The following is a 57,671-nucleotide window of genomic DNA, read 5'->3' as shown; positions in this document are numbered from 1 at the left end:
CTGTGAACTGATCGGGCCGCCCGCGCTGGTGGCCCGATTCCCCTATCTCTCCCTATAATCCCGGAGCCTTCGATGACCGAATTCCCGCTGACCGCCGCCCGCCTTGCTGCTCTGCGTGCCCGTATGGAGCTGACAGGCACCGACCTTGTCGCCCTCGGCCCTTCCAGCCATATGGCGTGGCTGTCTGGTGTGCATCCTCATGGCGATGAGCGCCCGGTGATGCTCTTGGTGAGCCAGTCTTATGCGGGCTTTTTGATGCCGGCGCTGAATGCCGCCGCCGCGCGCAAGGACACGGACCTGCCGTTCCACCCATGGCGGGATGACGAAGGCCCGGATGCCGCTTTGGCCGCACTGCTTGAGGCCTGCGGCGCGACGCGCCCGAATCTGTCGGTGGTTCTGGATGAGACCATGCGCACCGATTTCTCTCTGCGCCTGTTGGACGCACTGGAAAACCCACGTCGTCGTTTTGCCGATGATACCGTGAGCCTGTTGCGAGCCTCCAAGGACGACAGCGAGTACCACGCGATCAAAGCCGCGCATCTGACCAATGACAAGGCCGTCAAGGCCGCGTTTGCCGCCCTCAAAGAAGGCGTCACCGAGCGCGAGATCGTCGAGTTGATCAAATCTGAATATGCCGCTGCCGGCGCGACGCTGGAGTTTTGCTCCGTGTGCTTTGGCGCTTCTGGGGCCTTCCCACACCACACACCCGGTGACACCCAGTTGACCCGCAACTCTGCTGTGCTGATTGACACCGGCTGCCGTCTGGATGGCTACCCGTCCGACATGACCCGCTGCGGCTACTTTGGCACGCCCGAAGAGGATTACGAGGAGGTCTTTGCCGTGGTCGAGAAGGCCGTTCAGGCTGCGCTCGCGGTGGCTAAACCCGGTGTTGTGGCCAGCGATATCGACAAGGCCGCGCGCGATGTGATCACCGCCGCGGGCTATGGAGATCGTTTCCTGCATCGCACCGGCCATGGTCTCGGCATCGACATTCACGAGCCGCCCTATATCGCCGCCAATTCCGACGTGGTGCTGGCCGAGGGCAATGTGTTCTCGATCGAGCCGGGCATCTACCTTGAGGGTAAGTTCGGCATCCGTCTGGAAGAGATCGTCATCCTGCGCGAAGACGGTGCGGAGATCTTTTCCGAGATGCCGCGCGACATGGTGCGCGTCTAAGCACACAGCCCGTCAGGGCTAAGGACAAACAGGCGGCGTGGCTCAGAGCTGCGCCGCCTGTTTTCCGAGTTGTCCCGGCACCGCCAGATCCCGCAGCGCAAGGCCCGCGAGGCTTGCCATGTGCCAGCCGAGAACTTGATTGGAACTCAGCACCGGCAGGCCCAGTTCCTCTTCGAGGGTCGGAATGACCTCAAGTGTGCGCAGGTTGGTGCAGGACAGGAAGACCGCATCCAGTTCAGCCCGTGATGCAAGCGCATGGGCCGCGGCACGGACGGAGGCAGGTGCGATCCTCGCGACACGGGCCTCGACCTCTTCGCCAAAACCAAGCATGTCGGGCACCACAAAATCCGCTGCTTCAAATCCTGCGCGGATCGGGGCAGCCACAGAGGCGATATAGGGCGAGACGATCCCGACACGCGTCACGTTCAGTGCCCGCAGCGCAGCAATCGCGGCGCTGAGCGGGTCGCTGACGGCATGTGTCGTGGCATTGGCATGGATCAGTTCTCTCACGCGACCTGCGCCGATCAGACTGGTGCCGGAGGTGCAGCCATAGGCGATGACCTCAAACCGGGCGGCAGGCGGCAGGAGGCGCGCGGCCTGTGGTAAATCCTCTTCCATGGCGGCGATGGTGTCGGGCGTCAGCTCCGCACCGGAGGGAACGCGACTGATGTGTAGCCGTGCCGCAGGCTGAGGAAACATCTGGCGGAAGTCCTCTTCGATGGTTTCATCCACCTGCAAGGCAATCAGCCCGAGACGCGGGCGCGGGTCTTCGGTGATCTCATACGGAAAGGATGTCATCACCCAAGCTCCGGCAGGTCAGAGGGCGCACGGGGCGACAAAAGCTCAGCACCACTTTCGCGCAAAACGATGTTTTCCTCATGCACCATGATGCGACCCGGCCCCACCATTGCGCCGGGTTCGAGTGTCAGCACCATGCCCGCCCGCAGGGGCGTGGTGTCCTTCGGGGTGAACGACGGCCACTCCGTCAACGTCACGCCCAGCCCATGGCCCAGCCGTCCAGCGCCGGGTGTTGCCCCTTGCGCAACCAGCGCATCGCTCAGTATCTGATGCACATCCCGCGCCAGCATCCCCGGACGCAGCGCCTCAAGACAGGTCTCTGTCGCAGACCAGAGCGCGAAATGCGTGCGTTTGGCCAGATCCGAGGCCGGACCGATGGCATAGTTGCGGTCAAAGTCGCAGAAATACCCCTCGCGGACAGCGCCGGTGTCGAGCATCAGAATATCGCCGCGCTCCAGCGGCTGCGCGGTGGCCGGAGAGATCACATCGCCGTAACCGTCCGCGCCCGCGCCGCCGGCAAGATAGCTCACCCAATCGGCCCCCTCATCCAGTAACAGGGCCTGAAATGCGCGAAACACCTGATCAAGTGGGCGGCCCACGCCCGCGATCTCTGACACCCGATCAAAAGCGCGCCCAGCGATGGCGCAGGCGGTGCGGATCTTGGCGATTTCGGCCTCGGATTTGATCTCACGCACCCGCTGGACAATATCAGTGCCATCCATCAGCTGTCGCGGGGCCAGCTGCGCGCAAAGGGCGTGATAATCTGCAAGCGGCATCCGCAAATGTGTCTCTAATCCCATGGGCAGAGCAATTTTTCCCTGCTCCGGGACCAGTGACGCCAGCGTGTCGACCAAGAGGCTCAGGCCGTCATCCGCAGGGTCAGGCGCATCCCACGTCCGGACCTGCGTGATCCATGTGCGCTGCATCAAGGCGGCACCGATAGAGGGGATGACCGCCACCGGAGCGCCAGAGGCGGGCACCACGATGAACCAGGGCCGGGCGGGGCTTTCCCAGAACCGGGTCAGGAACCCAGTCACGTAAAACACATCCGCCGCCGTGGTCAGCAGCAGCGCATCGGCCCCGGCTGTTGCCATACGGTCCTGCAACCGGGTGATGCGGTTTTGATATTCACGCGCGGGAAAGATCAGCGACGTTTCAGGCATCCTCCGGCCCTTCGCTCAAGATCGCGAGAACGCGGGCCTCTGCGGGCAGATCAAGCCCGGCGATCAAGGCACCGATCCCGGCCCCGCCAGAGGGGGTTGTGGCCAGTCCTTCGGTTTGGAGTGTGACCACGGCGGCAGCGGCCTCCTCTTCGCTGAGGGTAACAAATAGATCCGCATCGCGCGCCAATCCCTGAAGCGCGATCATCGACGGCGTTTTGCAATCCAGCCGCCCCATCGCAGAAACCGGCCCTTGGGTATCGACCACGTTGCCAGCCCGGATGCTTTCCATGAGGGCAGGGGCTGCCTCGGGCTCAACGACAATGATCTGTGGGGCGTCGCTCCAGACCTTGCGGGCATGGGCGGCGACCGCGGCCGCCAACCCACCCACCCCGGCTTGCAGCAGGATATGTGTCGGGGGCGCGGGGATCTGCTGAGCGGCCTCCGCAGCGAGTTGCAGGTACCCCTCCATCACCAGATAAGGGAGTTCGGTATATCCGGGCCAAGAGCTGTCAGAGAGCAGCGTCCAGCCGTTGCGCGCGGCCGCCGTCTCTGCCGCATCCATGCTGGCCTCGTAATCGTTTCCCTCGCGCACCACCTCGGCACCTTTGGCACGCAAGCGCGCGGCAAAACTTTCGGGCACGGTTTCGGCAAGGTAGATCACCGCCTGCGCCCCAAACAGGGCCGCCCCGGCGGCAACGGACAGTCCGTGGTTGCCTGCACTTGCGGTGACGAATGTGCGCCCTGCCAGCGCTTTTGACCAATCGCCACCCTCAACCACATCCCACGCGGCGCGGGCAATGGCATGTGCGGCCCCGAGTGCCTTGAAACTGCCAAGCCCCATGCGGTTGCGCTCGTCCTTGAGGTGGATTTGAGCAACGCCACATTGCGCGGCCAGCGTGGGCACGGACAGGAGCGGTGTTTCCTGATGCGCAGGGCATTGCCCCAGCAGACCGGCGACCCCTTTTGCATCATCGCGAGGAAACGGCGCGTCGAGGGCGAGACCCCGACCACGGTGGGGGTTGGCAAATGTCACGGGCATAAAGCGGGCTCCTGTTCTTTGATGCCCAGCCTAGCGCCCTTGCGGTGACGTATCCCGGATTTCTCGGATCGGATCGGGCCGAAAACCGTACCGACCGAGCTACAATGATCCGAATACCGTCCGGCAGAACCGTTGCGTCTTACCCAAAGGCCGAATTTCCGCCATTCTGCCGGTATGGATAGATTCGACGCCCTGATACTGGAGGCCATCCAGTCCGACGCCCGCATGACCGCCGAAGCGCTCTCCAAACAGGTGGGGCTGTCGCCAGATGCCTGCCGCAAACGCTTGGCACGGTTGCGGGCGTCTGATGTGGTGGAATCTGAGATCACCGTGCTCGCCCCGGACAAGGTGGGACGTGGGTTGCTGCTGATTGTCGAGGTGACGCTGCAAAACGAGCGGATGGAAGATTTGGACCGCTTCAAGGCGCAGATGCGCGCCGCACCGGAGGTGATGCAGTGCTACTATGTGACGGGCAACGCGGATTTTGTGCTGATCATCTCGGCGCGCGATATGGCCGATTATGATGAGTTCACCCGTCGTCAGTTCTTTGCCGAAGAAAACGTACTGCGGTTTCGCACCAGCGCGGTGATGGATCGGGTGAAAACAGGTTTCTCAATGCCAGTGCTTGATATGGTCGACCAGTCCCGACGTACCTCATAATAACCTGCGCGCTGGCAACCACTCAGCGCGCAGGTCTAGGTTCAGGGTTTGGACAAGTGGCCTATTCTGCGGCTTGTGGCGGAGTTTCCTCCAACACCACATTCGCATTCACCAGATCATCTTCCTTGTGAAACAGCGGGTAGATGAAGAGGAACGCAGCCGCGATCAAATAGCCACCGGTCACGCTGTTCAGTTCTGGCCAGTGCAGGCTCGCCCCGTGGATGATCCCAAGCGCCGACATTGCTGCCGCAGCAATGGCAAAGCCTCCTGCGCCGCGAAAGTTCCCGTCAATCACATAGGCAACGATGGCCCCCCAGATCAGCCCGGTCAGGATGGCCCCCTGTGAAAGCGACAGATGACCGCTGAAATGTGCGCCCTGTTGTAGCAGTGCCGAGGTCAGCGCGGCGTCTCCCAACTGCGGCACGCCTGCGACGCCGACCGCTCCGAGCGCGCCGATCAGGGCCGCCCATTTCACCATCAAAAACGCCGAGACATGCGGCATCATCGCGATGGTCACTGCCGCCATGTGCTCGGTCTTGACCGAATGGGCAGTGTTGGTGATCAGGCTCAGCGCCACAAACACCAGCACCGGCGCCGCCGCGGCCACCGGGATCAGGTTGTTGAGGAAGGCAAGCAGGCCAAAAAACGCCGCCAGCGGGATCACCGTGCCGACGCCGATGATATAGCCTGAATGCGCTCCCATGCGTTTATAGGCCGGATGGCCGATATAGGCGGTGGTCGGAAAGGGAGAGCCAAAGACCGCGCCGATCATGGTGCCCACCCCGTCGGTGATCTGGCAGGTGGCCACCGGGTAGTGATCGCCCGCCGCCTCGGCGCTCTCGACGTTGTTCATGGTCTCGATGAAGTTGTAGATCTGCACTGGCACCAGCACCAGGAACAGCTCAGGATTGGCAAAGAGGTACTGAATACCCGCGATCAGATCTCCGATGTAGGGCAGCGGCGGATAGAAGCCGATGCCCTCAAGGCTGAGGGTCGAAGTGCCCAGCATCAGCGCCACTACGGTGCCAACAATCAGCGCCAGAAGACCTGCAGGGATATTATACGGCAGGCGAAAGCGCCCCACGAGCCCCCAGAGAATGATGATCATGGAGGCAAAGCCGATAAACGGGTTCTCAAACACGGTCGCCAGAGGCACCGAACCGATGAACACCAGCGCAATGCCGCAGAGCGTGCCGAGCATACCCGCGCGTGGTGTCACGCGTTTGAGCCATGGGCCGACAACCGCACCAAGGGCGGCAACAATTCCGCCCATGAAACCGGCTCCGATCCCCACCTGCCACGCCAAAAGCGGATCATTGGTGGCCCAGTAGATCGGGCCGATCACGCCAAAGAGATAGACAAACATCACCGGCGTCGAGATGCCGTAGGGCAGGGCGGTGACGTCCCGCCCGTGTTGGTGTGCGGCGCGTTTGGCAAGCGCCACATAGGCCACGATCCCGGCAAGGATCGCAACACCGGCCCCCGGCACGATGCGGCCATAGACGATCTCGGCGGGCATTTGAAAGACGAACTGACAGATGCCCGCAAGCACCATCAGGTTGACGATATTGTCGGTAAACAGAGCCCAGAACGCGCTGAAATCGCTGCGGTGAAACAGCTTGTAGGTATAACTCCCATCCCTCATGGGGACCTCCCTTTGATGGCCGACCTTTGGGGTGGTTCTCCTCCCTCCCCAATCAGGTGCGGCGGTCTACTACTGCGCCGCGATATGCAGGGCAGTCTCCCCATATGCGGGGTGGTCTGCGGCAGTTTCAGAGGTCAGTGCCGTGATCACTTCTGCCGCAACCTGTGCGGCAATCACGGCGGGCCGCTTGTCGCGGCTACCGCCTGCCCCGATGGGGCAGATCAGATCTGCGACAGAGAGCCCGTCGCAGTGGTCTTGGGTCCAGCTGGCGAATTTCGCCCGTTTGGTGGCAGAGCCGATCATGCCGACATAGGCCGCATCACCCCGTTGCAGGGCGGCAGAGGTCAGCAGGAAATCAAGCCCGTGGTCATGTGTCAGCACGATGAAGGCGCTGCCCTCGGGGGCGTTCATCACGTCGATTTCGGGGATCGCGCTCTGGCGGCGCTCGACCTGCGCGTGGGACTGCGCCAGTTCCTCCTCGCGTTGGTCAATCAGCACCGCGCGCACCGGCATGTGCTGGAACAGATCCGCAAGCGCGCGGCCTACGTGGCCTGCGCCGAGGATATAGACAGCAGGCAGCTCCGCGTCCTGTGCCTCTGCTTCGCGCAGGGCGGCCTCCTTGTCGCTTGTGCTCATCCGGGTGAGGGCGATCTCAACCCGCCCGCCGCAGCATTGGCCGATCTCGGGTCCAAGCGGTACATCCATATGGTGCGACAGGTTCCCCGCCGCCAGCAATTCCCGCGCCGACGCGATGGCAAGATGCTCCAGCTGGCCACCGCCGATCGTGCCAAAGAGGCTCTCGGCGCGCACATACATCTCGGTGCCCATGTTGCGCGGCGAGGACCCCCGCACCCGCGTCAGCCGCAGGCTGGCCACCGGGCCGGGCGCGTCGAGAAACTGGCGAAGGCGCTCTGCCTGCATGGCCTCACCCTCCGGCCTTCAGCCGTTCAACGGCCATCAGCACGCGTTCGGGCGTGGCGGGTGCCTCAAGACGCGGGCACTCGCGATAGTCGGCAACCGAGGCCACCGCCATCGACAGCGCCTCCAGCACCGAGATCCCCAGCATGAAGGGCGGCTCGCCCACGGCTTTGGAGCGTTTGATGGTCATCTCGCGGTTTTCCGACCAGTCGGCGAGCTTCACGTTGAAGCTGCGCGGCCGATCCGAGGCCAGCGGGATCTTATAGGTTGAAGGCGCATGGGTGCGCAGGCGCCCTGCGTCATCCCACCACAGCTCCTCGGTGGTGAGCCAGCCCATGCCCTGGATAAACGCGCCCTCAACCTGGCCCTTGTCCAAGATCGGGTTCAGCGACCGGCCCACATCATGCAGGATGTCGGTGCGCTCCACCCGGTATTCCCCGGTGAGCGTGTCGATGGCGACCTCCGAGCAAGACGCGCCGTAGGCGTAATAGTAGAACGGCCGTCCCTTGCCCGCCGCACGATCCCAGTGGATCTTGGGCGTCTTGTAGAAGCCTGCCGCCGACAGATGCACCCGCGCCATATAGGCCTCGCGGATGAAGGCGGCGAAGTCCACCACCTCCTCGCCGATGCGAATGTGGTTGGGGCCAAAGCTGACCGCGCTTTCGGCCACGCCCCGGCTCTCGGCGGCAAATTTCACCAGCCGCGCTTTGATCTGCTCGCAGGCATCCAGTGCTGCCATACCGTTGAGGTCGGACCCGGAGGAGGCCGCCGTGGCAGAGGTGTTCGGAACCTTCTCCGTGGTGGTCTTGGTGATCTTGATGCGGTCGAAATCGACATGAAACGCCTCGGCCACCACTTGCGCAACCTTGGTGTTCAGACCCTGACCCATCTCGGTGCCACCATGATTGAGGTGGATCGAACCGTCATTGTAGATGTGGATCAGCGCACCGGCCTGATTGTACCAGGTGGCGGTGAAGGAGATGCCGAATTTCACCGGCGTCAGCGCGATGCCACGACGGATGATGCCGCCCTTGGCATTGTCGGCAATGATCGCCGCGCGGCGTGCCTGATAGTCGGCGCTTTCCTCAAGCTCCTCGACAATGCGACCGATCACATTGTCCTCCACCTCCTGATGATAGGGGGTGAGGGTGCGACCATCGCCGGGTTGGCCGTAGAAATTGGCCTTGCGCACCTCCAGCGGATCCTTGCCCAGCGCATAGGCGATTTCCTCGATCATCCGCTCTGCGGCGACCACGCCCTGGGGGCCGCCGAAGCCGCGAAACGCTGTGTTAGAGACTGTGTTGGTCTTTTGCGGGCAGGATGTCAGTCGCACATGCGGATAGAAATAGGCGTTGTCCGCGTGGAACAGGGCCCGGTCGGTGACCGGGCCGGACAGATCAGAGGAATAGCCGCAACGCGCAGCAAACTGGCTGTCCACCGCCAGAATGCGCCCTTCACCGTCAAAGCCGAGATCATAATCGATCACAAAGTCATGCCGCTTGCCGGTGGCGGTCATGTCCTGATCGCGGTCGGGGCGGATCTTGACGGGGCGGTTCAGCTTCTTTGCGCCAAGGGCCGCAACGGCGCAGAACAGGTTCATCTGGCTTTCCTTGCCACCAAACCCGCCGCCCATGCGGCGCACGTTCACCACCACCGCATTCGACGGCACGCCCAGCACATGGGACACCATATGCTGCGCTTCGCTCGGGTGTTGGGTGGAGCAATGCACTACCACATCGTCATCCTCGCCCGGAATGGCAAAGGCGATATGCCCCTCGAGGTACATGTGATCCTGCCCGCCGACGGTGACGCGGCCCTGCACACGGTGCGGCGCTTCGGCCAGACCAGCCGCCACATCGCCGCGCTCCAGCTTCAGCGGATCGGTGACCATCGGCATGCCCGCCTCGCGCGCCGAAATCGCATCCAGCGCGTGGGGCAGCACGTCATAGTCGACATCCGCCAGCTCCGCCGCCCGCCGTGCGGCATCGCGGCTCTCGGCGATCACCGCAAACAGCGGCTGGCCGTGGAATTCCACCTTTTCGGTCGGGAACACCGGCTCGTCATGTTTGCCGGTGGGGCTGACGTCATTGACGCCAGGGATGTCCTCGGCGGTCAGCACATCGACCACGCCCGGCGCGGATCGCACGCGGGTCAGATCCATGGCGCGGATGTTGGCATGTGCAACGGTGGAGACCCCGAGATAGGCGTGCAGGGTGCCTGCGGGTTCCAGAATGTCATCGGTATAATCGGCCCGGCCCTGCACCTGCTTGATGGCGCTGTCGTGCTTGAGGTCCTGATGGGCGGCGCCCTTGATCTCGGCGCTGATGTTCAGATCTTTCATGGTTCCGTCCTCCCTCACGCGATGGCCAGACGCACCGGTGCGTCATGTGTGCTGTCTTGTTCCAGATAGAACCGGCGCAAGAGGTTGGCGGCGACGGTGGTCCGGTAGTCCGCACTCGCGCGCCAGTCGCTCAGTGGGGTGAAATCTTGGGTCAGCGCCTTTGCTGCCGCATCGAAGGTTGCCGCTGTAAAGGGCTGTCCGACCAGCGCCGTTTCGGCATGCGCGGCCCGTTTCGGAGTGGCTGCCATGCCGCCAAACGCCAGACGGGCGGCGGTGATGATGCCATCACTGACGGTGACGCTGATCCCGGCGGCCACCGAGGAAATATCCTCGTCCCGGCGTTTAGAGATCTTGTAGGCGGCGTCGATCTGGCCCGGTTGGCTGCGCGGAATGCGGATGGCGGCGACAAAATCGCCCGCTTCGCGGTCCTGCTTGCCATAGTCGATAAAGAAGTCTTCCAGCGGCAGGATGCGGGTGCCACGCAGGCTTTGCAGCATGACCTCTGCGCCAAGGGCGATCAGCACCGGCGGTGTGTCCCCGATCGGCGAGCCATTGGCGATATTGCCGCCGATGGTGCCCATATTGCGCACCTGCCAGCCGGCGATGCGGTCCCAGTATTCGCCGAGATGTGGGAAGGCCTCGCGGATCGCGGCCTCGCTCTCGGAATAGGTGACACCAGCGCCGATAGTCAGCGCGTCATCATTCAGGTCGATGGTCTTCAGCCCCTCCAGATGGGTGATGAACACCACCGGCGAAATGGGGCGCATGAATTTGGTGACCCACAGCCCCACATCGGTGGAACCAGCCACAATGGTCGCCTTGGGGTTATCAGTCAGCACCTGCGCGAGGTCGGCAACGTCCTTGGGCAGGATCGCACGGTCGTCCTCCGGGCCTGTCGTAATACGCGTTTTGGGCTGAAGCGCGATCAACTGCGCGGTCACAGCTTGGCGCTCGCGGGTGAGGTGGTCATGCGCCGGGGTGCCGTATTGGGTGACGGCCATCGCCGCCCGAACAATCGGCTCATAACCGGTGCAGCGGCAGAGGTTGCCTTGGATCGCAGTTTCCACCTGCTGCATCGACGGCTCCGGATTGCCCATCCACAGCGCATAGAGCGACATGACAAAGCCCGGCGTGCAAAAGCCGCACTGACTGCCGTGATAATCCACCATCGCCTGTTGCACAGGGTGTAGGCGACCCTCCGGTCCGGAGAGATGCTCGACGGTGACGATGTGGCACCCGTTCAGGGACGCCAGAAAGCGGATACAGGCGTTGACCGTTTCATAGCGCAGCTGGCCCTGATGCAGGCGACCGACCAGCACGGTGCAGGCACCGCAATCGCCCTCGGCACAGCCCTCCTTGCTGCCCGTCAGGCGCTGATCAAGGCGCAGGTAATCCAGCAAGGTCAGCGTCGCTTTGACGTCAGCGATGCGCTTTTCCTCTCCGTTCAGAAGAAAGCGGATTTGATGTTCCTGAGCCATTGAACCTCCCTGTTCTGCCCTGCCTCTAGAGCTGTGGCACAGAGTAACCCCTCTGACTCCATTGAAATACGGCGTGCTTTGCGAAATACTTTCAACGATGTGTTGATAATCAGAGGCGATTTGCTCGGCTATATCGGGAGAGTCTCAGCAATCGAGGTTTTTGAATGGCTTATATGGAGAGCCTGCGTCTGTTCTGTCGCGTGGTGGAGCTGGGCAGTATCACATCAGGCGGGCGGGACGTGCGTTTGACCCCGGCTGTGGCCAGCAAACGGATCAAAGAACTGGAAGAACATCTCGGTGTGCGGCTGTTCAATCGCACCACACGGTCGCTGACGCCGACAGAGGCAGGCAAGCGATTCTACCAAGAAGCCTTGCGTATCCTTGAGGTGGTCGAGGAAGCAGAGAGCGTGGTTGCGCAATTCTCTGGCCGCCCGCGTGGGACCCTGAAAATCACCGCGCCTCTGGCGGCCGGACGGCTCATTATCGCCCCGTTAGTGCCTGATTTTGTCAAACTACACCCCGAAATTGATGTGCAGATGCGGATGTCGGATCGCCGTGTCGATATCCTTGCCGATGGGTTGGATCTGGCGTTCTTTGTCGGCACACCGAGCGACTCGAGCCTGAAGATGCGCAAGATCGCTGGGGTGGAGCGCGTGCTATGCGCATCGCCCTCTTATCTGGAACGGTACGGCACCCCGCGTGTGCCGCAGGATCTGATGGGCAAACACAACTGCCTGCTGCTGCGCTACCCACGTTCGCCAGAGTATTTCTGGACCTTGAACACAGAATCTGGATTTCGAAAATTCGAAGTCAGCGGCAAATATGATGCCGATGACAGTGAGGTGCTGTTGAACTGGGCGCTGGATCACCGGGGCATCGTCAATAAACCGCGATTTGAGGTGGCCGAGCATCTCCGCACAGGCGCGCTGGTGGAGATCCTGCCGGAGGCGCGCCCTATGGCTGCGATCTTCGGCTGCCTTTATCCGCATAAAAAACTGCAGGACCCGAAGGTGCGCCTGTTGGTGGATTTCATCACCGAACGCGGTCAGGCCTATCTGGACGCGCATGTCTGACAAAAAAACGCCCCGGCGATGAACCGGGGCGCAAACAGCCGTGAGTGATGGCGTCTTGAGGTTAAAAATCGACTTCGATGGCGATGCCCTTTTTCACCGCCAACTCAATCACTGAGGCGGCTACCGCAAGGTCCTGAAGGCCGACGCCAGTGCCGTCGAACAGGGTGATCTGCTCCGCTGAACTGCGGCCCGGATGCGCGCCGTTAATAACGGCACCCAACTGCGCCACATCCGCCTCGGCAATCAGCCCCTGCGCCACCGCATGCTGCGCCTCGCCGATGGAGATGGATTGCGCGACCTCGTCGGTAAAGACATCGGCGCGGACCAGAAGCTGGGGATCGACCTCCTGCTTGCCCTTGGTGTCGGTGCCCATGCAGGCGATATGGGTGCCAGGGCTGACCTGATCCGCCTGCAGGATGGCATCAAACGACGATGTGATGGAAATGATTACATCCGCTGCACGCATGCCGTCCAGCTCCACCGCCTCAAACGGCAGGCCCGCCTCGGTTGCGACCTCTTCGAGGTTCGGCAACATCTCGGGATGCAGGTTCCAGCCGATCACCTTGTCAAAGTCACGCTGCTCCAGCGCGGCGCGCAGTTGGAACTTGGCCTGATGTCCGGCACCGATCATGCCGATCACCTTTGCATCCTCGCGCGCAAGGTGCTTGATCGATACGGAAGACGCCGCCGCCGTGCGCAATGCGGTCAAGAGGTTGCCGCCCACCATGGCGCGCACCTTGCCAGTGTCGGGGTCAAACAGGAACACAGTGGACTGGTGGTTGATCAGTCCGCGTTTTTCCAAGTTGTTGGGCCAGTAGCCGCCGGCCTTCAGCCCCAGCGACAGGCCCGCGCGGTCAAAGCCGCCCTTAAACCCATAAAGCGCGTCTTCATGGCCAATGGCCTCGCGCACCACCGGGAAGTTGTAGGCATCACCGGCGGCCATGGCGGCAAAGACCTTCTCCACCGCATCAAAGGCAGCATCGCGCGTCATCAAGTCGGCAATCGCCCGTTCGGGTACGATATACATCAGTGTCTCCATTGATCGGGCGCGGCCCATTCATCTGGACCGCGAGGCAAATAAAAAGCTGGCGGAGGGCTGCGATGCACACCTCCGCCAGTTGGGGGGTCAGTAGGCCTTGCCGCGGGCAGATACCGGCCACAGGGTCTCGACCTTGCCGCCACGCACGCCGACGTACCAGTCGTGCACATTGGCGGTGGGGTCGCAGTGGCCCGGCACCAGCTTCAGCTTCTCGCCGACCTTGAGCACGCCGTCAGGGTCGGCAATCACGCCATGCTCGTCGGAGCATTTGACGTATTCCACATCCGTGCGGCCAAAGATGAAGGGCAACCCGCTGTCCACTGATTGCGCCTTGAGGCCCGCGTCGCAGATCGCCTTGTCGGATTTTGCGTGGCTCATCACCTGGGTGAGGATGAAGAACGCGTTTTCCCATTCTCCCTGATCGATCCGTTTGCCATCCTGATCAAGGATACGGCCATAGTCGGCGTCCATGAACGCATAGGAACCACACTGCAATTCGTTATAAACGCCCGAGTTAGACTCGAAATAATAAGAGCCTGTACCACCACCAGAGACTAATTCAGGCGCCAGACCTGCCGCTTTCAGACCCTCGACCGCATCCGCCACCTGTGCGATGGCGATGTCGAGTTTTTCTTTGCGACCCTCGTAGCTATCTATGTGTTGCATGGCGCCCTGATAGGCTTGGATGCCGGTGAACTTCAGGCCCGCTGCCGCATCAATTGCCTGTGCGATCTCGACCACGGCTTCGGTGGTGGTGACACCGCAACGCCCCGCGCCGCAGTCGATCTCAACAAAGCACTCGATCTCGGTGCCGTGCTTTTGTGCGCCCGCCGACAGATCCGCCACATTGGCCAGATCATCGACGCAGACAATCGTGCGCGCGCCAAGCTTTGGCAGCCGGGCCAGACGGTCGATCTTGGCCGCATCTCGCACCTGATTAGAGACTAATATGTCCTTTATGCCACCACGGGCGAAGACTTCGGCCTCCGACACTTTCTGGCAACAGACACCCACCGCGCCGCCCAGCGATTCTTGCAGCTTGGCCACATCCACCGATTTGTGCATCTTGCCGTGCACGCGATGCCGCATGCCATGCGCCTTGGCATAGTCGCCCATCTTCTTGATGTTGCGCTCCAGCGCGTCAAGGTCGAGCACAAGACAGGGTGTCTGAATATCGGCTTCGTCCATGCCGGGCAGGGCCGGTACGTCAAAGCCCACTTCAAGGTTTTCGAAATTTGCGGGTGCATTCATTGGGGTTACTCCAATATTAGAGTCTATTTAGGGAAACACAGGGTCTCAAAGCGTCCATGGCAGGCGGTCGAGGTCGACATTGCCACCGGTTAAAACGATACCGACACGTTTGCCGCGAAAGGTCTCGGGGTTCTTCAGGATCGTCGCGAGGGGCACCGCCGAAGAGGGCTCCATCACCACGCGCAGGTGCTTCCAAATGAGCTTCATCGCGTCGATGATTTCGGGGTCAGATGCGGTCAGGATGTCGGACACATGGTTTGACACAAAATGCCAGGTCAGATCTTTGAGTGGCACCAGCAGCCCGTCGGCAATGGTCTTGGGCGCGTCATCAGCGATGATGTAGCCCGCTTTGAAGCTGCGGTAGGCGTCATCGGCCTGCTCGGGCTCGGCCGCGATGATCTTGGTCTCGGGCGCCAGCGTCGACAGGGTCAGGCAAGTGCCGGAGATCATGCCGCCGCCGCCAATAGGCGCGAGCACGAGGTCCAGCCCATCGGTTTGTTCCACGAACTCCTTCGCGCAGGTGCCCTGACCCGCGATCACACGCGGGTCATTGTAGGGATGCACAAAATCGCCGCCCGTCTCGGCCTGCACGCGGGCAAAGGTCTCCTCGCGCGACGAGGTGGAGGGCTCGCATTCAGTGATCTTGCCACCATAGCGGCGCACGGTGTCCTTCTTGGCCTGCGGCGCGGTGCGCGGCATCACCACGTTGCAGGGAATGCCCCGCAGCATCGCCGCATAGGACAGGCAGGAGGCATGGTTGCCGCTGGAATGCGTCGCCACGCCCTTGGCCGCCTGTGCTGCGTCCAGACCAAACACCGCGTTGCTGGCACCGCGCACCTTGAACGCACCCGGCTCTTGAAAGTTCTCACACTTGAAAAACAGCTCCGCACCGGTCAGCTCGTTCAGATAGGCCGAGGTGCGGATCGGCGTGCGGCGGATGTGCGGGGCAATCCGCTCATGCGCCGCCAGCATGTCCTCATAGGTAGGGATATACATCGCGCTGTCCTTCATCACGCGGCATCCTGCTGCGCCGTCGCCGCATTGCCGCGATAATAGTCCTGCGCCGCCGCAACACCGGAGCCGAGTTGGATATCAAGGCCAAGGTCGACCATGCACATCTCGGCGGTGGCGATCCCGGAGAGCGCCATCACATCTGTCAGGCTGCCGAGGTGGCCGATGCGGAACACCTTGCCCGCGACCTCACCCAACCCCACGCCAAAGGCGACGCCGTATTTGTCGGCGGCATGGGTGACGATATCGGTGGCGTTGAACCCTTCGGGCGTGCGGATGGCGCTGACGGTGTCGGAATAGACCTCCGGCGACGCGGCGCAGAGCTCCAGCCCCCAGGCGCCGACCGCAGCGCGCACCCCTTCGGCGATGCGGTGGTGGCGGGCAAAGACGTTCTCCAGCCCCTCGTCCAGCAGCATCTTGCAGGATTCATTGAGCCCGTTCATCAGACCCACGGCGGGCGTGTAGGGATAGGCGTTGTTGGCATAGCCCTTGGCCATGTCATGCACGTCAAAGAAGGTGCGCGGCAGCTGGGCGGTCTTGGTCGCCTCCATCGCCTTGGGGCTCAAGCCAACGATGGCGAGGCCCGCGCTCAGCATGAACCCCTTTTGCGAGCCGGTGACGGCCACGTCGACGCCCCATTCGTCCATGCGGAAATCCATCGAGGCGATGGAGCTGACGCCATCCACAAACAACAGCGCCGGGTGACCGGCGGCATCCAACGCGCGGCGCACGGCGGCGATGTCGGATTTCACGCCCGTGGCGGTCTCATTGTGGGTGGCCAGCACCGCCTTGATCTTGTGGGCTTTATCAGCGCTCAGGATCTCCTCATAGCGGTCGGCGGGCAGGCCCGCGCCCCAGGGGGTCTCGACGATCTGCACATCAAGCCCGTGGCGCTGGCACATGTCGATCCAGCGGTGGCTGAACATGCCGTTGCGCGCCGCCAGTACGGTATCGCCCGCCGACAGCGTATTGCTCAGCGCGGTTTCCCAGCCGCCGGTGCCGGAGGAGGGGAAAATGAAAACTTCGGCGGTTTCGCTTTTCAGAACCTTGCGCACGCCGTCGCGGGCCGGATGCAGGATCTGACCGAACAGCGGCGAGCGGTGGTCGATCGTCGGCATGTCGCAGGCCTTGCGCAGGCTTTCGGGGATGTTGGTCGGACCCGGGATGAAAACGGGATTTTGAAAGCTCATGGAATGTCTCCTTCCGTCGTTGAGACACCCTAGGCCGGACCCGCCAGCGATGAAATTTTTTTGAAATCGTTTTTCGAAAACGGCTCTGGGTGGAAATATCGTTCCTTGTCAGGTGCTTGAGTTTTTCATATCGTGAATTCGAATTTCGCACAAAACCGGAGGGATCTGATGGATTCGCAAGAAACTCGCCCCAAGACCACCCGGCGGGCCCGGGGGCGGCCCCGGGACTGGCACGACAAGACGGCGCAAAACACCATCAAGTCGCTCGACCGAGCGATGGAGGTTTTCGAGTTCCTGAGCGAGGCGCAGGGCAAACCCCTGACGTCGATTGCCGAGGAGATGGGCCAGTCGCCCGCCACGGTCTATCGGATCTTGGTGACGCTCGAAGGGCGCGGGCTGGTGGAGTTCGACACCGAGGAGCAGCTCTGGCACATCGGTGCGCGGGCTTTTGTGATCGGTGCGCGGTTCCTGCGCCGCACCAGTCTGGTGGATCGCGCGCGCCCGATCCTGCGAAAGCTGATGGAGGAAACAGGCGAGACCGCCAACCTCGGCATAGAGAAGGAGGGCCATGTTCTGTTTCTCAGTCAAGTGGAGACCCACGCCAGCATCCGCGCTTTCTTTCCGCCCGGCACCCTGTCGCAGATGCATGCGTCGGGCATCGGCAAGGCGCTGTTGGCGCAGATGGAGTCCAGTCGTCTGGACCGGCTACTGGCGACCACCCGGCTGGAGGTCTTTACCGATCACACCATCACCGATCATGAGGCGCTGAAACAGGATCTGGCGACGATCCGCACGCAGGGTTTTGCGGTCGACAATGAGGAAAAGAACGCGGGCATGCGCTGTATTGCGGCACCGGTTTTCGACATGAACCGAGAGGCCATCGCGGGGATCTCCGTTTCTGGTCCGACCAGCCGCATCAGCGCGCAGGAAATCAGCCAGTTGAGCCGCCCCGTAATCGAGGCTGCGCGCGCTTTGACCCTGGCCATCGGCGGGGATGTTGCGCCCTGAGGGGCACATCCTGCGCGTGTGCTGTTGGGGTGTAGTGCGGAGGCTATGACGGCGCGATCATTCAGGCCTTTCACAAAGGGCGCGATAAGAATTTTCTGACAAACCTCAAAAAACACAGGAACAATTTCTCCGGTGCTCTCGTTGTGTGGCTGTAAGCGGCCGCAACTGAATACACTTAAATGAGGAGAGTACTGATGAAAAACCTTCTGATCTCTACCGCCCTGCTGACTGCCACTTCTACCATGGCGTTTGCGGATGATCACAAGTTTATGGCCGAAGCTGATCCGATGGCGATCCAAGCCTCCGAGTTCATTGGCCAGCGCATCTACACCACCAGCACCGAGGTCAACACTGAGGGCTATGAAGGTGTGCAGCAAGATTGGGAAGATATCGGCGAAGTGCATGACATCGTGCTGAGCCGCGACGGCAACATCCAGTCCGTTCTGGTTGATATCGGGGGTTTCCTCGGCATCGGTGAACGTCAGGTCGCTGTCGACATGGATGCCCTGAAAATGGTGTCCGACAGCGCCACCGCAGAAGATGACGCGGACTATTTCTTGGTGATGCAGGCGGAAGTGGCTGAGTTGGAGAATGCACCAGCTTATGAGCACACCGCGATGAACGATCTCGGCAATCGTGCAGAGCAGGTGGCGGATAACACCGCGACTGCAGTGGAAAACACAGCCGAGGACCTTGAGAACTCCGCCCAAGCCGCAGCAGACAATGTTGGCGAAGCAGTGAATGATGCGACCGCTGAGGTCAAAGAGACCACTGCCGAGGTCAAAAGCGAGATGGGCGAGATGCAGCGCGAGGGCTTTGAAACCGTGCAGGGTGATAAGCTCACCGCCGAAATGCTGACCGGTGCCCGCGCTTATGATGCCAAGGACGAATGGATGGGCGAGGTGTCTGACCTCGTGATGAACGACAAGGGTGAAATCACCCACGCCATCGTCGATGTGGGCGGCTTCCTCGGCATTGGTGAAAAGCCGGTAAAACTGGACCTGAACCAGATCGAAGTTCTGCATGAGACCGGCGGTGACGAAGTTCGTGTCTATCTGCCGATGACCGAAGACAAGCTGAAGGGCATGGATGCCTACGAAGGGTAATCCCGCGCTTGGTTAGTGAGTAGCGATGGCACCCTTGCCATCTGTTGACGAAAAAGGCCCGCCAGTTTCTGGCGGGCCTTCTTTCTGTTCTGCCGGGATAGCCCAGCGATCAGGAATTGGGGCGGATGAATCCGTTGATCGGGTAGACACTGCCAAATGAGCCGGGGTTGCTTTCCACACGCACACGCGACCAGTCGTTCTTGTCGGAAACGTCAATCACGGCCATCCCAAGCGATACCTTGTTGCGGTGCCAGTTGGCATGATCGACCCGCAGCATGCGGTCATCAACAACTTCAGAGACAACCGCAACATGGCCAAGCGGCATAGATGGCGTGGCGCTGAATGCCATGACGGCGCCAACAGAGGGAGATTTGCCAACATCAAACAGGCCCTGCGCCTGTTTCCACCATGTCCGCGCATTGCCGCGAATTTCCACACCGGAGAGATTGCGCGCAAAAGGCACACACCAGACGCGCGCTCCACGGGATCGCAGGCTCTCTGCCTCGCGCATCGCAAAGGCACGGCGGGTTGGGTCGATCTGACTATCATCGCCAACGGGCGCTTCGCCACAGGCGCTCAGGCCCAGAGCCGCGATAAGAAGAATTCCACTAACAATCGATTTCAGGCGGAGGGTGCGGGCAATGGTCTGCAAGGGAATCTCTGGCGTTGTTTCTGACGTTCGTGAAGCGCCGTAACATTCTGTCAAAAACCCGTGTGTGCCAATACGCCTGTTGTGCGGTGGCAGATTCTTGCCAATGACTCAGAAAACATGGAACAATTTCGTCCCCCCTCCCGCATTTGGTGTCGAGAGGGGTGCCAATATCACTGGGCGTCCACAGTGAGAATGTCGCGGAATCGCTGCATCGCGCGTTTTGGCAAATCTTCGGGCAACTCCTGTGCGACGGCCACGTCGCCCACATCAATCACCATCACCATTCCCATCGCAAAATGCGGCGAACATTTGATGCCGTAGCGTCCGCTCTCGGTCAGGGTCACGGTGAAGTCCTCGTTGATCTTGCTTTTGAAAGGTGTTGCACCCTCGGGGATCATGCCGTCAATCGTTGCCGCGTTATGACTGGGTTGCGTGGGGATGAACCGCACACTGTCGCCGGGGGCAATCTGTAAATACTCGGGCTGATAGATCATCGCACCTTGTTCGTTGCGATTGAACATCTGCACCTCGTGGGTCTCGGCAATCAGAGGCGAAGCCATCATGGCAGCTGCAAAAACCATGTGAAATTTCATATCGTTAAGTCCTATAGGCAATGAAAACGAAGAACGGTGGAGTCATCGGTTGGATCAAAGAGCGGCGTTGCGCGGATGCGGAAAACCTCAGCCAGCCGATCCGGCGTCAACACCTCTGCGGGCGGGCCACAGGCGATCAGTCGCCCCGATTGCATTACCCCGACCCGATCACAGTTCATCGCTTGATTGAGATCATGAAGCGCCATCACAATGGTAATCGGAAGACGGCTAACCAATTGCAGGAGCGTCATTTGGTGGTGAATGTCGAGGTGGTTGGTCGGCTCATCCAGGATCAGCAATCGCGGGCGCTGGGCAAGGGCGCGCGCGATCTGAACCCTCTGGCGTTCACCGCCCGAAAGGGTCGCCCAAGCCTGATCGACCATATCCGCCATGTCCACGGCCTGCAGTGCGTCCATCACGATGGAGCGATCATGATCATCAAACGGAGAGAGAGCCGAGAGCCAGGGCGTGCGCCCCAATTCCACAACATCGCGGACTGTCAGTCGCTCCGAGGTGTCCGCGATCTGCTCCACAAAGGCGATGCTCTGCGCGATCTCGCGCCGGGACAGATCCGCGAGGGGGCGGTCGTCCAGATGCACCGTGCCCTTGCCGCGCTTGGCAAGCCCCGCCAGCAGCTTTAGCAAGGTCGACTTTCCAGACCCGTTCGGGCCGATCAGGCCAAAGGTCTCTCCCGGCTCAATCTGCACAGAGACATCTTCGACGATTGCTCTGGTGCCTGCGCGCCAACCCAGTGATGTGGCGGTCAGTTTCATACCCGGCTCCGATTGTGAATGAGGATCAGCGCAAAGCCGGGCGCGCCCACCAATGCGGTGACCACCCCGATGGGCACCACCTGTCCGGGGATCAACACGCGTGATGCGATATCGGCGGCAATCAAGAACACCGCACCTGCAAGGGCGGTCGCTGGCACCAGCCGCACATGGCGCGGTCCCACAACGTAGCGCATGGCGTGCGGGATCACGAGACCGACAAAACCGATGGACCCAACAAGGCTCACCATGGCGGCGGTCATCAGTGTCACAGCTCCGATCAGGGCGATTTGCACCCGGCGCACCGGTATGCCCAACGCGGCCGCCGAGGTCGCACCAAAGGAAAACGCATCCATGGCCCGCGCGAACCAAAGGCAGACGAAAAAACCTAAAACCGCTGTAGGCACCGCGAGTGACACATCCGGCCAGCGCACACCCGACAGGTTCCCGAGCAGCCAGAACATGATCCCGCGCGCCTGTTCGGCATTTGCCGACTTTGCGATCAGAAAAGACGTGACCGCATTGAACAATTGCGACCCGGCTATCCCGGCCAGAACCAGTTGTGCGGGGCCACCCCCAGCGGCGCGCGCCAACAATGATACAACACCAAAGGCCAATGCCGCGCCGATAAAAGAACCTGTCGAGATCCCCAAGAGGCCGCCGCCGACGCCTAAGACAGTCACGGTAACCGCTCCGGCGCCAGCCCCGGCGGAGACACCGAGCAAATAAGGATCGGCCAGCGCATTGCGCACCAGCGATTGCAGCACCACGCCCGAAAGCGCCAACCCGGCGCCGCAGGCCGCCGCGACCAAGGTCCGGGGCAGCCGGTAGCTCCAGATGATACCGGCATCAATGGGATCGATTACATAGCCTGCATCCCACAGGTTATTGGCAAGCGCCGCCGCCACCGTGGGGATGGGCAGCGGCGTCTCTCCAATAATGACGCCAGCCAGAATGGCCAGCGTCAAGACGGCAATCCCCGGCACGCCCCACAGCGTGACACGTCGATGCAGGGGGCGGGTGAGTGCCGCGTCGCTCATCACTGATCCAATGCGGGCAGTGCTTCGGCCAGCGTTTCCAGCGCCGAGATATTGCGGATCGAGGGATCCATCGCATGGGCATCAAGGATCACGATACGGTCGTTTTTCACCGCATCCATCTGGCTCGCAACCGGATCGGTGCGCAGGAACTCCAGCTTTTTTTCAACATCGTCGGCTTCAAAACGGCGGCGTTCCATACGGGCGACCACAATCACCGACGGATTGGCGCGCGCGATGGTTTCCCAGCTGACGGTCGGCCATTCCTCATTGCTTTCGATGACGTTCCGCAGGCCGAGGGCCTCCATCATGTAGGCGGGTGCGCCAGCTTGCCCAGCGACGTAAGGGTCGATGTCCATCTCCGCCGAGGAGAACCAGAACACCGCAGAGCTATCGGTCAGATCAAGCGCCTTGGCGGTCTCGATCGCGGCGGTTTCGCGGGCTTTGAGGCTCGCCACCAGTTCTGTGCCGCGCTCGGGAACATTGAATATCTGCGCCATCTCTTCGATGCCGCGATAGACGCTGCTCATTTCGTACATCTCAAGGCGGGTGCCATCGGACCCCTTGGTGTTGTCTTTGCCCACACAGTCGGCAGGCAGGACGTAGGTCGGGATGCCAAGGTCAGAGAATTGCTCGCGCGTGGCAACGATACCCTGCGGGCCGACATGCCACTCATATTGTACGCTCACCAGCCCGGGGCGCTTTGCCACAACGCTCTCAAAACTGGGATCATTGTCCGCAAGACGCTCAACCCCGGCGTTCAGTTCTTCAAATTCGGGGAGCACCTTGGTGAACCAGACCGAGGTGCCGGTGACCTTTTCACCCAGACCCAGCGCGTACAGAACCTCTGTTGCGGCCTGACCAACGGTCACCGTTGTTTCGGGGGCTTTGTCAAAGGTGACTTCCGATCCGCAATTTTCGAGCGTGAGCGGATAGGTGGTGTCAGCCTGCGCGGCAAAGCCAAGACCGGTGGCGCAAAGAGCGCTCGCCAGAAGGAATTTCGGATACATGGATCAACTCCGGTATGTGATGGACCCGGAGAAAGAGAGGATATGCCGCTTCAGAACTGGACCACCGACCGGACGGCAATGGCCCGTATCCCTGATCTGGCTATGATCCGCGTCAACTTTGCTGCTGACAACGTGCATTCGACACCTCCTCAGACACCCCGTCCGAGCCAAGTTGCAAAACAGATGTCGGCAGGTCTCCTGACTGGCGTTTCATCGTGTCGGCGGGCCTTCCCACAGCCAAGGCTGCAGTGGCAGTTCGCCGACGCTCCGCGCCTACAGTTGCGGGGGCAGTTCCGGTTCACCAAAGAATGGTGGCGGATTCCCTATTATTTCCAAATGGAAACCGACGCGCGATTGTTAAGGGGGATCTTAGCGTTCGGCAATAGCCTTTCCGACCGTCCCTCGGGCAGGGGCAAACGCATGCCAAAAGATCCCGCCGTGTCGCCGGCCCAGCAGAGCGAGCGTCTGAACCAGCTTGATCCTGCGGTGACGCATTGCTGCGAGAAAGCGGCTCGAGATGACTTGTGGAGGTGCTCCCGAGCCGGGTAGGGTCTTGATCCAACATGAACGTAAATCCCACGCCCTCAACTCCCAGCGCACCGCCCGACGCCAGCGGTGAAAACCCGCGATTGACGGTTGAGATTTTTGTGCAGCCGGGGTTTTCGCATATCGAGCTGTCCTCGATCCTTGCGGTGTTTGAGGCCGCAAATGCGCTGGAAGCAGGCACATGGTTCTCATGGCGGATCACCTCTGACAGTCCGGGTGTTGTGACGGGCACTGCGGGAATGATGATCCGGGCGGAACCGGCAATTGGGCTGCAATATCTGCAAGATGTGCTCTTTGTCATCGGCGGGCGCAACTGCAGCGGAGGCAGCTGGCTGGCGCGTGCGCGTGCAATGCAAAAGCTGCGCCGCCCGGCCTTTTTGCTGTCAGATGCGGCAACCGCCTATATCCGTCGGTCCGCGCCCTTGTCGGGTCCGGCCACAACCCATTGGCAAGACCTGCGCGCGCTGCGGGAGGCCGGAGAATACCCAACGCTCACAGATCGCTTGGTGGAGGATAACGCAGGTCTCCTGACCTCTGCCGGGGGCGGTTACAGTGCCGAATTGGTGGTGCGCTACCTGTCGCAGATCCTCGCACCGCAACATTGCGCCGAACTGGCGAGCGTGCTGATGATCGACACCGCACGGGGCTATTCTGGTGAACAGCCCCAAGGGGCTGCCCGCAATACCAACCTCCTTGAGGCCCGTTTGGTACGTGCCATGGCCATCATGGAAGAGTTCATCGAACATCCGCTCCCCACGGCTGAGATCGCCGAGCGCGCCGGGATTTCTGTGCGCCATCTGGAACGATTGTTCCTGACGCATCTCAACACCACCCCGGCCAAGCACTACATGCAGTTGCGGTTGAAACTTGCCAACAAGCTCATCACGGACACGAACCTTCCCATTGCAGAGATTGCCTTTGCCAGCGGCTTTGCCTCGTCAACATCGCTCTCTCGTGCCTATCGGCGTGAGTATAACATGACCCCCTATCAGGTGCGCGCGCGCGACCGTGCGGGGGCAGGGCTGCGCTCCGACTAGGGAGAGCGCAACAACCTGCGCGAATGGCGCGAGCGCACACAAGGCTTTGAATTCCCGCTCAGCCTTCGTATTGGTGACATAGAGAGAGGCCCCGCAATTGAGGCGAAGGGTGCTCCATTCCCGACAGGCAAAAGGACAAGGCGATGAAAGACAATCCGATCTCTCCGACGATTCCACTGGATCAGGACGGTGTGCACCACGGGTTTCTAAAGCTGCCTTACAGCCGGGATGACAGCGCGTGGGGGTCCGTGATGATCCCGATCACGGTGATCCAGAACGGCACGGGCAAAACCGCGCTTTTGACCGGAGCCAACCACGGCGACGAATACGAGGGCCCCGTGGCGCTGCAAGAGCTTGCCGCCACCACCCGCGCCGAGGATGTCACCGGGCGGCTGATTATCGTGCCCTATTTCAACTATCCTGCCTTTCGCGCCAGCGCGCGCACCTCGCCCATCGATCGGGGCAACCTGAACCGCGCGTTTCCGGGCCGTCCCGATGGCACGGTCACTGAAAAGATTGCCGATTATTTCCAACGCACGCTCCTGCCGATGGCGGATGTGGCGGTGGATTTTCATTCTGGCGGCAAAACGCTGGATTTTGTGCCCTTCGCTGCGGCGCATATCCTTGAGGACAAGGGCCTTCAGGAGGCCTGCTACGCCGCGATGCAGGCCTTTAACGCGCCTTACTCTGTGCAACTTTTAGAGATCGACAGCGAGGGCATGTACGACACCGCCGTCGAGGATATGGGCACGGTGCTGGTTACCACGGAACTGGGCGGCGGCGGCATGTCCACCGCGCGCAGCAATGCCATCGCCAAGAAAGGCCTGCGCAATGTGTTGATCCACTTTGGAATTTTTCAGGGCGAGATGCGGATTGATCCTTCGGTGACGCTCGATATGCCAGATGGGGATTGTTTCCTGTTCAGCGAGCACGACGGTCTTTTCGAGATCATGCTCGACCTTGGCGATCATGTGCAAAAGGGCGATGTGGTCGCCCGCGTCTGGTCGCCCGACCGCACCGGGCAGGCCCCCGTGGAATACCGCGCCCGCCGCAGTGGCGTGCTGATCAGCCGCCATTTCCCCGGCATGATAAAATCCGGTGACTGCGCCGCCGTGATCGGTGTGGTCGAGGGCTGACATGCATCTGGATCAGCGCGACCTCGATATCCTCCGCATTCTGTCCCGCGATGGCCGCATCACCAAGGCAGCACTGGCCGATCAGGTGGGCCTGTCGCCCACGCCTTGCTGGGAACGCCTGAAGAAGCTGGAAAAGGCCGGGCTGATCGAGGGGTATAACGCCCGCATCAACCTCAAGAAAATCGCACCGCACGTCACCGTCTTTGTGGCGGCCGAACTTGCGGATCACACGGCGGCAAGCTTTCAGTCCTTTGAGGCCGCCATGCAGCGCTATGATGAGGTGGTGGCCTGCTGGGCGCTGGGCGGTGGCTTTGATTACCTGTTGCAGATCGTTACCTGCGACATCGATGCTTACCAGCGGCTGATCGACGCGATGCTGGATGCACGCATCGGTCTTAGCCGCTATTTCACCTATATTGTGACCAAGCCCGTAAAGGGCGCGGGCGTGCCGCCTCTCGAAATCCTGCTGCAGGGCAGTTGAATCCTCTGCCCACCCGGCAAACTTCAGTCACATCTTCTGAAAACACCCTGCACACTCTTCCTGAGACTTTCAGGAGGAGCAGACATGTCGTTATCGGCCCTGTCCGCGCGTGCGGAGATCAGTGACAAATCGCTAGTGCGCTCGTTTTCCTACATAAATGGGAAATGGTGTGCCTCATCCAATGGCGAGGTTGTCGCCGTTCATGACCCGGCCACCGGGGATTTCATCGGTGATGTGACCGCGATGACGGCAGAGGATTCCTCTGCCGCGGTGGATGCGGCGCATGCCGCCTTTGCCAGCTGGGCATTGATGCTGCCGCAGGACCGTTGCGCCATCCTGCGTCGCTGGTTTGAATTGATGATCGAACACAAAGAAGACCTCGCCCGCCTGATGGTGCTGGAGCAGGGTAAGCCCCTCTCTGAGGCACGCGGCGAGATCGATTATGGCGCGGCCTTTGTCGAATTCTATGCCGAGGAATCCAAACGCCCCAATATCGAGGGCGTCACCAGCCATTTGCCCGATGCCGAGGTGGAGCTGTGGCGCGAACCTGTGGGCGTGGCCGCATTGATCACGCCATGGAACTTTCCATCCGCGATGCTGACCCGCAAGGCCGCAGCCGCACTGGCGGCGGGTTGCACCGTTGTGGCGCATCCTTCTGGTGAAACACCTTTCAGCGCGCTGGCATTGGCCGAGCTTGCGGAACGCGCGGGCATCCCCAAGGGCGTATTCAACGTGGTTACGGGCAAAGCCCCGGTGGTGGTTGAGCCATGGACACGGGACGCGCGAGTGCGGGCCTTGTCGTTCACCGGCTCTACCGAGGTTGGCAAACTGCTCTATCGCCAGTCCGCCGAGACGGTCAAACGGCTGGTGATGGAACTGGGCGGACATGCCCCGGTCATTGTCTTTAAAAACTGCGATCTGGACCGCGCGGTGGCCGAAACGATCAAGGCAAAATTTGCCACCTCCGGGCAGGATTGCCTCGGGGCCAACCGCATCTTTGTTGAACGCGCCATCTATGACGAGTTTTGCACCCGCTTTGTTGCAGCGACGCAGGCGCTGACTGTGGGCAAGGGGATTGATGATCCCGACATCGGTCCCTTGATGAACGAAAAAGCGGTGCAAAAACAGGAACAACACGTGGCCGACGCGCTGGAAAAGGGAGCAACCCTCGCCTGTGGTGGCAAACGCCACGCGCTGGGGCCGCTGTTTTATGAACCCACCGTGTTGACCGATGTGCCCGCAAATGCGGCCATCCTGCGCGAGGAGACCTTTGGCCCCGTCGCGCCGATCACGCCGTTTGACACCGAGGAAGAGGTGATCCAGCGTGCCAATGACAGCGAATATGGCCTCGTTGCCTATGTGCACAGCCACGACCCGCGCCGGATCTATCGCCTGAGCCGTGCGTTGCAGTTTGGCATGGTGGCGGTCAATCGCACCAAGGTCACTGGCGCGCCGATCCCCTTTGGCGGCACCAAACAGTCCGGCATGGGGCGCGAGGGTGCTCGGTTGGGCATGGAAGAGTTTACCGAGGTCAAATACGTCTGCCGCGACTGGGCGTAACCCTCGAATGATGCGAGATTTTCCACCCCGCAGGTGGAGCACGGAAATAGGAAGGACAGATCATGCTGAAGAACGATCAACTGGACCAATGGGACCGCGACAACTTCTTTCACCCCTCGACCCATCTGGCGCAGCACGCGCGCGGTGAGAGCGCAAACCGGGTGATCAAGACCGCCTCCGGCGTCTTTATCGAGGACCGCGACGGCAACAAGCTCTTGGATGCGTTTGCCGGGCTTTACTGCGTCAACGTCGGCTATGGCCGTCAGGAGATTGCCGAGGCCATCGCCGATCAGGCACGCGAGCTGGCCTATTATCATTCTTACGTGGGCCACGGCACCGAGGCGTCGATCACACTGGCCAAGATGATCCTGGATCGCGCGCCCAAGAATATGTCGAAGGTCTATTTCGGCCTTGGCGGCTCGGACGCCAATGAAACCAACGTCAAACTGATCTGGTATTACAACAACATCCTTGGCCGCCCCGAAAAGAAGAAAATCATCTCGCGCTGGCGCGGCTATCACGGATCCGGGCTGGTCACTGGCTCCCTGACCGGGCTTGAGCTGTTCCACAAGAAATTCGACCTGCCCGTCGAGCAGGTGATCCACACCGAAGCGCCCTATTACTTCCGCCGCGAGGATCTGAACCAGACCGAAGAGCAGTTCGTGGCCCATTGCGTGGCTGAGCTGGAAGCTCTGATCGAGCGTGAAGGTGCCGACACCATCGCCGCCTTCATCGGTGAGCCGATCTTGGGCACCGGGGGCATCGTGCCGCCGCCCGCAGGCTATTGGGAAGCGATCCAGACAGTTCTGAAGAAACACGACATTCTGCTGGTTGCGGATGAGGTGGTCACCGGCTTTGGCCGTCTGGGCACCATGTTCGGCTCGGATCACTACGGTCTGGAGCCCGACATCATCACCATCGCCAAGGGTCTTACCTCTGCCTATGCGCCGCTTTCCGGTTCCATCGTCAGCGACAAGGTCTGGAAGGTGCTGGAGCAGGGCACCGATGAAAACGGCCCCATCGGCCACGGCTGGACCTATTCCGCGCACCCCATCGGGGCGGCGGCGGGTGTGGCCAACCTGAAACTCATCGACGAGCTGAACCTTGTCAGCAACGCCGGCGAGGTGGGGGCCTACCTCAACGCCACCATGGCCGAGGCGCTGGGCGCGCACGCCAATGTGGGCGATGTACGCGGCGAGGGCATGCTCTGCGCGGTGGAATTTGTGAAGGACCGCGACAGCCGCACCTTCTTTGACGCTGCCGACAAGATTGGCCCGCAGGTCTCGGCGAAACTGCTGGAGCAGGACAAGATCATCGCGCGCGCCATGCCGCAGGGCGATATCCTGGGCTTTGCGCCGCCCTTCTGCCTGACCCGTGCCGAGGCCGATCAGGTGGTCGAAGGCACCCTGCGCGCGGTCAAATCCGTGCTGGGCTGATCCAACCCCCTCAACACGATTGCGCCGCCCGCAGCAGGTCTGCGGGCGGTTTTCCGTTTGCCCACCTCAAGAAAAGACCAATTCCTTGCGCTGATTTAATGATGATACCGGTGATTTTGCGGTCGGTTTGAGCCGGTATTAATTCATCTTTTCTAGGCTCAATCGCATCGCGCGAATGCCAGTTTTCAGCACGCGCGCGTCACAGGCTCTCTTGCTTTGGGGGTCGGTCTATGTGGTGTTGATGGTGTGAATTCGGAAGCAAATGACGACCTATAGCGTAACGTCCGCAAATTATAATGACCCCGGATTCTGGTCTTCGATATCTGAATCCAGCGGCGGCCATTGGCTGGATTTTCGCGCTCTTCCAAGCACCTACTACGTAGATATCGATGCAGAGGCACGCATAATCTCAATCTGGCACGGGGGGGCATGGTATCGCGTCGGTGAAGATGGAAATGGCAGCACTGATTCCAATTTGGGAAGCCCAACCAGCTTAGACGATTTCAATATCATCACCGGCAACGACGCGAGTGACTACATCGAAGCATCCGACGGCGATGACAGTCTGATCGGAGCAGGAGGAGATGATACGCTTTCGGGTGATCAGGGTGACGACACCATCGACGGCGGCGCAGGCAATGACAATCTTACGGGCGGGGATGGTCAGGACAGTATTTTAGCGGGAGCGGGAAACGACTCGGTTTATGCTGACAATGTGTGGGCGTCCCTCTCTTCTGCAGCGTCCGGAACGGGCACAACACCCACGTCGCTCACCGTGACCAATTCCGCCGATGGCCCGATTGAGCTGTGGTGGATAGATGGCTCTGGTCATCTGCAATATTACGCAACCATCCAAGCGGGCGACACACTGACTCAGAGCACTTATGAGGAGTATAACTGGGAATTGCGCCACCCGGATGATTGGTACCTCGGCACCATTCAAGGGGGCGCGAACCCAACCGTGAATTTCGGCGCGTCGGGCTTGAATGACACAGTTTTTGCTGGCTCTGGCGATGATCTGGTCCTCGGGATGTATGGGGATGATGTCATATACGGTGAAACCGGCGCCGACACCCTTGATGGGGACTATGGCGATGACACGATCTGGGCAGGTACTGACGCCGATACAGTCGACGGCGGCGATGGGGACGACTATCTGTCAGGCCAAGAAGGCGATGATCTCATTCAGGGCGGGGCGGGGTCCGATACCCTGATCGGCGGCACCGGCAATGACGAGCTGAAGGGCGACGCCGATGACGACACCTTTCAGATCTTTGACAATTCGGGCGTCGATACGATTATCGGGGGGGAGAGCGGCGTTGATGACGATCTCGTTGATCTCTCCGGACGGAGCAGCGGGGCTTCGGTCAATTTTACCGGTGCAGAAATCGGCATCATCGAGGGCGGCAGCGATACCGCCTATTTTCAGGAAATCGAACGGCTGCGGCTGACGGATTTTGACGACAGTCTGGATGCAAGCGCGTCCAGCACCGGTGTCAATGTCGACGCAGGCGCGGGGGCCGATACGCTGACGGGCAGTGCAGGCGATGACAGCCTCACCGGTGGGGGTGGCGACGACCGTTTTGTCATGACCACCTCCGGTGGGGCCGACACAATCTCGGATTTTGATCTCACGGATGATGATCTGGATGGGTTCTACAATGATCAGATCGATGTCAGTGGGCTGAGCGGCGGGTCTGGTGCAGGCGGGCTGGTGACAGCCTCTGATGTTATTGTCACCGATGATGGATCGGGGAGCGCGGTCCTCACCTTCCCCGATGGTGAGCAGTTGGTGCTAAAGGGCGTTGCGCCCTCGATGATCAACACGCAACCTCAGCTTTATGCGGCAGGTATTCCTTGCTTCACGCCGGGCATTCGCATCGCGACGGCCCGCGGCGCAATCCCGGTGGAGCAGATCCGCACAGGGGATTTGCTGCAGACGGCGGACAATGGGCTCCAGCCGGTGATCTGGACTGGACGACGCGATCTGAGCGGTGACGACCTCATCGCGCAACCCCACCTTATGCCGCTGGTGTTGCACCCCGGTGGCCCTTTTGCGAATGACCGGCCCCTGATGATCTCGCCGCAGCACCGATTTATGCTGGACCGTCCGCGGTTGGGGGATCTCGGTCATATGAACGAGGCCTTTGTGCGCGCGCGGCTGTTGCATGCGCTCCTGCCTGACCGTGTCGCCCGCTGCCGCCCGCAGACAGGGGTGAGCTACATCCACCTGATGACTGAAACACATCAGGTCATCTTTGCCGAAGGGATCGCAACAGAGACCTTCTGGCCTGGCCCGGAGGCGTTGCGTGGTCTCGCAGATGATGATCGCCGGGAATTGTTCGATGTGTTCCCAGACCTGTTCTTGGCGCGCCGTCTCAGTGGATCATTGGGGCGCAGCTATGTCGCCAGCACATACTGCCAGTTGGCGCGCACCGATCTGACACGCCGCGATCTGCGGGCGCTGGGCGCGCGTTTCGCCGCATAACCCCGATCACCCTTTCGCCAGTCGGCGCAGATAGGCACAGGTCACGTCAATCGCAGGCCCCATGTCCTCGGCGGAGGCAAATTCTTCGGGGCGGTGGCTCAGCCCGTCTTTGCAGCGGACAAAGAGCATCGAAATATCACAAAGGTCCGCCATCGCAGAGGCATCATGGGTGGCGCCCGATGGCAGCAGCGGCGCATTTTGGCCCGCATCCTCAGCGGCCTGTTCAAGGGTCTGGATCAGGTCTGGCGCGCAGGGCACGGCGGTTTGCTCGTAGGTTTTCGACATTGCAAAGCTCACATCGCGTGTCCCAGCGATCTCGGTGCCCCAAACCTGCGCAGCAGCGGCAAACTCCAGCCGCGCCGCATCGGAAAGAGCGCGGATTTCCAGCGTCAGCGTCGCATCCCGCGCAATGGCGTTCACCACATCCGGTTTCAGCGCCAGCGTGCCGATGGTGGCGCGCAGCCCATCGATACGACGAGCCGCATCATGGACCTTCACGATGAACTCAGATGCCGCGACCAGCGCATCACGCCGCCCTTCCATTGGTACGGTTCCCGCATGACCGGTTTCGCCGCCAAAGCTCACGCTGTTGCGCTCGATGCCGCAGATGCCGGTGACGATTCCGACCGCAGCGTCGTTCTGTTCCAGCACCGGACCTTGCTCGATATGAACTTCCAGATAGGCGCGGGCGGCGTCCTTGCCGCGCGCCTCTGCGGCGATATCATCCGGTCTGCCGCCAAAATCCTCCAGCGCATCGCGCAGGCGCAGGTCATCGGCGTCACACATCTCCAGCACCTCTGGGTCAAAGCTGCCTGCGATGGCGCGCGGCCCAATCAGCGCAGTTGGAAAACGCACACCTTCCTCATCGGCAAAGGCAAGCACCTCAACGGGGAAAGGCAGCACCGTGCCCTCCGCCGCCAGCCGTTCCAGCGCGAGGCAGCCGATCAGCACCCCCATGATGCCATCGTAACGCCCCCCCTCAACCACGCTGTCCTGATGCGAGCCGATCAGCACCGCCGCGCCATTAGAGGGTGACGCACTGCGCCCAACCAGCGTGGCGGCTGCGTCCAGCCTTGGCTCAAGGCCCGCACGGCACATCCAGTCACTGATCTGTTCTATGGCGGCCGCGTGTTCGGGGGTATAGGGCAGGCGGGTGACGCCGGGGCCGGGGCTGCTGCAGGTCGCAATCTTGTCCAAGCGTCGTTGTGCTTCCTGTCCCCAATCCATGGCCCATTCCCCAATTTATCATGATGAATTGAGGTCTATACCCCCGCCGCTTTCCCGTCTATGTTTTTATCATGATAAAAGAGCGGCGGGTGATGAGTAGTAAGAGCAATAGCCCTAAACAACCCAAGCGCTCCCGCCCTGTGCGGGTCGCGGATGAAATCAAAACATGGGTGGTGGAGCGAGACCTCCAGCAGGGCGACAAGCTGCCCAATGAAACGGAGATGATCGCGCAATTTGGTGTGTCCAAGGGCACCGTGCGCGAGGCGATGCGCATCCTTGAGGCGCAGGGGCTGATCATCACCCGAACCGGTCCGGGGGGCGGCAGTTTCGTCGATAAGGTCTCTGCCAACCGCGCCCGGTCGCTCTTGGCGAATTATTTCTACTTTCAGAACCTGTCGATTGCAGACATCTACCAGATGCGCCGCGCGCTGGAACCTGAACTTGCAGCGAGCCTTGCCGGCCGCTTGAATGAGACGCAATTGGCTGAGATGGAAGCCCTCGCGGCCCGGTATCCAGAACCGGCGCGGTCGGCTGAGGAAGAGAAGGAGCAGCATATCTCCTCGCTCGAATTCCACGCGCGGCTGGCGGAGTTTTCAGGCAATGCGCTGTTGGGGTTTGTGATTTCCTTCATGGCGCGGGTGCTCACCGATATGACCATCTATCGCAAACTCTATGAGCCACCAAACCCGGAACTCTGGCGGCGCGGGCGCGAGCATCAGATGCAATTGGTGACAGCCCTGCGCGATGGCGATGCGGAGGCTGCGCGGCAGATTATGGCCTCGCATATGCAGGGCGCAGAGGAGCAAATGCAATCGCAAGAAGCGCAACTGGCGCGCCGCTTTATTGGTGAGCAGCGTTAGCTGGCGTCCGGCAGCACCGCCCGGTGGCGGTCCTTCAACACCGGAACTTCTGTGAGCCAGTCATAATAGGGCGAGCGATGCGCCCGCAGGCACAGGGCACGCAAGGCGGGCAGCGGGTCGTCGCTATAATCGATTCTCAGGTCCAGCGGCGGGCGCTCCGGTGACAGCACCAAAAGGGCTGCGGATTGCAGCCCGCGCGCATCCCCCCCAACCGTTGCGGCGGCATCCAGAACTGCCAGCATTCGGTCAGATAGCGTGGCATATTCGCCCTGTACCGCCTCATGCATCGCCGTCAAAACCTGTGGTCCCGCCAACATATTGCCAGCGATCGCCAGATCGCGATCTGTCATATGGCCTGCGTAGTTTACACTCTGCATGCCGGTGAACCCGCCAGTGCCGCCGCAACGATCAAGCGCCAGCAATTGCCGATGTCCGCGCCCCGGATCTGCATCTGTAACCTGCGCCACCGCCGCTTCTGCCCGGTCTCCGCTATACATCCGCCGCAGCACGTCATCGCGCCAGAATGTACTGGGCGCGGTCCCCTGCGAGGCCACCAGCCCTGATTCGATATCTCCGCGCAAAACCCAGCCGCCGACGCACAGGCTGCCAGTGGCCGCCGCCGCTGCAAAACTGCCTGTCTCACGGTCATACATCAGGATTGAAAAGGTCATTGTGGTCTCCGGACGGGGGTCTTGCAGGTTTAGACTTGTATTTATCATGAAAATTTGCGTGGATACAATTAATCATGAAAAATAAATCTCAGCAGAGAGGATCCGACATGAAATTTCTTGAGATGACGCGGCGCGGCGCACTGGCTGCAATGTTCGCGACGACGGCTCTGGCCGGGGTTTCGATGGGCGTGGCACCCGCGGCGGCGCAGACACCGCCGGGCGTGTTGATCGTCGGCCAGATCGCAGAACCCAAGGCGCTTGACCCGGCGGCGGTGACGGCGGTGAACGACTTCCGCATCCTGATGAACGTCTATGACGGGCTTGTGCGCTACAAGGACGGCACACTGGAGGTGGAGCCTGCACTGGCCACCGACTGGAGCATTTCCGAGGATGGCACCGAATATACATTCACGCTGCGCGAGGGCGTGTCCTTCCACGATGGCAGCGCCTTCAATGCCGAGGCGGTGGTGTTCAACTTCGAGCGGATGCTCAATGAGGACCACCCCTTCCACAACACCGGCCCCTTCCCGCTGGCCTTCTTCTTCTCTGCCGTGGAGAGCGTCGAGGCGGTCGATGACCTGACAGTGAAATTCAAGCTGAACGCGCCCTATGCGCCGTTCCTGTCGAACCTTGCCTATCCCACGGGCCTGATTGTCTCGCCCGAGGCGGTCAAGACCCATGGCGCGGAGTTCGGCCGCAACCCCTCCGGCACCGGCGCATTCAAATTTGCCGAGTGGCGCTCGAACGAGGCCGTGGTGGTTGAGAAAAACCCCGACTACTGGGACGGCGCGGCAGAGCTGGACGCGGTGGTCTTCCGCCCGATCACCGATGCCAACACCCGCACGGCAGAAATGCTGGCCGGTGGTATTGACCTGATGGTCGAGGTGCCGCCGGTGGCGCTGTCGGAATTCCAGGGTGATGCGTTTACCGTGCATGAACAGGCCGGTCCGCACGTTTGGTTCCTGATCCTCAACGCCAAGGAAGGCCCCTTCGCCGACAAGCGCGTCCGCCAAGCGGCGAACTACGCGATCAACAAATCCGCGATCGTGAACGATGTGCTTGAGGGCACCGCCGAGGTCGCCGCAGGCCCGACCCCGCCCGCCTTTGCCTGGGCGTACAATGAGACGCTCGAACCCTATCCCTATGACCCCGAGAAGGCGCGTGAACTCCTGGCCGAGGCGGGTGCAGAAGGGGCCGAGCTGACGTTCTATGTGACTGAGGGCGGCTCTGGTATGCTTGATCCTATCGCCATGGGCACCGCGATTCAGGCGGACCTCAATGCCGTGGGGCTCGATGTGAAGATCGAAACCTACGAGTGGAACACCTTCCTGGGCGAGGTCAATCCGGGGCTGGAGGGCAAGGCCGACATGGCCGAGATGGCCTGGATGACCAATGACCCGGACACATTGCCCTTCCTTGCGCTGCGCACCGATGCATGGCCCGACAAGGGCGGCTTCAACTCCGGCTATTATTCCAACCCGAAGGTGGATGAGCTCTTGGAAGCGGCCCGCGTTGCGACCGATCAGGACGAGCGCGCCAAGCTTTATCAGGAGATGCAGACCATCGTGCAGGAAGATGCGCCTTGGGTCTTTGTCGCCAACTGGAAGCAGAACGCGGTGACCTCGGAGCGGGTGGGCAATTTTGCCCTGCAGCCCTCGTTCTTCCTGCTGCTCGGTGATGTGACCAAGAACTGATGAGAGGTTTCGGATCGGGCTTTGCCCGATCCGACCCGCGCGCGCCCCTGCGGGGCGCGCGCGGCCCCCGTTTCCCCGGAGTTTCTGCTGAAACCTCCCCGGAAATACGCTCCCCCCAATCGGCAGAGCAGGAAGGCGCGCCATGACTGGCTATATAATAAAAAGGCTCATCTCCGCGGTGCCGGTCCTTCTGGGGATCTCGGTCATCGTGTTTCTGATCATGGCGATGATCCCGGGCGACCCGGCCACGGCGATCCTGGGCTCTTATGCGACGCCCGAGAATGTGGAGAAGCTCAATCGCGATCTCGGTCTAGATAAGCCCTTGGTGCAGCGGTACTTTATCTGGCTCGGCAATATGTTGCAGGGCGATTTTGGCCGCAGCTTCTCGCTCAATCGTGCGGTTCTGGACGAGGTGCTGGAGCGGTTCAATGCAACGCTGGTGCTGGCGGGCACATCCTTTGTGATCTGTTCGATCCTTGGCGTTGCGGCAGGTGTGGTCTCGGCGGCGCGCCAATACGGGCTGGCGGATAAGGCGATTACATTTGCGGTGCTTCTGGGCATTTCGATCCCGTCGTTTTTCCTCGGCATGATGATGATCCTGATTTTCGCGGTGAACCTGCGCTGGTTTCCGGTCTCCGGCATGTGGCCGATCTACGGCGCGCGGGATCTCTCGGCCCTTATCAGTCATTTGACACTTCCCGCCATTGCGCTGGCGGTGGTGGCCACTGGCGTTATCGCGCGCCTGTCACGTTCCGCCATGCTGGAGGTTCTGCGGCAGGATTTCATCCGCACCGCCCGCGCCAAAGGCGTGCACGAGCGCAGCGTGATCTGGCGCCATGGTCTGCGCGCGGCGATGGTGTCGATCATCCCGGTGCTGGGCATTCAGGCCGGGTTTGTGCTCTCAGGCGCGGTCTATATCGAAATGGTGTTTCAATGGCCCGGCGTCGGGCGCATGCTGGTCGATGCCATCCTCAAACGTGACATTCTACTGGTGCAGGGTGGCGTGGTCTTTGTGGCTGCTTGCTATGTGCTCTTCAACATCGCCGTCGATGTTGCCCAAAGCCTTCTGGACCCGAGGATCAAGGCATGAGTTTCCTGCGTCTTTTGTCCCGCAACCGTCTCGCGCTGGCGGGGCTCATCGTGATGTCGGTGGTGGTGCTGCTGGCGCTGCTGACACCCATTTTGCCGCTGCCCGACCCGGATGTGACCAACACGGCAGAGCGGTTCAAAAAACCCTTTAGCGAAGGGGCGTTGCTGGGCACCGACCATCTTGGTCGCGATCTCGCCAGCCGCCTGATGTGGGGCACGCGGTTGTCGCTGGCGGTGGGATTTGCGGCGGCGGTGGCGGCGGCCACCATCGGGGCGGCCATCGGCGTGATCGCCGGGTTTTATGGCGGGCGCGTGGACAATGTGATCATGCGCGGCGTCGATATGCTGATGGGCTTTCCCTATATCCTGCTGGCGCTTGCGATTGTCGCAGCACTTGGTCCGGGGCTGCTGAACGCGCTGATCGCGGTGGCCGCCGTCAACATCCCCTTCTTTGCCCGCAACATTCGTGGCGTCACTGTCGGTATCGCGCATAAGGAATTCGTCGATGCGGCGCGGCTATGTGGGATGTCGAATGCCCGGATCATTATCACAGAGGTGGTGCCCAATGTGATCCCGGTGATCGTGATCGCCATGTCCACCACCGTCGGCTGGATGATCCTTGAGACGGCGGGGCTCAGTTTCCTTGGTCTTGGCTCACAGCCGCCGCAAGCAGATCTGGGCTCCATGCTGGGGGAGGCGCGTTCGGCGCTGATTACCAATCCGCATACCTCCGTGGTGCCCGGTGCGATGATCCTTGTGATCGTGATGGCAATCAATCTTCTGGGCGATGGCGTGCGCGACGCCCTTGATCCGCGTCTGAAATCCGGCGCGCTCAGCCGCCCGATGCCGACCACCATGGTGCGCCGCACAGACCCCGTGCCGCAGCCCGAAGGCGACGGCATCCTGAGCCTGCGCGGCCTGCAAACCCAGTTCCACGTGAAGGATCGCATCTACAAGGCCGTGGGCGGAGTTGACCTTTCGGTAAGACCGGGCGAATGCCTTGGTATTATTGGTGAAAGTGGCTCTGGTAAATCCGTGACGGCGCTGTCGATCATGGGGCTGGTGGCCTCGCCCCCCGGTGTCATCACCGGCGGAGCGGTGCATTACAAGGGCGAGGATCTGATCGGTGCGCCCTATGAGACCCTGCGCCGTCTGCGCGGTGACCGCGTGGCCTATATCTTTCAGGATCCGCTGGCGACGTTGCACCCGCTCTATACAGTTGGCGCGCAGCTCATCGAGGCGATCCAGAGCCATCATCGCACCAGCACCTCCGAGGCCCGCGCCCGCGCGATTGAACTTTTGAAATCCGTGCGCATCCCCAATGCCGAGGCGCGCGTGGACAATTACCCGCATGAGATGTCGGGTGGCATGCGCCAACGGGTCGGCATCGCCATGGCGCTGGCCAATGACCCGGAGGTGATTGTCGCGGATGAACCCACAACCGCGCTCGATGTGACGGTGCAGGCGCAGATCCTTGCGCTCCTGGATGATTTGCGGCGCGAGCGGGGCTTGGCGATAATCTTCATCACCCATGATTTTGGTGTGGTGGCGCAGCTCTGTGACCGGGTGGCGGTGATGTATGCGGGCCGCATTGTCGAGGAAGGCCCCACCGATGCCATCCTCAATGCGCCGGCCCATCCCTATACCGCGCGGCTGATGGCCTGCGTGCCGGAACTGGGTCAGGGCAGACGCCAATTGGCAGCCATTCCCGGCCTGCCGCCGGTGGTGGACAAACTGCCCGCAGGTTGTGCCTTTGCAGATCGTTGTCCCAAGGCCGCAAGTGCCTGTCGCAGCGGGGATATTTCGCTTGGCCCCTTTGGGCCTGCGCGCAACATCCGCTGTATCGACCCTGAAATCCCAGTGCAGGAGGCCACGGCATGAGCGCGGCACTGAAACTCACCGACCTCAGCAAGACCTTCCCGGTGGGCAAACGCCCGTTCGGCGCACCCAAGGCGGGCGTCAAGGCGGTGCAGCCGCTCTCGCTGACGGTGGAACATGGCGAAACCCTCGGCATCGTGGGTGAGTCGGGGTGTGGAAAATCCACATTGGCGCGGATGCTGGTGGGCTTGCTGCCGCCGACCACCGGCCAGATCGAGATCAACGGTGCACCGCTTGATAACGCGGACCCGGCCACCTTTGGGCAGAAGATCCAATATGTCTTTCAGGACCCGATCAGCAGCCTCAACCCGCGCAAAACCATTCGCCAGATCATGGACGCGCCCCTGCGGCATCTGCACGGCATGGACGCCAAGGCGCGCACCGCTCGCATTGCAGAGATCTTTGCTGCGGTGAACCTGCGCGAGGAGTTTCTCGACCGCTACCCGCATGAATTTTCTGGCGGACAGGCGCAGCGGATCGGCATTGCGCGCGCTTTGGCGGCGGATGCGCGTATATTGATTTTGGATGAGCCTGTGTCCGCGCTGGATGTGTCCGTGCAGGCGCAGGTGTTGAACCTTCTTGCTGATCTAAAACAGAAATTCGGCCTGACTTATATCTTTATCAGCCATGATCTCGCGGTGGTAGAGGCGGTCAGTGATCGCGTCGCGGTGCTCTATTTTGGCTCCGTGGTCGAGGTCGGTCCCGCCGATCAGGTCTTTGCCGCGCCGCGCCATCCTTACACCCGGCTTTTGGCCGACAGCGCGCCGGTTGTGGGCCGCGCCCTTGCCGCGCCCGAGGCCAAAGAGACCGAACTCCCCGACCCGCTGAACCCGCCCGAGGGCTGCGCCTTTCGCGCCCGCTGTCCGCGCGCCACCGAGGTCTGCGCGGGGGCGGTTCCCTCGCTTGAGGTACAGTCAGACTCGGTTTCTGCGGCCTGCTTTCACCCACTGGCCGGTGCAGACTAAAACTGCCTCATAAATGCATCTTTTGAGATGTGTTGACAGGTCATGGCCAGATTTCCGATACTCGGGTTTGGGGATCGGGTTGGGATGCGGGCAGACAACGTGCCAGAGCATATTACATATCATGTGAATTTGTTCGGCCCCTTCGAGGTGACAACTTCGGAGGGGGATGTTCTGCATCTGCCCAGCAAACGCGGCAGAGCGCTGATCGCGGCGCTTGCCACCGGTCGCAAAAGACAGCGCACCCGCGATTGGTTGCAGGACCTGCTTTGGCAGGGGCGTGGAAAGGCGCAGGCCTCCGCCAGTTTGCGGCAGGAGTTGCGCCTGCTCCGCAAGGCCTTTGCGCAGGCGGATGTAATACTGTCGGAACATGGCACGCTCACACTCAATCCGGATTTGGTCACGACGAATGCGGCAGAGCCTTTGGCCACCACGTCTGGCGAATTTCTCGAAGGTCTGGACCTGCCCGCGCCCTTTGATGGCTGGCTCTTGGAACAACGCGCGGCTTTGAGTGCGCCGTGCGCGCCCCAAGACGGTGCGGAACGGACATCCCCCGAGCCACCAACCGGCGAGCCGATCGTCTATTTCAACCGGACCTCTCCGGATCAACTGGACATGCAGACCGCAAATGAGGTCTTCCAGTGTCAGATCGAAAAAGGTCTCGCTGATCTCGCACCCCTGGAGTTCCGGTATACCTCCGATGACAGCGTTGCGGCAGATCACACGCTGGTCAAAACCCAGATCCTTGAGGCCGGACGCGAGACGTTGTTGCGCGTGGTAATGCCCGGCCATTCCAACGGACAGAGCAACTGGACCGCCCATTGGCGCGGCATGCAGCAGGATTTGCTGCTTTATGATGACGATGAATTGCTGCAACTGGCCTACCGCGCACAAGAGGCGGCGGTGGATGCGCTCTCGCTCAGTGAGACCCGCAAGAACAAGATCAGCGCGAGCCTTCTGGGGTTTCGTGCATTGCGCAATATCTTCAGTATGGATCGCCCGGATCTGGATCAGGCGGACAGCGACCTGCAAGCGGCCTATGAACGTGTGCCAAAAGGGATCTTCCTCGCATGGCGGGCCTTTATTCAGGCCAATCTGATCGTCGAAAGCACCGATCTTGACCCCGGCCATCAGGCGCAGCTGTCGGCCAATCTTGCGCGTCGTGCGTTGCAGTCCGAGCCCGAAAACGCAGCCCTCAAGGCGGCCGCGTCACATGTGTTCCTACTGACCGGACAAGATCCGATCGCCGCCGGAGAACTGGCCCGTGATGCCACCGCGCTGAACCCGTCCAACCCGCTGGCCTGGGCCTCTTGGGCCAATGCCGAAATTGCCATGGGACAGTTGGAAACCGCGGCGGGATATTCCCGCAAGGCGTTGCAAATCGGTCGGTTTTCTCGCTCTCGCCATTGGTGGGAGATGCAGGCAGGGGTCTCGGCAGCGCTGGTCGGCAATTACGAGGCGGCGCGCGTACACAGCCGCATGGCCCATTCGCTGGTGCCCAGTTTCCGCCCCCCCTTGCGCTATCTCGCAGCCCTTGAACAGCAGCGCGGCGACGGCGAGGTGGTGGACACGCTAAAGGATCGGATGCGTGATCTCGAACCCGGCTTTGACATGTCGGATCTGTCCGAACCGGAATACCCCTCAGGGAACTTGCGCCGCGCGGGTCTCGCCTGATCCTCGCCCCGAATTGCCTTTAGGGCGCGCAGGCTTTCCGCCAGTGGCTCCGCCGGTTCTCACGAACTTTTCACGGTACCTGCGGTGAGGCTGCTGCTTTTCTAAAGCAGCTGCTCAGTGGGATCGGCACGGCATCAATCATCTGGGGGATGGGAACAATGGCGCGATTTGGACATACAGGACATACAGGCCACACGGGACAAAGTGGTGTAGCTTGGCCTTCGGGTCACACCGGTCATACCGGCCAAACGGGGGGCGGGTTTCCCGGCTCAAACCATAGTGCGGCCATGACGACCGCGCTTATGCTCAGCCGCGAGGGCATCATCGGCAATTGGCAACCGCCCGCTGCCAAGGCCGTCAGCCGTTTTGACACCGCAAGCCTCGAACATCTGGCGGGCACGCCGCAGGCTGCGGTGATCGACTATGAGCTGATCGCACCTGTGGTGATCAATCTGGTGGCACAAGAGACGGATGCGCCCGATGGGGTGGCTTATCTTTGTCACGCCGACGCCCTTGGCAGCGCGCCAAAGGTCGACCTCATGCGTCTTGCAGCGCCGGGGGCGGATATCTTTGAACAGCAGTTGGATTACCTTCATCACTATGCAGATTTACGTGCGGACCGGATGGAGGAGATTGATGTTCAACTCTCTGATTTGACGTCTTTCTTTTCGGCGCTGGCGCATTTTCATCCGGCGCGCGGCAAGGCCATATTCCGGTTCATTGCGGCGGCTCTGCGCTTTTGCGCAACCGTCCAGTTTCGCATCAAACACGGGTTTGGCTGCCCGCGCCCGGCGAGCTTTTCTGCGCAAGTGCAGCCCATGATACAGACCCCGGACCACGGCACTTTGCCCAGCGGCCACGCGACCGAGGCGATCTTTCTCGCGACATTGTTCAAGGCGATGGCCGAAGAGCTTGCGACAACTCTGCAAGGCGATGCCGAGTCTTGGCTGTCGCAATTCTGCAGCCAATGTGACCGTCTCGCGGTGCGTATTGCCGTCAGTCGCACGGTGGCGGGGGTGCATTTCCCGGTCGACAGCGCCGCTGGTGCAGTGTTGGGCGATACGCTGGCGCGGTATGTGCTGGCGCGCGTTCAAACGCCCGCTCCGAATGAGACAGAAGCAGCGCCACTGCAATGGCGTCAACTGGACGCGCAGATGCAGGCCTTTGGCGCGGCGGATTACAACATCGACACGCTGGATGCGCTGCGCACCGGCTGCGCGATCAACGATCAGACCGTGACCACGCTGACCACCGTGGATCTATCGCTGCGCCATAGTCCGCAACTGCATTGGCTCTGGCAGACCTGTGTCGATGAGTTGCATCGCAGCGCAGCTCTGCAGGAGGCATGATCATGGCGCTCTTTTGGCGACAAGACCGGGCCGGGCCACTGCGCCCGCTGCCCCGGCACCCTTCGGCGCATTGGTGGTACACGCTGGATGACGAATTGCGCGCCGCCGGAGCGGAGGGCCTGCATACCCGCCTTCTGGCGCTGGATCTTGAGGCACCGGATGCCGCGGCTGGCCTGCCGCCCCTGCTGCTGACGACGGATCAGGGGCAGGCCTTACACAAGGGACTGCCGCTGCCAGACCAGGAGGAAGAGGGGCCGTTGGATACCCTGATGGCCCGCATGCGCGACGGGCTGCGGGATCGCACGCTGATCGCACCTGTTCTGCCCGGCGCTGCAGATTGCACATTGGCAACAGGGCCGGGCACCGGTGCGGCGGAGGTGCCCTTGGTGCCCAAAGACAGCACGGTGATCGGGGTGATCGACGATGGCATCGCCTTTGCGCATCCTGCGTTTCGCATGGATGCGGGGCAGCGCAGCCGATTTGCCTCTCTCTGGCAACAGGACGCGCAATGCCTGCGGGCCGGGAGCGCGGATGTCCCCTTTGGCCATGTGTTCAGCCGCGCCGAGATTGAACAGCGCCTGCAAGAGGCGGGTTACGACGAGGACCGTTTCTATCGCAACCTTCCCCCCATTGGCAAAAAGGGGAGCGGGCCGTTTCGCTATCGTCGCCTGCATGGCACCCATGTCGCGGATCTGGCGGCGGGCGCGGGGCGCGGAGGCGAGATGGACGCCGCACCAGAGAAATTCCCGATTGTGGCGGTGAATTTGCCCACGGCGATGGTCAGCGACACGGCAGCCACCTTTATGGCCGGGGCCATGATCCTTGGCGTTCACGATATTATGCGCCGCACCGAAGCCATGATGCGTGCGGCGGATGCGGCCTTCCCGCTCATTATCAACCTCAGCTTTGGTCTGGGTGGGGTGGGCAAGAACGGTGGTCATCTGGTGGCCTCCGCGCTGGAGCAGGCCATGGCGTATTGGCATCGCAGGCATAAGGTGCCGATGCGGGTGGTGTTGCCTGCGGGCAATACGCTGCAATCGCGTCTTGCGGCGCATGCCAATATTGCGCCGGGTCGCCCCCACCGTGCGGTACTGCGTGTCGCCCCCGACAACCGCGGCTCCACCTATATGGAGATCGCCGTCAGCCAGCGTGGTTTGAAACCGGACTATTCCTCTCTCTCGGTCAAGGTGACGCCGCCAACCGGGGCCGGGGTGTTTGCGCCCGCGATGCCCAAGGCGCCCATCCGCATGGATACCGCCCTGCAATTGGTCATGACGAAGGATCAGAGCATTGCGACGGATAAGGGCTTTGCCCAGTTCGGGATTTATCACGGCTTCCAGCGGGATTTCTCTCCGGTTGACGGGGCGGTGGAGGGCACCGGGGTGGAGATCGTCACGGTTGCTCTGCCGCCCAATGCGGCGGCCGACCCGTACCGCCCGCTGCCACCTTGCGGCGACTGGATCGTCGAGATTGCGCTGGCTCCGGGCCAGACCGAAGCGCGCGATATCGAACTGCGGGTGCTGCGCAATGATGTGCCGCGTCAGATCAATCCGCTGCGTCAGCGCTCGACGCTGGTAGACCCGGCGTATCGCAGCTTTGATGATGATGGGTTTCCCGAAACAGAGCTTCACACCACAGGATGCAGCATCACCCGCGCAGGCACGCTCAATGCGCTTTCTGGCGGCGCGCAGCTGGTCACCGTGGGGGCGTCTTTCGTGCTGCGTGAACAGCTTGGGGACTATTCCTCCGCCGGTCCGGGGGGACCTTTGGCCGAAGGGGCAACTGTTAGCCTTCATGCCTGCGCGGATGACGGCCCCGCCCTGCGCGGACGTCTTGGCGCAGGATCGCGAAGCGGCAGCCGGGTGCGCATGTCGGGCACCAGCGTTGCGGCGCCTTTGGTGACGCGCAGGCTGGCGCAGGAACTGGCGAAATGGCACCAGTCTGCAAAAGACGATCCCGCAGGATTTGCCCCGGTACAGAGCTTTGCCAGCCGTGCGCCGCACCACCCCGCCGAGCGCAGCGGCGTTGGTGGCCTGCCTCCGGATGGTGCCAGTTTGGATCACTCCTTTAACTAGAAGCTTCACAGCGTTTACACTTTTTTCACGAATTCATCACGCACCAGCGGGTGCATTGAGAGGCGGGCGGCGGCATACTGGTCTTGTGAGTGCGGACATGCCGTTGAGTGAAAAGACCTTTTTAGTACCAAAGTGTAGATGTGAGTATTGAGTAGTTCCGCCAAGCAAGCGTGAGCTGGTTCCGTACAGAGTGATATGGTTGGTGTATATCGCGCTGTGCAAGCTAACGCAGTTTCGGCGGCCCCCAGTCCCATGTGGGGCCGCCGGCGATCCAAGATGGAATAAGAGAGTGTCCTCCGAAAGCGTGGTTCAAGAGTGATGTGTTGGTATCTCTCGGGCGCTTGCCGTGCCAAAATTCTCCTCATGGGGGAGAACGGCGCGGCGGTGCAAGTGGCCCAATGCTGCCCCGGAGTAGCCGATGGATGAGTCCGTTCCCGGCGACGGCATGGACCGGTTAGAACCGGACGACACCAATCTGAAACAGGCTTTTCAGCAGATGGAAACGCAGGCCGCCGCCTTGCAAGCCGCGCGCGCTTCGGATGATCAGAGTGCATTTGATCAAGCGCTCACGGCGCTGCGGCGCGCGCAGGTCACCTTTTTACGTGAGCTGAACAAATTCCCCGCCGACACCGCCCGCTTTCTCGCAGAGCGTCAGGGCGATTTGCTGGACGGGGTGGCGCTTGACGCGCTGGCGGAACTGTCGCCCGATGACACCCCCGACGCCCCCACGCCAGATCAAAGTGACAAGGAATAAGCGCGCGCAGGCAACGAGCTTTGTGAAAAGGCCGCGCGGCACAAACGATCTCACCTGCTCCACCTGCCTGCCAACGCACTTGGGAAAAAGGTTTTTCGGCCCGCGACCCTAAGTTGACATACTTCGGAAATTCCCTGATACACCCTCTCTAAGACGGGCCGTTAGCTCAGCTGGATTAGAGCAGGGAACTTCTAATTCTCAGGTCGGGGGTTCGAGTCCTCCACGGCTCGCCATGTTCTTTCATTTTCTTTTACCTTTCATGGGCTTGTCGCTCTCGTTGGCGAGGTTTTCTGGAAGGTTCACCACGTTTTGTTCCCCATTTTGGCGTGCAATCAGCTTTTCCATCGCGGAGCCTGCCAAGCCTTCACGGCCTGTCGCTTCGGTGTATGGCTGCACAAGCGCGAGGGTCTTGTGACCTGTAATAGATGCAATCTCGAGGGTCGTGCTCGGGCCTCTGCCAGCCGTTGCGCACGAGCCTTTCTGAGGCAATTCTCCAACGGCGAGAGGATCACGCTCGCAGGGGTCCGAGTTCAGTGAACAGTCAGGCTGCCTTGCATGAGCAGGCAGTACATCATTTGTGAAGGTGCGGGAATTTTATATAAACGCCCGAATTTCGGCGGCAGGCTCTCAGGGCGTCGTTAAAGTAGCGCCATGATGATGTTTGACCTGCCTGATTCCCAGACCCTCTATGCCGCGCTTGTCGCGCGTGATGCCTCCTATGATGGGCGTGCCTATGTGGGGGTGTCGTCAACAGGGATTTTTTGTCGACTGACCTGCCCCGCGCGCAAGCCGAAGTTTGAGAACTGCCAGTTCTTTCCCACACCCGGGGCCTGCATCGAGGCAGGCTTTCGCGCCTGCAAACGCTGCCATCCTCTGAGTGCGGCAGCGGGCAACGACCCGATGGTGCGCCGCCTGTTGGAGGCGCTGGAGGCACGTCCCACCTACCGCTGGCGGGAAGAGGACGTCGCGCGCATGGGAGCGGACCCCTCCACCATACGCCGCGCGTTTAAACGTCAGTTTGGCATGACCTTCCTTGAAATGGCGCGGCAACGCCGCCTGCGCGAGGGCTTTACCACGCTCCGTGCTGGCGAGGCCGTCATCTCGGCGCAACTGGAAGCAGGGTTTGACAGCCCCAGCGCATTTCGTGCGGCTTTCGCTCGGCTGGTGGGGATCGCCCCCGGCGCGTTTCGCAAAGATGCGCAGCTTTTGGCGGATTGGATCGATACGCCGCTCGGTGCCATGGTGGCGGTGGCGTGCCAGCATAAACTGCATCTTCTGGAGTTTGCCGACCGAAAGGCCCTGCCGCGCGAGGTGGCAAAACTGCAAAAACGCCAGCCCGGCGGCATCGGTTTTGGCAGGCCAGCGGTGATCGATCAGGCCGCAGAGGAGCTTCAGGCCTATTTCGCGGGAAAGGCCGCGCGGTTTGAGACGCCATTGGCCTATCACGGCACCGCATTTGAGAGCGAAGTCTGGCACGCGCTGCGCGAAATCCCGGCAGGTGAGACCCGCAGCTACGGCGAATTGGCCCGCAGTCTGGGTCGTCCCGGCTCCAGCCGCGCGGTGGCACGCGCCAATGGATCAAATCAGATCGCAGTGATGATCCCCTGTCACCGGGTGCTTGGTGCCGATGGGACGTTGACGGGATATGGTGGCGGGCTGTGGCGCAAACAGCGGCTGATTGAGATCGAGCGCGAATTAAGCGTGGCTTCGGCCTGACGGCGCATTTTCGCGACATCAGAGGTGTTTCCGGCCTGATCGGCCGGACCCGCGCGCGCCGGGCCAAAGGCCCGGCGCGCGCCCCTCGGCGGGCTCGTCAGGGCCCGCAAACCCTTATGAAAAGACGCAAGCCCTTTGCGGGATGTGCTCAGGTGGTCTCTAGACAGTGGCGACGAAAGGCGCGTTTGAGCATATCAAGCTCGGCCCGCAGCAATTCCACTTCCGCCCGCAGATCATCTGCCAGCGGCTCACCTGCGATCAGGGTAAAATCACCCAGTTTCACATTGGCGTCCGCGTCAATGATCACAAAGCTCTGCACCCCTTCGCTTATCGCTTCGATAGGGATTGGTATTGTCAGCGCCCAACAGCCCGGCGCCTCTGCTTCCTTGAGCGTGACCCCGGTTACTTCGCGGTCCAGATAGCGCACGATGATCTGAGGGCGCGCGCCCGAGGTCGGTGCGTTTTCAATCCGGCCTTCCCATGTGCCGGAGCGAAAACGGATCTTCTGGAGGGTCAGGGCGCTCATGCAGGGTCTCCCATAGGTGATCGCGGGCGATGTCGTCAGAGGTTGGCGCGGCGGAACCGCGCAAAGGTCAGATCGCGCAGCACCACTTGGTTCATATCGGGCGCTTCAAAGATCAGATCGATCCACGCTTTTTCGATACGTTTTTCATTCAGCCGCGAATAGGCCAGATCATATTCCACCGAAAATCGCGTCTCGCCCGGCGGCAGCTCACGGACCAATTGCTCGGTATTGGGGCCATGCTTGATGTTGAGGCGGGCAAAGATCTCGATCGGCTTTTCGCTCTCAACGATGCAGTCGAGCCGCACCAGATGTTGTCGGGTCAACCCAATGGCGGCCTCTGTGGGCAGGTCGATCACCAGAGACAGAAAAGAACCGTCGAATTTGAATACATCCATCCGCAGGCCATAGGGCGCAAGATCCTCTTCGCGCGCGTTGCGCAGTTGGCGCAGGGTCAGCTCAGAGATGGCACAGTCGTGAAACATCTGGATTTCACTGCCTAGGCGGGTTTTGCTCGGCACCGAGGATACACCCGCAACCGGCAGCGGGCCACGCCAAAGTTCGGGACGCCATGACCAGTCGGTGCCATGGGGGCGCGGAAAATAGGAGGATCCGATCATCGGCAAGGCCAGACGACTGTCCGCCGTATGGATCAGCTGGTCGAGGTGCATACGCAGCTTGCGGGCGTCATTGCGCTGCTGACGCAGACGGGCCAGCGGTGTTGTCGCAGCAGCACGGGCGGCAGCGCGCCAGCGCCGCATCGCTCCCGTGTTCAGCACTCGTTCCAGAAGTTTGCCCATCCTGCCCTCGGGTCGCGCGGTTTCGCCTGTTCTGCCGGGGCGTTCTGCCCGGATTTGTCCCTCATATTAACGAATTAGACGGCGGGGACAAAGGTGTTTCTCGGCGCAAATGCTACCCCGCCTCGAACCTCTCTGGCCCATAGGTCTATTGTTGTGGGGCAGATGTTGCACGCGCCAAGGCAGTGCCGCCACGGGTGCGCGGGCGGGAGGTTTCCCGCGGTGCGGCCGCGCCGGGAGCCGCCGGAGGGGTGGTGGTTTCGGCCAGCAATGTGGCGTTGCGGGTGGCGCGCATGAACTCACGGATCAGCCGCGCACCACGTTCGCCAAGATAGCCACTGCCCTCAGGGGCATAAAGCGCAACCGACACCATATGACCATGCACAAGGAAGGCACCGCGCCAATGGGTGCCACTGGCGCCTTCGGCAGAGTGACCATCCATATATAGCTTGATCAGCGGCATGTCGTTGTCGCCGCGAATTTCCAGCACGCGCGCGGGATTGCGCGCGGCGGTAAAGGCCGTGCGCAGCGCATCCGCTGACGGGGCAGGGGTATCGGCTGTGACCGCGCCAACCGTGGCCGTCAGCATCGCACCATCGCCAGAGCGGAACCGGCCAAAGCGGCTCATCCGCTCACACCGCGCCAAAAGCGCAAAGCCTCCGCTGCCGGTGTGCTGTTCCATCTGCGCGTCAAAGCAAAATCCGCTGGGGGCCGCCAAAATCAACTGACCATCGCCAAACACAGCCGTCAGCGCCCGGCCCCGGCTGCTACTGGGGCGCGACAGATCTTCACCCGGCGGTGCAAAAGCGAGCCGGTTGCCTTCCATGCATCCCGCCAGCAGCAGCGGTGCGAGCATCATCAAGCCCAATTGGCGCAGCGATGGCCCGCGTGTCACCATGCGACGCAAACGTCCAAGAGAAGGTGTGATATCGGTCGGTGTTCGGGTCAATCTCTGCTCTCGCCCACAGGTCGCCTGTGTTCTCGGCACCTCATTGAGCACCGAATTTTCCTATCCAAAAGGTGTAGACGCAGCCATCTGTCGGAACAAGGCCTAACAAAGAGTGAATGCGCCTGCCTTGAACTGTGGCGAATTCACGCTTACCTGACGCCCCTTCGCGGGGTGCAGCGGCAGATTGGGCAGGGTGTGACGTTATAAAAGTGGCCTGCCTGCCAGCATGGGCAGTCTGCTCCTGAGTTTAACCCCGTGTGGTCCGTTCGCAGATGTGCAGCGCCCGCACCCCGAGTAAGGACAAGGCGGTGGAGCCGAGCCTGTTTTCCTTTATCTGGCGCCATTCAAAACGGCAGCAGCTTGGCTTGCTGGTGCTGACCCTGCTGACGTTTCCGTTCCTCTATGCTACGCTGGAGCTGCCCAAACGGATCGTCAACGACGCCATCGGCTCGCCCAGCGAATGGATCGACCTCTGGGGCTGGCGGCTCACCTCAGAGCATTACCTCCTCGTGCTGTGCTTTGCCTTCCTTGGCGCAGTGCTGGCGTCCGGCATGATGAAAATGCGGCTCAACACGCTCAAAGGTATCCTGTCCGAGCGTCTCCTGCGCCGCCTGCGCTTTCAGATGATCGCGCGGATGATGCGCTTTCCGTCCAGCCATTTTCGCACCACCAGTCAGGGCGAGATGGTCTCGCTCATCACCTCCGAGTCAGAGCCGATGGGCGGTCTGATGGGCGATGCGGTGGCGCAGCCGGTGTTTCAGGCGGGGCAGATGCTGACGATCGTGTCCTTCCTGTTCATTCAGAGTGTCTGGTTCGGGCTCGCGTCGGTGGCGCTCATTCCGCTACAGGCATGGCTCATCCCGATGCTGCAACGTCAGATCAACCTGTTGAACAAGGACCGCATTGCCGAGGTGCGCGCGCTTTCGGCAGAGATCGGCGAGACCGCAGCAGGCCTGCAGGATCTGCGCAGCAACGGGGGCTGGCGCTATCGTCTTGCGCAGGTCTCTGACCGTCTCGGGCGGCTTTTTGAAATTCGCCGCCGGATCTACATGAAAAAATTCTTCATGAAGTTCCTCAACAACCTGATCGGCCATCTGACTCCGTTTTTCTTTTATTCCGTGGGCGGCGTGCTGGCGATCAGAGGTGAGATCACGGTGGGGGCCTTGGTGGCAGCCCTCGCGGCCTACAAAGATCTCTCCGCCCCGTGGAAAGAACTGCTGACCTATTACAATCAGGTGCAGGATATGTCGCTGCGCTGGCAGATCATGGTGGAGAAATTCGCACCTCCCGGCATGATCGACGAGACCCTGTTTGAAGGCGTGCCGCATCAGGTGCCACATCTGCGCGGCGATATCGAACTGCGCGATGTCACCGTGCGCGACGCTGAGGGCAAGCCGGTGCTCGATGGGCTGACGCTCACCATTCCCGCAGGCGCGCAGGTTGCGATCCAAAGCAGCTCTGCCGCCGAACGCGAGGCGCTGGCGCAGCTTCTGACCCGCGAAGTGCTGCCCACCCGTGGCGAGGTGATTGTCGCGGGGCATTCGCTGTCCAAACTGCATCAGGGCGTGATCGCCAGCCGCATCGGCTATGCGTTCAACGCGCCCTATCTCTTTGACGGCACGCTTGGGGACAACGTGCTGATGCCGCTGCGCAATCAGCCCCGCGCCACTGAGGCGGAACGGCAATTGTTGCAACGGGCCGAGGCGCTGCGGGCGGGCAACAGTGCCGATCCTGTGGACGCGGATTGGGTCAATCCCGACCTCGCGGGCCTGCGCTCGGAACATGATCTGCGCGACTGGTGGTTCCAACTCGTCGAGGCCATGGGCATCGACGGGCAGCTTTTTCACCGCACGTTGCATGCTCGCCTGCAGGATCACCACCGCGCGCTAGAGGCGCAGATTACTGCGCTCAGACCCCGCATTGAGGCCCGGCTAGAAGAACAAGGCCTGCGCGATGTGATCTATCGTTTCCTGCCCGATAGCTACAATCCGGCGCTGCCGCTGGCGGAAAACATGATGTTCGCCTTTCCGGTCGAACCGGTGCCCACCACGCTCTTTACCGATCCCGATGGCCCCTTCCAGCGGGTCTTGCGTGCCGAAGGGCTGGAGTCGCAGACCCGTGACATCAGCCTTGCACTGCTCGACACGTTGCAGCGCACCTTTGGGCGTGGCCAGACCTCGCACCCGCTGTTTCGCCGCCTCAATCTCGACGAGGATCTCTACGCCGAGATTGTCAAAGCCGCCGATCGCTACCGCGAGGGCCGCGGCGTGGATCAAAAAGACCGCGCGCTTCTGTGTACCCTGCCGTTCCTGCTGACCGAAGAACAGATCGGCGCGGGGCTGCCGCGCGACTACAAGCTGCGCATGATCGGCATTCGCAACCGGCGCGGTGATCTGCTGCTGTCGGATTGTGGCGGGGTGTATCGCAGGCTTCGGGCCGGAGAATATGCGCGCAAGCTCACGGTGCTGGAAAACGCGCTCTTTGGCCGGATCTCGCTACATGCGGGCGGCAAGGCACAAGCGGTCGAGGATGTGGTGGCCGATGTGATGGCCGATCACGACCTGAAGGCCCGGCTGGCGCTGATGATCTACGATCTGCCCACTGGCCTTGGCGGCGCGCTGCTGGAGCCGGTGTTTCGCGAACGCGCGGCCTTTACCCGCGCGGCGATCAAACGGCCCGATATTCTGATCCTCGATCACGTGCTGGCCAGCCATGATTCCGACAACCGCCTGAAAACCCGCAACCGGCTGCAGGCGCTCCTGCCAAAGACCACGATGATCCATCTGGAGGATCACTTTGAACACCCCTCCCGCTATGACCTCCACCTGAGCCTCAAGGACGGGCGCATCGACGGTCAGAGCGGTGTCGCCACCGCACTTCTGGATCAAGAAGTGCAGAGCGAGGATGATTTTGACCGCAAACTGTCCCAGATCGGCGCGGTGGATCTGTTTGCCCGCCTCGATGCCCGGCACCGTCGCCTTTTGGCGTTTTCGGCCTCATGGGTGCGGGTGCCCACCGGGGCTGCGGTGTTTCGCGCGGGCGAAGAGGGTGATGCGGTCTATCTGTGCCTATCCGGTCAGGCGGCGCTGCAGTTCCCCGAGGATGGCAGCCATCTGGACATGATCGACCCCGGACGGCTGATTGGCGATCTTGCGGTCATCACCCGCGAGCCGCGCCAATTGGATCTGGTGGCGGTCGAGGACTGCGTATTCCTACGCATCGGGGCTGAGGAATACCGCACCGTGATCGAAAGCGACGTCACCGTGGCGCTGCAACTGCTGCAAACCGTCTCCGGGCATCTTTCCAGCGCGGCGGTTGCCTTGCAAGAGGCCCGAGCAGGCAAACCCGACCCCGAGGCGTGATCGCGCACTGGCCAGAGCGGGCCGCGGCGCATAAAACGCCACCGAAGCGAACAAGGAACGCCCCACATGAGCTACCAGCCGCATGAGATCCTCCTGCATCAGGCCCGCCCCAAAGCGGAGCTTTGGCGGCTGGCGCTGGGCGTGGTGCTGGTGGTGGTGACATGGTTCGCGCTCGGGCTGATCTCGGATATGTTCCTGCTGCCCGCTGTGCTGGCTTTGACCGGCGGGGCTGATCTTTATTCCGGCAGCGATCCTGCGGGCATGGCGATCTTGCTGGGCAATTTCATCTTTGCCACCATCGCCGTCGGGCTGGTGCTGCAGATGCTGCATGGCCGCAGTCTTGGCACGCTTGTTGGGCCACGGGCGCTTTTGCTGCCACAAGGGTTGCAGGTGGGGCGGATCTTGCTCCTCGTGCTGGTCGTGCTGCTGGTGCTGCCGCCTTACGATATGGGCGCGCCGCTGGTTGCAAATCTCGCATTTGGGCAGTGGGTCGCACTCTTGCCCTTGTCGCTGGTGTTGGTACTGATTCAGGTGAGCGCCGAGGAAATCCTGTTTCGCGGCTACCTTCAGCAAGGTCTCGCCGCCCGCTTCAAATGCCCCCTCGTGTGGCTGGTTTTGCCCTCGCTCCTGTTCGGCATGGGCCATTACATGCCGCAGGAGGCCGGGGATAACGCCTGGCTCATTGTCGCGGGCGCGACGCTTTACGGGATGTTGATGGCGGATCTGACCGCGCGTTCCGGCAGCCTTGGCCCTGCAATTGCGGTACATTTCGTCAATAACGTCTGGGCGCTTCTGATCGTGTCTTCCCCGTCGAGCCTCAATGGCCTCGCGCTTTATCTGCATCCTTTTGCCATGGATGATGTCGCGGCCCTGCGCCCGTGGCTCTGGGTGGATGTGATGGTGATGCTGGTCTCATGGCTTGCGGCGCGGGTCGCGATCAGGGCCTGATTGCAATTAATGGAAACTGCCCTTATCTGGGGACGCAACGCCAATCAGGCAGAGGCCATTTGATGAACTGGATCACCAACTACGTCCGCCCCACGATCAACTCGATCTTTTCGCGCCGCGAAGTGCCCGAGAATCTGTGGAAGAAATGTGACGAATGCGGCACCATGCTGTTTCACCGCGAGTTGAGCGACAATCAGAACGTCTGCACCAACTGCGGCCACCACATGCACATCACGCCGCGCGACCGCTTCAAGGCGATGTTTGACGGGGGTGTATTTGCCGAGGTCAAGGTGCCCGAACCGGTGGTTGACCCGCTGAAATTCCGCGATCAGAAACGCTATCCTGATCGCCTCAAGGCGGCGCAGAAAAACACCGGCGAAAAAGAGGCGATGCTGGTCGCCACCGGTGAAATCGGGCGCACGCCGATTGTGGCAGCGGCGCAGGATTTCTCCTTCATGGCAGGCTCCATGGGCATGTATGTCGGCAACGCCATCATCGCCGCCGCCGAAGAGGCCGTAAAACTGGGCCGCCCGCTGGTGCTGTTCTCCGCCGCAGGTGGCGCACGCATGCAAGAGGGCATCCTGTCCCTGATGCAGATGCCGCGCACCACCGTCGCGGTCGAGATGCTCAAAGAAGCGGGCCTGCCCTATATCGTTGTGCTCACCCATCCGACCACCGGCGGTGTGACCGCGTCCTATGCGATGCTGGGCGATGTGCACATCTCCGAACCCAACGCGCTCATTTGTTTTGCCGGTCCCCGCGTGATCGAGCAGACCATCCGCGAAAAACTGCCCGAGGGATTCCAGCGCGCCGAATACCTGCTGGACCATGGCATGCTGGACCGGGTGACCCCACGCACCGAGATGCGCGACGAGTTGATCACCATCATCCGCATGATGATGAAACTGCCGCCTCAGGTGCATGGCGATCTGCCCGCCCCAGAGCCTGAGCCGCAGGTCGAAGGGGCCGAAAAAGACGAAAAAGCGCCCGAGGAGGACGCATCGGGCGAAGACAAAAAAGCCTGAGCCCCTTCATTATGAGTTTTGCCTGACCGAAGGTCGGGCAGCGCCCGCCCCAATCGAGGCGGGCGCTTCGCTTCCACCCCGACGGGACGGGCGCTGCCCTCATCGCATATGGCACCGCCTGGCTCCGTGATCAGACTGGATCACGTCCGATGACCGAACAGACCTCCGACGCCATTCTCGCCCGTATGATGGCGCTGCATCCCAAGATCATCGACCTGACGCTGGATCGGGTCTGGCGTCTGCTGGCGGCGCTGGACAACCCGCAGGACAAACTGCCCCCGGTGATCCATATCGCGGGCACCAATGGCAAAGGCTCCACCCAGGCGATGCTCCGCGCCGGGCTTGAGGGCTGGGGCAAATCGGTGCACGCCTATACCTCGCCGCATCTGGCCCGCTTTCACGAACGCATCCGTCTGGCGGGGGATCTGATCTCAGAGGAGCACCTGACGCAGGTGCTGGACGAGTGCTACAGCGCCAACGGCGACGAGAGCATCACCTATTTCGAGATCACCACCGTGGCGGGGCTGCTGGCGTTTTCGCGCACCTCGGCGGATTACACCCTGTTGGAGGTTGGCCTTGGCGGGCGTCTGGACGCCACCAATGTGATCACGCCCGAGGTTTCGGTGATCACGCCGATTTCCATCGACCACGAACAATTCCTCGGCAACACGCTGGCCATGATCGCAGGCGAGAAGGCCGGCATCATCAAACGCGGCGTGCCCGTGGTGGTCGGCCCGCAACCTGACGAGGCGATGGAGGTCATCGAAGACACCGCGATGCGCCTTGGCGCGCCCCTGATCGCCTATGGTCAGCACTGGCACGTCCACGAGGAACGCGGCCGTCTGGTCTATCAGGACGAGCGCGGCCTGCTGGACCTGCCGCTGCCCAACCTGATGGGCGCGCATCAGATCCAGAACGCAGGTGCCGCCCTTGCGGTGCTGCGTCACCTCGGCGCGGATGAGGCCGCCTGCGAGGCGGCTGTTGTGGGGGCACAGTGGCCCGCCCGCATGCAACGCCTCAAAACCGGCCCGCTGGTGGAAATCGCAGGCGCGGCCGAACTGTGGCTGGATGGTGGTCACAACGCCGCCGCAGGCATTGCGCTCGCCGATGTGCTGGCCAAACTGCCCAAACGCCCGACGCATCTGATTTGCGGCATGCTCAACACCAAGGATGTCACAGGCTACCTGCGCCCGCTCGCCGCCGAGGCCGCGAGCCTCACGGCGGTGTCGATCCCTGGCGAGGCGGCAACCCTCTCAGCCGAGGAGACAGAGGCCGCCGCAAAATCGGTAGACCTTCAGGCCTACACGGCAGAGAACGTCACAGAGGCGCTCAAGGCGATCCTTGCGCGCGATCCAAACAGCCGGGTGCTGATCTGTGGTTCGCTCTATCTGGCGGGCGCGATCCTGCGCGAAAACGGCTAAGAACGGCTAGGGCGCAAGCACCAAGGCCCCCTCGCGCAATGCAGCCGTCAGCCCTTCGGGCGGCGGCGCATTGCTCACCACATAATCAGGGTCTCTCAGCCAGCCGCCCCGCGCAGGCGCGCGGCGCAGGAATTTGACCTGATCGAGCACCAACACCGAGTGCCGTGCATGGGTTTGCATCGCGGCCCGTGCGCGGGCCTCTTCTGTGCGAAAATCCAAGAGTGCCCCGTCCTCATCAACACCCGCGACGCCAAAGACCGCAAAATCCACGCGGTAGGCGGCAAAGAACTCCGCCGCGGCGCTGCCCGATACGCTGCGATCGCGCACAGAGCCGCCACAGATCGACAGGTTGATCTCTTCACAGTCCCACAGATGGCTCGCCGCCACGAGGTTGTTGGTGATCACGTCCCGCGCCCCGGCCCCTGCCAAGAGCCGCGCAACCTCTGCCGGGGTGCTGCCAAGGCCAATGGAAACCGACGCCCCCGCCGGAATGAGCCGCAGCACCTCGCGCGCCAATGCGGCTTTCTCGTTTTGCTGTTCCACCGCCCGCGACGCATAGGGCCGCGCGCCATCATTGGGACGCACCCCACGATGCACTCGCATCAGCAGCGCCCGGTCGCGCAGGTCGTTGACATCGCGGCGAATGGTCTGGGTGGTGACCTCGAACCGCTCCGCCAGATCCTCGATGGTGGCAAAGCCGCTTTGCTCCAGCAGACGCAGAATATCGCGCTGTCGGTCGCTCAGGTCGGTGGCATTCATCAGCGCGCTCCCCTGTTCATACGAACATCACCTTTGTAGGGGAGGCGGGATACTATGCAAGAAAACTCTGATCCTGAGGGGGTATTAGGCTCATTTGAGGTCTTTCTGCGCACTCATATGAGCACGCCTTACCCCTCAATGCGGCCCCAGTCCTTGTCCTGCATCTCCCGCAGGCGCGAGGCGGTGCGCTCAAATTCAAAGGCCCCGTCGCCCTCCATATAGAGGAACTCCGGCTCTGCGGCCGCCGAACAGATCAATCGCACCCGCGCCTCGTAAAGCGCGTCGATCAATGTCAC

The 57,671-nt window shown here is 61.5% G+C and carries 48 protein-coding genes, 1 tRNA gene and 1 riboswitch (1 of these 50 cut by a window edge); of the genes, 26 read left to right on the top strand and 23 right to left on the bottom strand.

Annotation, left to right across the window (positions count from 1 at the left end; translation table 11 throughout):
* Positions 1-72: 72 nt before the first annotated feature.
* A complete protein-coding gene (locus QNI81_RS12760; RefSeq protein WP_283966732.1) occupies positions 73-1,176 on the top strand; it encodes a M24 family metallopeptidase in 1,104 nt (367 codons plus the stop codon).
* A 42-nt stretch (positions 1,177-1,218) separates the two neighbouring features.
* On the opposite strand, the gene QNI81_RS12755 is transcribed toward QNI81_RS12760, so the two are convergent.
* Genes QNI81_RS12755 through QNI81_RS12745 form a run of 3 tightly spaced genes read right to left on the bottom strand, consistent with a single transcriptional unit; the run spans position 1,219 to position 4,176 of the window.
* Complete coding sequence (locus tag QNI81_RS12755; RefSeq protein WP_283966731.1) at positions 1,219-1,974, bottom strand: maleate cis-trans isomerase family protein; 756 nt, start codon at positions 1,972-1,974, stop codon at positions 1,219-1,221.
* Complete coding sequence (locus QNI81_RS12750; protein WP_283966730.1) at positions 1,974-3,137, bottom strand: M24 family metallopeptidase; 1,164 nt, start codon at positions 3,135-3,137, stop codon at positions 1,974-1,976. The genes QNI81_RS12755 and QNI81_RS12750 overlap by 1 nt, the downstream gene beginning before the upstream one ends.
* Positions 3,130-4,176, bottom strand: a complete 1,047-nt coding sequence (locus tag QNI81_RS12745; protein ID WP_283966729.1) for a pyridoxal-phosphate dependent enzyme — start codon at positions 4,174-4,176, stop codon at positions 3,130-3,132. The genes QNI81_RS12750 and QNI81_RS12745 overlap by 8 nt, the downstream gene beginning before the upstream one ends.
* Positions 4,177-4,350: 174 nt before the next feature.
* Between QNI81_RS12745 and QNI81_RS12740 the strand changes: the two genes are divergently transcribed.
* Positions 4,351-4,836 carry an Lrp/AsnC family transcriptional regulator gene (locus tag QNI81_RS12740; RefSeq protein ID WP_110362905.1) on the top strand — a complete coding sequence of 162 codons (486 nt, stop codon included), beginning with the start codon at positions 4,351-4,353 and terminating at the stop codon, positions 4,834-4,836.
* Between the two features lie 61 nt (positions 4,837-4,897).
* Here QNI81_RS12740 and QNI81_RS12735 read toward each other — a convergent pair whose 3' ends face one another.
* The 4 genes from QNI81_RS12735 to xdhA form a co-directional block, all read right to left on the bottom strand.
* A complete protein-coding gene (locus QNI81_RS12735) occupies positions 4,898-6,481 on the bottom strand; it encodes a permease family protein (protein WP_283966728.1) in 1,584 nt (527 codons plus the stop codon).
* A gap of 69 nt (positions 6,482-6,550) precedes the next feature.
* Positions 6,551-7,402: a xanthine dehydrogenase accessory protein XdhC gene (gene xdhC, locus QNI81_RS12730; protein WP_283966727.1), complete on the bottom strand. Its 852-nt coding sequence runs from the start codon at positions 7,400-7,402 to the stop codon at positions 6,551-6,553.
* A gap of 4 nt (positions 7,403-7,406) precedes the next feature.
* Positions 7,407-9,740, bottom strand: coding sequence for a xanthine dehydrogenase molybdopterin binding subunit (gene xdhB / locus QNI81_RS12725; protein ID WP_283966726.1), 2,334 nt, complete (start codon positions 9,738-9,740; stop codon positions 7,407-7,409).
* A gap of 14 nt (positions 9,741-9,754) precedes the next feature.
* Positions 9,755-11,218, bottom strand: coding sequence for a xanthine dehydrogenase small subunit (gene xdhA / locus QNI81_RS12720; protein ID WP_283966725.1), 1,464 nt, complete (start codon positions 11,216-11,218; stop codon positions 9,755-9,757).
* 164 nt (positions 11,219-11,382) lie between these two features.
* Between xdhA and QNI81_RS12715 the strand changes: the two genes are divergently transcribed.
* Positions 11,383-12,291: a LysR family transcriptional regulator gene (locus QNI81_RS12715; RefSeq protein WP_283966724.1), complete on the top strand. Its 909-nt coding sequence runs from the start codon at positions 11,383-11,385 to the stop codon at positions 12,289-12,291.
* 61 nt (positions 12,292-12,352) lie between these two features.
* Here QNI81_RS12715 and bhcD read toward each other — a convergent pair whose 3' ends face one another.
* The 4 genes from bhcD to bhcA form a co-directional block, all read right to left on the bottom strand.
* Complete coding sequence (gene bhcD, locus QNI81_RS12710) at positions 12,353-13,318, bottom strand: iminosuccinate reductase BhcD (protein ID WP_283966723.1); 966 nt, start codon at positions 13,316-13,318, stop codon at positions 12,353-12,355.
* 99 nt (positions 13,319-13,417) lie between these two features.
* Positions 13,418-14,581 carry a 3-hydroxy-D-aspartate aldolase BhcC gene (gene bhcC, locus QNI81_RS12705; protein WP_283966722.1) on the bottom strand — a complete coding sequence of 388 codons (1,164 nt, stop codon included), beginning with the start codon at positions 14,579-14,581 and terminating at the stop codon, positions 13,418-13,420.
* 45 nt (positions 14,582-14,626) lie between these two features.
* Entirely contained in the window at positions 14,627-15,592 is a 966-nt protein-coding gene (gene bhcB, locus QNI81_RS12700) for a beta-hydroxyaspartate dehydratase BhcB (protein WP_225262483.1), read from the bottom strand.
* The gene (gene bhcA / locus QNI81_RS12695) at positions 15,592-16,782 is read right to left on the bottom strand and encodes an L-aspartate--glyoxylate aminotransferase BhcA (protein ID WP_283966721.1); all 1,191 of its coding nucleotides are present in this window, start codon (positions 16,780-16,782) and stop codon (positions 15,592-15,594) included. Before bhcA ends, bhcB begins: the two co-directional genes overlap by 1 nt.
* 168 nt (positions 16,783-16,950) lie before the next feature.
* On the opposite strand from bhcA, the gene bhcR reads away from it, so the two are divergent.
* Positions 16,951-17,790: an HTH-type transcriptional regulator BhcR gene (gene bhcR / locus QNI81_RS12690; protein ID WP_283966720.1), complete on the top strand. Its 840-nt coding sequence runs from the start codon at positions 16,951-16,953 to the stop codon at positions 17,788-17,790.
* A 194-nt stretch (positions 17,791-17,984) separates the two neighbouring features.
* Positions 17,985-18,896, top strand: coding sequence for a PRC-barrel domain-containing protein (locus QNI81_RS12685; RefSeq protein ID WP_065333323.1), 912 nt, complete (start codon positions 17,985-17,987; stop codon positions 18,894-18,896).
* 109 nt (positions 18,897-19,005) lie between these two features.
* On the opposite strand, the gene QNI81_RS12680 is transcribed toward QNI81_RS12685, so the two are convergent.
* The 5 genes from QNI81_RS12680 to QNI81_RS12660 form a co-directional block, all read right to left on the bottom strand.
* Positions 19,006-19,548, bottom strand: coding sequence for a CHAP domain-containing protein (locus tag QNI81_RS12680; RefSeq protein ID WP_009177730.1), 543 nt, complete (start codon positions 19,546-19,548; stop codon positions 19,006-19,008).
* Between the two features lie 170 nt (positions 19,549-19,718).
* Positions 19,719-20,141: a pseudoazurin gene (locus QNI81_RS12675; protein ID WP_283966719.1), complete on the bottom strand. Its 423-nt coding sequence runs from the start codon at positions 20,139-20,141 to the stop codon at positions 19,719-19,721.
* Between the two features lie 11 nt (positions 20,142-20,152).
* Complete coding sequence (locus QNI81_RS12670) at positions 20,153-20,914, bottom strand: ABC transporter ATP-binding protein (protein ID WP_126137771.1); 762 nt, start codon at positions 20,912-20,914, stop codon at positions 20,153-20,155.
* Entirely contained in the window at positions 20,911-21,951 is a 1,041-nt protein-coding gene (locus QNI81_RS12665) for a FecCD family ABC transporter permease (RefSeq protein ID WP_110362877.1), read from the bottom strand. Before QNI81_RS12665 ends, QNI81_RS12670 begins: the two co-directional genes overlap by 4 nt.
* A complete protein-coding gene (locus QNI81_RS12660) occupies positions 21,951-22,958 on the bottom strand; it encodes an ABC transporter substrate-binding protein (RefSeq protein WP_065328490.1) in 1,008 nt (335 codons plus the stop codon). Before QNI81_RS12660 ends, QNI81_RS12665 begins: the two co-directional genes overlap by 1 nt.
* Before the next feature lie 171 nt (positions 22,959-23,129).
* Positions 23,130-23,321, bottom strand: a riboswitch (cobalamin riboswitch).
* 200 nt (positions 23,322-23,521) lie between these two features.
* Here QNI81_RS12660 and QNI81_RS12655 point away from each other — a divergent pair.
* The 6 genes from QNI81_RS12655 (at position 23,522) to QNI81_RS12630 (ending at position 31,642) form a co-directional block, all read left to right on the top strand.
* A complete protein-coding gene (locus tag QNI81_RS12655) occupies positions 23,522-24,541 on the top strand; it encodes a GlxA family transcriptional regulator (protein ID WP_283966718.1) in 1,020 nt (339 codons plus the stop codon).
* 143 nt (positions 24,542-24,684) lie between these two features.
* Positions 24,685-25,677 (top strand): N(2)-acetyl-L-2,4-diaminobutanoate deacetylase DoeB, encoded by a 993-nt coding sequence (gene doeB, locus QNI81_RS12650; RefSeq protein ID WP_283966717.1) that lies wholly within the window; start codon positions 24,685-24,687, stop codon positions 25,675-25,677.
* A gap of 1 nt (position 25,678) precedes the next feature.
* Positions 25,679-26,158, top strand: a complete 480-nt coding sequence (locus QNI81_RS12645; RefSeq protein ID WP_005628126.1) for an Lrp/AsnC family transcriptional regulator — start codon at positions 25,679-25,681, stop codon at positions 26,156-26,158.
* A gap of 84 nt (positions 26,159-26,242) precedes the next feature.
* On the top strand, positions 26,243-27,718 hold the full coding sequence (locus QNI81_RS12640) for an NAD-dependent succinate-semialdehyde dehydrogenase (protein WP_283966716.1): 1,476 nt from the start codon (positions 26,243-26,245) through the stop codon (positions 27,716-27,718).
* Between the two features lie 62 nt (positions 27,719-27,780).
* Complete coding sequence (locus QNI81_RS12635) at positions 27,781-29,154, top strand: aspartate aminotransferase family protein (protein ID WP_225262297.1); 1,374 nt, start codon at positions 27,781-27,783, stop codon at positions 29,152-29,154.
* A gap of 475 nt (positions 29,155-29,629) precedes the next feature.
* On the top strand, positions 29,630-31,642 hold the full coding sequence (locus QNI81_RS12630) for a Hint domain-containing protein (protein WP_283966715.1): 2,013 nt from the start codon (positions 29,630-29,632) through the stop codon (positions 31,640-31,642).
* Between the two features lie 6 nt (positions 31,643-31,648).
* On the opposite strand, the gene QNI81_RS12625 is transcribed toward QNI81_RS12630, so the two are convergent.
* A complete protein-coding gene (locus QNI81_RS12625) occupies positions 31,649-32,869 on the bottom strand; it encodes a Zn-dependent hydrolase (RefSeq protein ID WP_283966714.1) in 1,221 nt (406 codons plus the stop codon).
* 92 nt (positions 32,870-32,961) lie between these two features.
* Here QNI81_RS12625 and QNI81_RS12620 point away from each other — a divergent pair, with 92 nt between their 5' ends.
* Positions 32,962-33,729, top strand: coding sequence for a FadR/GntR family transcriptional regulator (locus tag QNI81_RS12620; RefSeq protein WP_283966713.1), 768 nt, complete (start codon positions 32,962-32,964; stop codon positions 33,727-33,729).
* Here the strand turns inward: QNI81_RS12620 and QNI81_RS12615 are convergent.
* A complete protein-coding gene (locus tag QNI81_RS12615) occupies positions 33,726-34,400 on the bottom strand; it encodes a DUF1028 domain-containing protein (RefSeq protein WP_283966712.1) in 675 nt (224 codons plus the stop codon). The two genes, QNI81_RS12620 and QNI81_RS12615, sit on opposite strands and share 4 nt — an antisense overlap.
* 107 nt (positions 34,401-34,507) lie before the next feature.
* Here QNI81_RS12615 and QNI81_RS12610 point away from each other — a divergent pair, with 107 nt between their 5' ends.
* The 10 genes from QNI81_RS12610 (at position 34,508) to QNI81_RS12565 (ending at position 47,591) form a co-directional block, all read left to right on the top strand.
* Positions 34,508-36,094 carry an ABC transporter substrate-binding protein gene (locus tag QNI81_RS12610; RefSeq protein WP_283966711.1) on the top strand — a complete coding sequence of 529 codons (1,587 nt, stop codon included), beginning with the start codon at positions 34,508-34,510 and terminating at the stop codon, positions 36,092-36,094.
* 142 nt (positions 36,095-36,236) lie between these two features.
* Complete coding sequence (locus tag QNI81_RS12605; RefSeq protein ID WP_283966710.1) at positions 36,237-37,184, top strand: ABC transporter permease; 948 nt, start codon at positions 36,237-36,239, stop codon at positions 37,182-37,184.
* Positions 37,181-39,064, top strand: coding sequence for a dipeptide/oligopeptide/nickel ABC transporter permease/ATP-binding protein (locus QNI81_RS12600; RefSeq protein ID WP_283966709.1), 1,884 nt, complete (start codon positions 37,181-37,183; stop codon positions 39,062-39,064). Before QNI81_RS12605 ends, QNI81_RS12600 begins: the two co-directional genes overlap by 4 nt.
* Positions 39,061-40,026, top strand: coding sequence for an ABC transporter ATP-binding protein (locus QNI81_RS12595; RefSeq protein ID WP_283966708.1), 966 nt, complete (start codon positions 39,061-39,063; stop codon positions 40,024-40,026). The genes QNI81_RS12600 and QNI81_RS12595 overlap by 4 nt, the downstream gene beginning before the upstream one ends.
* Positions 40,027-40,110: 84 nt before the next feature.
* A complete protein-coding gene (locus tag QNI81_RS12590; protein WP_283966707.1) occupies positions 40,111-41,697 on the top strand; it encodes an AfsR/SARP family transcriptional regulator in 1,587 nt (528 codons plus the stop codon).
* A gap of 287 nt (positions 41,698-41,984) precedes the next feature.
* A complete protein-coding gene (locus tag QNI81_RS12585; RefSeq protein WP_283966706.1) occupies positions 41,985-43,046 on the top strand; it encodes a phosphatase PAP2 family protein in 1,062 nt (353 codons plus the stop codon).
* 2 nt (positions 43,047-43,048) lie between these two features.
* Positions 43,049-45,121 carry a S8 family serine peptidase gene (locus QNI81_RS12580; protein ID WP_283966705.1) on the top strand — a complete coding sequence of 691 codons (2,073 nt, stop codon included), beginning with the start codon at positions 43,049-43,051 and terminating at the stop codon, positions 45,119-45,121.
* Between the two features lie 418 nt (positions 45,122-45,539).
* Complete coding sequence (locus tag QNI81_RS12575) at positions 45,540-45,875, top strand: hypothetical protein (protein WP_283966704.1); 336 nt, start codon at positions 45,540-45,542, stop codon at positions 45,873-45,875.
* Positions 45,876-46,030: 155 nt separating this feature from the next.
* A tRNA-Arg gene (locus tag QNI81_RS12570) sits at positions 46,031-46,108 on the top strand.
* A gap of 421 nt (positions 46,109-46,529) precedes the next feature.
* The gene (locus QNI81_RS12565; protein ID WP_065326369.1) at positions 46,530-47,591 is read left to right on the top strand and encodes a bifunctional transcriptional activator/DNA repair enzyme AdaA; all 1,062 of its coding nucleotides are present in this window, start codon (positions 46,530-46,532) and stop codon (positions 47,589-47,591) included.
* Between the two features lie 148 nt (positions 47,592-47,739).
* Here QNI81_RS12565 and QNI81_RS12560 read toward each other — a convergent pair whose 3' ends face one another.
* The 3 genes from QNI81_RS12560 to QNI81_RS12550 form a co-directional block, all read right to left on the bottom strand.
* Positions 47,740-48,117 carry a hypothetical protein gene (locus QNI81_RS12560; protein WP_283966703.1) on the bottom strand — a complete coding sequence of 126 codons (378 nt, stop codon included), beginning with the start codon at positions 48,115-48,117 and terminating at the stop codon, positions 47,740-47,742.
* Positions 48,118-48,152: 35 nt separating this feature from the next.
* Positions 48,153-48,914 (bottom strand): DUF6478 family protein, encoded by a 762-nt coding sequence (locus QNI81_RS12555; RefSeq protein ID WP_065321169.1) that lies wholly within the window; start codon positions 48,912-48,914, stop codon positions 48,153-48,155.
* A gap of 145 nt (positions 48,915-49,059) precedes the next feature.
* Positions 49,060-49,860 carry a hypothetical protein gene (locus QNI81_RS12550; protein ID WP_283966702.1) on the bottom strand — a complete coding sequence of 267 codons (801 nt, stop codon included), beginning with the start codon at positions 49,858-49,860 and terminating at the stop codon, positions 49,060-49,062.
* 272 nt (positions 49,861-50,132) lie between these two features.
* Between QNI81_RS12550 and QNI81_RS12545 the strand changes: the two genes are divergently transcribed.
* The 4 genes from QNI81_RS12545 (at position 50,133) to QNI81_RS12530 (ending at position 56,616) form a co-directional block, all read left to right on the top strand.
* On the top strand, positions 50,133-53,222 hold the full coding sequence (locus tag QNI81_RS12545; protein WP_283966701.1) for an ABC transporter transmembrane domain-containing protein: 3,090 nt from the start codon (positions 50,133-50,135) through the stop codon (positions 53,220-53,222).
* A gap of 66 nt (positions 53,223-53,288) precedes the next feature.
* Positions 53,289-54,170, top strand: a complete 882-nt coding sequence (locus QNI81_RS12540; protein WP_283966700.1) for a CPBP family intramembrane glutamic endopeptidase — start codon at positions 53,289-53,291, stop codon at positions 54,168-54,170.
* A gap of 62 nt (positions 54,171-54,232) precedes the next feature.
* Positions 54,233-55,195, top strand: coding sequence for an acetyl-CoA carboxylase, carboxyltransferase subunit beta (accD, locus tag QNI81_RS12535; protein ID WP_219174622.1), 963 nt, complete (start codon positions 54,233-54,235; stop codon positions 55,193-55,195).
* A 149-nt stretch (positions 55,196-55,344) separates the two neighbouring features.
* The gene (locus QNI81_RS12530; RefSeq protein ID WP_283966699.1) at positions 55,345-56,616 is read left to right on the top strand and encodes a bifunctional folylpolyglutamate synthase/dihydrofolate synthase; all 1,272 of its coding nucleotides are present in this window, start codon (positions 55,345-55,347) and stop codon (positions 56,614-56,616) included.
* A gap of 6 nt (positions 56,617-56,622) precedes the next feature.
* Here the strand turns inward: QNI81_RS12530 and QNI81_RS12525 are convergent, their stop codons facing one another.
* Positions 56,623-57,375 (bottom strand): DeoR/GlpR family DNA-binding transcription regulator, encoded by a 753-nt coding sequence (locus QNI81_RS12525; protein ID WP_046002868.1) that lies wholly within the window; start codon positions 57,373-57,375, stop codon positions 56,623-56,625.
* 128 nt (positions 57,376-57,503) lie between these two features.
* Positions 57,504-57,671 carry the final stretch of a cell division protein ZapE gene (zapE, locus tag QNI81_RS12520; RefSeq protein WP_065328789.1) on the bottom strand. The gene runs 906 nt beyond the window's last position, so 168 of the gene's 1,074 nt are visible here — the last part of the coding sequence; its start codon lies off the right edge, out of view; the stop codon is at positions 57,504-57,506.

Origin of the sequence: Tritonibacter sp. AK171 (assembly GCF_030127025.1) — a bacterium.
Taxonomy (GTDB): domain Bacteria; phylum Pseudomonadota; class Alphaproteobacteria; order Rhodobacterales; family Rhodobacteraceae; genus Epibacterium; species Epibacterium mobile.
This window is presented reverse-complemented; position numbering and strand designations above follow the sequence as displayed.

What these genes read in the sequence shown, in the direction of transcription:
- QNI81_RS12760 (WP_283966732.1), top strand. Translation starts at nt 73, where the DNA reads ATGACCGAATTCCCGCTGACCGCCGCCCGCCTTGCTGCTCTGCGTGCC.
- QNI81_RS12755 (WP_283966731.1), bottom strand. Translation starts at nt 1,974, where the DNA reads ATGACATCCTTTCCGTATGAGATCACCGAAGACCCGCGCCCGCGTCTC.
- QNI81_RS12750 (WP_283966730.1), bottom strand. Translation starts at nt 3,137, where the DNA reads ATGCCTGAAACGTCGCTGATCTTTCCCGCGCGTGAATATCAAAACCGC.
- QNI81_RS12745 (WP_283966729.1), bottom strand. Translation starts at nt 4,176, where the DNA reads ATGCCCGTGACATTTGCCAACCCCCACCGTGGTCGGGGTCTCGCCCTC.
- QNI81_RS12740 (WP_110362905.1), top strand. Translation starts at nt 4,351, where the DNA reads ATGGATAGATTCGACGCCCTGATACTGGAGGCCATCCAGTCCGACGCC.
- QNI81_RS12735 (WP_283966728.1), bottom strand. Translation starts at nt 6,481, where the DNA reads ATGAGGGATGGGAGTTATACCTACAAGCTGTTTCACCGCAGCGATTTC.
- xdhC (WP_283966727.1), bottom strand. Translation starts at nt 7,402, where the DNA reads ATGCAGGCAGAGCGCCTTCGCCAGTTTCTCGACGCGCCCGGCCCGGTG.
- xdhB (WP_283966726.1), bottom strand. Translation starts at nt 9,740, where the DNA reads ATGAAAGATCTGAACATCAGCGCCGAGATCAAGGGCGCCGCCCATCAG.
- xdhA (WP_283966725.1), bottom strand. Translation starts at nt 11,218, where the DNA reads ATGGCTCAGGAACATCAAATCCGCTTTCTTCTGAACGGAGAGGAAAAG.
- QNI81_RS12715 (WP_283966724.1), top strand. Translation starts at nt 11,383, where the DNA reads ATGGCTTATATGGAGAGCCTGCGTCTGTTCTGTCGCGTGGTGGAGCTG.
- bhcD (WP_283966723.1), bottom strand. Translation starts at nt 13,318, where the DNA reads ATGTATATCGTACCCGAACGGGCGATTGCCGACTTGATGACGCGCGAT.
- bhcC (WP_283966722.1), bottom strand. Translation starts at nt 14,581, where the DNA reads ATGAATGCACCCGCAAATTTCGAAAACCTTGAAGTGGGCTTTGACGTA.
- bhcB (WP_225262483.1), bottom strand. Translation starts at nt 15,592, where the DNA reads ATGAAGGACAGCGCGATGTATATCCCTACCTATGAGGACATGCTGGCG.
- bhcA (WP_283966721.1), bottom strand. Translation starts at nt 16,782, where the DNA reads ATGAGCTTTCAAAATCCCGTTTTCATCCCGGGTCCGACCAACATCCCC.
- bhcR (WP_283966720.1), top strand. Translation starts at nt 16,951, where the DNA reads ATGGATTCGCAAGAAACTCGCCCCAAGACCACCCGGCGGGCCCGGGGG.
- QNI81_RS12685 (WP_065333323.1), top strand. Translation starts at nt 17,985, where the DNA reads ATGAAAAACCTTCTGATCTCTACCGCCCTGCTGACTGCCACTTCTACC.
- QNI81_RS12675 (WP_283966719.1), bottom strand. Translation starts at nt 20,141, where the DNA reads ATGAAATTTCACATGGTTTTTGCAGCTGCCATGATGGCTTCGCCTCTG.
- QNI81_RS12670 (WP_126137771.1), bottom strand. Translation starts at nt 20,914, where the DNA reads ATGAAACTGACCGCCACATCACTGGGTTGGCGCGCAGGCACCAGAGCA.
- QNI81_RS12665 (WP_110362877.1), bottom strand. Translation starts at nt 21,951, where the DNA reads ATGAGCGACGCGGCACTCACCCGCCCCCTGCATCGACGTGTCACGCTG.
- QNI81_RS12660 (WP_065328490.1), bottom strand. Translation starts at nt 22,958, where the DNA reads ATGTATCCGAAATTCCTTCTGGCGAGCGCTCTTTGCGCCACCGGTCTT.
- QNI81_RS12655 (WP_283966718.1), top strand. Translation starts at nt 23,522, where the DNA reads ATGAACGTAAATCCCACGCCCTCAACTCCCAGCGCACCGCCCGACGCC.
- doeB (WP_283966717.1), top strand. Translation starts at nt 24,685, where the DNA reads ATGAAAGACAATCCGATCTCTCCGACGATTCCACTGGATCAGGACGGT.
- QNI81_RS12645 (WP_005628126.1), top strand. Translation starts at nt 25,679, where the DNA reads ATGCATCTGGATCAGCGCGACCTCGATATCCTCCGCATTCTGTCCCGC.
- QNI81_RS12640 (WP_283966716.1), top strand. Translation starts at nt 26,243, where the DNA reads ATGTCGTTATCGGCCCTGTCCGCGCGTGCGGAGATCAGTGACAAATCG.
- QNI81_RS12635 (WP_225262297.1), top strand. Translation starts at nt 27,781, where the DNA reads ATGCTGAAGAACGATCAACTGGACCAATGGGACCGCGACAACTTCTTT.
- QNI81_RS12625 (WP_283966714.1), bottom strand. Translation starts at nt 32,869, where the DNA reads ATGGATTGGGGACAGGAAGCACAACGACGCTTGGACAAGATTGCGACC.
- QNI81_RS12620 (WP_283966713.1), top strand. Translation starts at nt 32,962, where the DNA reads ATGAGTAGTAAGAGCAATAGCCCTAAACAACCCAAGCGCTCCCGCCCT.
- QNI81_RS12615 (WP_283966712.1), bottom strand. Translation starts at nt 34,400, where the DNA reads ATGACCTTTTCAATCCTGATGTATGACCGTGAGACAGGCAGTTTTGCA.
- QNI81_RS12610 (WP_283966711.1), top strand. Translation starts at nt 34,508, where the DNA reads ATGAAATTTCTTGAGATGACGCGGCGCGGCGCACTGGCTGCAATGTTC.
- QNI81_RS12605 (WP_283966710.1), top strand. Translation starts at nt 36,237, where the DNA reads ATGACTGGCTATATAATAAAAAGGCTCATCTCCGCGGTGCCGGTCCTT.
- QNI81_RS12600 (WP_283966709.1), top strand. Translation starts at nt 37,181, where the DNA reads ATGAGTTTCCTGCGTCTTTTGTCCCGCAACCGTCTCGCGCTGGCGGGG.
- QNI81_RS12595 (WP_283966708.1), top strand. Translation starts at nt 39,061, where the DNA reads ATGAGCGCGGCACTGAAACTCACCGACCTCAGCAAGACCTTCCCGGTG.
- QNI81_RS12590 (WP_283966707.1), top strand. Translation starts at nt 40,111, where the DNA reads ATGCGGGCAGACAACGTGCCAGAGCATATTACATATCATGTGAATTTG.
- QNI81_RS12585 (WP_283966706.1), top strand. Translation starts at nt 41,985, where the DNA reads ATGACGACCGCGCTTATGCTCAGCCGCGAGGGCATCATCGGCAATTGG.
- QNI81_RS12580 (WP_283966705.1), top strand. Translation starts at nt 43,049, where the DNA reads ATGGCGCTCTTTTGGCGACAAGACCGGGCCGGGCCACTGCGCCCGCTG.
- QNI81_RS12575 (WP_283966704.1), top strand. Translation starts at nt 45,540, where the DNA reads ATGGATGAGTCCGTTCCCGGCGACGGCATGGACCGGTTAGAACCGGAC.
- QNI81_RS12565 (WP_065326369.1), top strand. Translation starts at nt 46,530, where the DNA reads ATGATGTTTGACCTGCCTGATTCCCAGACCCTCTATGCCGCGCTTGTC.
- QNI81_RS12560 (WP_283966703.1), bottom strand. Translation starts at nt 48,117, where the DNA reads ATGAGCGCCCTGACCCTCCAGAAGATCCGTTTTCGCTCCGGCACATGG.
- QNI81_RS12555 (WP_065321169.1), bottom strand. Translation starts at nt 48,914, where the DNA reads ATGGGCAAACTTCTGGAACGAGTGCTGAACACGGGAGCGATGCGGCGC.
- QNI81_RS12545 (WP_283966701.1), top strand. Translation starts at nt 50,133, where the DNA reads ATGTGCAGCGCCCGCACCCCGAGTAAGGACAAGGCGGTGGAGCCGAGC.
- QNI81_RS12540 (WP_283966700.1), top strand. Translation starts at nt 53,289, where the DNA reads ATGAGCTACCAGCCGCATGAGATCCTCCTGCATCAGGCCCGCCCCAAA.
- accD (WP_219174622.1), top strand. Translation starts at nt 54,233, where the DNA reads ATGAACTGGATCACCAACTACGTCCGCCCCACGATCAACTCGATCTTT.
- QNI81_RS12530 (WP_283966699.1), top strand. Translation starts at nt 55,345, where the DNA reads ATGACCGAACAGACCTCCGACGCCATTCTCGCCCGTATGATGGCGCTG.
- QNI81_RS12525 (WP_046002868.1), bottom strand. Translation starts at nt 57,375, where the DNA reads ATGAATGCCACCGACCTGAGCGACCGACAGCGCGATATTCTGCGTCTG.